General features: G+C 53.3%; 58 protein-coding genes, 1 tRNA gene and 1 pseudogene (1 of these 60 running past the window's edge). 44 read left to right on the plus strand and 16 right to left on the minus strand.

Going from position 1 to position 56381, the window contains the following annotated elements:
* Positions 1-76: transfer RNA gene (locus tag ACLJQJ_RS13745), tRNA-Gly, on the plus strand.
* Between the two features lie 269 nt (positions 77-345).
* Here ACLJQJ_RS13745 and queG read toward each other — a convergent pair.
* Positions 346-1485, minus strand: coding sequence for a tRNA epoxyqueuosine(34) reductase QueG (gene queG, locus ACLJQJ_RS13750; RefSeq protein WP_063809004.1), 1140 nt, complete (start codon positions 1483-1485; stop codon positions 346-348).
* Between queG and nnr the strand changes: the two genes are divergently transcribed.
* The 22 genes and pseudogenes from nnr to ACLJQJ_RS13860 all read left to right on the plus strand — a co-directional run bounded on the left by nnr (position 1484) and on the right by ACLJQJ_RS13860 (position 23549).
* Positions 1484-3031 (plus strand): bifunctional ADP-dependent NAD(P)H-hydrate dehydratase/NAD(P)H-hydrate epimerase, encoded by a 1548-nt coding sequence (gene nnr, locus ACLJQJ_RS13755; RefSeq protein WP_000968675.1) that lies wholly within the window; start codon positions 1484-1486, stop codon positions 3029-3031. The two genes, queG and nnr, sit on opposite strands and share 2 nt — an antisense overlap.
* Positions 3003-3464, plus strand: a complete 462-nt coding sequence (tsaE, locus tag ACLJQJ_RS13760; protein ID WP_061423923.1) for a tRNA (adenosine(37)-N6)-threonylcarbamoyltransferase complex ATPase subunit type 1 TsaE — start codon at positions 3003-3005, stop codon at positions 3462-3464. Before nnr ends, tsaE begins: the two co-directional genes overlap by 29 nt.
* Before the next feature lie 16 nt (positions 3465-3480).
* Positions 3481-4803 carry an N-acetylmuramoyl-L-alanine amidase AmiB gene (gene amiB, locus ACLJQJ_RS13765; protein ID WP_063809003.1) on the plus strand — a complete coding sequence of 441 codons (1323 nt, stop codon included), beginning with the start codon at positions 3481-3483 and terminating at the stop codon, positions 4801-4803.
* Between the two features lie 9 nt (positions 4804-4812).
* Positions 4813-6669 carry a DNA mismatch repair endonuclease MutL gene (gene mutL, locus ACLJQJ_RS13770; RefSeq protein WP_001122550.1) on the plus strand — a complete coding sequence of 619 codons (1857 nt, stop codon included), beginning with the start codon at positions 4813-4815 and terminating at the stop codon, positions 6667-6669.
* Complete coding sequence (miaA, locus tag ACLJQJ_RS13775) at positions 6662-7612, plus strand: tRNA (adenosine(37)-N6)-dimethylallyltransferase MiaA (RefSeq protein ID WP_001000737.1); 951 nt, start codon at positions 6662-6664, stop codon at positions 7610-7612. The genes mutL and miaA overlap by 8 nt, the downstream gene beginning before the upstream one ends.
* Before the next feature lie 82 nt (positions 7613-7694).
* The gene (gene hfq, locus ACLJQJ_RS13780) at positions 7695-8003 is read left to right on the plus strand and encodes an RNA chaperone Hfq (protein WP_001051875.1); all 309 of its coding nucleotides are present in this window, start codon (positions 7695-7697) and stop codon (positions 8001-8003) included.
* A 71-nt stretch (positions 8004-8074) separates the two neighbouring features.
* Positions 8075-9355, plus strand: coding sequence for a ribosome rescue GTPase HflX (gene hflX / locus ACLJQJ_RS13785; RefSeq protein WP_063809002.1), 1281 nt, complete (start codon positions 8075-8077; stop codon positions 9353-9355).
* A gap of 214 nt (positions 9356-9569) precedes the next feature.
* Positions 9570-10829 (plus strand): FtsH protease activity modulator HflK, encoded by a 1260-nt coding sequence (hflK, locus tag ACLJQJ_RS13790; protein ID WP_000312505.1) that lies wholly within the window; start codon positions 9570-9572, stop codon positions 10827-10829.
* A gap of 2 nt (positions 10830-10831) precedes the next feature.
* Complete coding sequence (gene hflC / locus ACLJQJ_RS13795; RefSeq protein ID WP_001232417.1) at positions 10832-11836, plus strand: protease modulator HflC; 1005 nt, start codon at positions 10832-10834, stop codon at positions 11834-11836.
* A gap of 78 nt (positions 11837-11914) precedes the next feature.
* On the plus strand, positions 11915-12112 hold the full coding sequence (locus ACLJQJ_RS13800; protein WP_001089290.1) for a DUF2065 domain-containing protein: 198 nt from the start codon (positions 11915-11917) through the stop codon (positions 12110-12112).
* A gap of 102 nt (positions 12113-12214) precedes the next feature.
* The gene (gene purA, locus ACLJQJ_RS13805) at positions 12215-13513 is read left to right on the plus strand and encodes an adenylosuccinate synthase (protein ID WP_000527976.1); all 1299 of its coding nucleotides are present in this window, start codon (positions 12215-12217) and stop codon (positions 13511-13513) included.
* A 219-nt stretch (positions 13514-13732) separates the two neighbouring features.
* Positions 13733-14158, plus strand: coding sequence for a nitric oxide-sensing transcriptional repressor NsrR (gene nsrR, locus ACLJQJ_RS13810; RefSeq protein WP_001177632.1), 426 nt, complete (start codon positions 13733-13735; stop codon positions 14156-14158).
* A 37-nt stretch (positions 14159-14195) separates the two neighbouring features.
* Positions 14196-16634 carry a ribonuclease R gene (gene rnr, locus ACLJQJ_RS13815; RefSeq protein WP_000076357.1) on the plus strand — a complete coding sequence of 813 codons (2439 nt, stop codon included), beginning with the start codon at positions 14196-14198 and terminating at the stop codon, positions 16632-16634.
* 90 nt (positions 16635-16724) lie between these two features.
* Positions 16725-17456, plus strand: coding sequence for a 23S rRNA (guanosine(2251)-2'-O)-methyltransferase RlmB (gene rlmB, locus ACLJQJ_RS13820; protein WP_001293274.1), 732 nt, complete (start codon positions 16725-16727; stop codon positions 17454-17456).
* A 131-nt stretch (positions 17457-17587) separates the two neighbouring features.
* Positions 17588-17992, plus strand: a complete 405-nt coding sequence (locus tag ACLJQJ_RS13825) for a YjfI family protein (protein WP_000312605.1) — start codon at positions 17588-17590, stop codon at positions 17990-17992.
* Positions 17993-18006: 14 nt separating this feature from the next.
* Positions 18007-18705, plus strand: a complete 699-nt coding sequence (locus ACLJQJ_RS13830; protein WP_063809001.1) for a PspA/IM30 family protein — start codon at positions 18007-18009, stop codon at positions 18703-18705.
* Positions 18705-18806: pseudogene (locus tag ACLJQJ_RS13835) on the plus strand (hypothetical protein); the annotation flags it as partial. The gene ACLJQJ_RS13830 and the pseudogene ACLJQJ_RS13835, both read left to right, overlap by 1 nt.
* Positions 18807-18928: 122 nt before the next feature.
* Positions 18929-19612 carry a YjfK family protein gene (locus ACLJQJ_RS13840; RefSeq protein WP_000090294.1) on the plus strand — a complete coding sequence of 228 codons (684 nt, stop codon included), beginning with the start codon at positions 18929-18931 and terminating at the stop codon, positions 19610-19612.
* Positions 19613-19629: 17 nt separating this feature from the next.
* Positions 19630-20028 carry a DUF350 domain-containing protein gene (locus ACLJQJ_RS13845; RefSeq protein ID WP_000547738.1) on the plus strand — a complete coding sequence of 133 codons (399 nt, stop codon included), beginning with the start codon at positions 19630-19632 and terminating at the stop codon, positions 20026-20028.
* A gap of 9 nt (positions 20029-20037) precedes the next feature.
* Positions 20038-20676 carry a DUF1190 domain-containing protein gene (locus tag ACLJQJ_RS13850; RefSeq protein ID WP_001085605.1) on the plus strand — a complete coding sequence of 213 codons (639 nt, stop codon included), beginning with the start codon at positions 20038-20040 and terminating at the stop codon, positions 20674-20676.
* A gap of 2 nt (positions 20677-20678) precedes the next feature.
* Entirely contained in the window at positions 20679-21842 is a 1164-nt protein-coding gene (locus ACLJQJ_RS13855; RefSeq protein WP_063809000.1) for a glutathionylspermidine synthase family protein, read from the plus strand.
* Between the two features lie 84 nt (positions 21843-21926).
* Positions 21927-23549 (plus strand): isovaleryl-CoA dehydrogenase, encoded by a 1623-nt coding sequence (locus tag ACLJQJ_RS13860; RefSeq protein ID WP_000118962.1) that lies wholly within the window; start codon positions 21927-21929, stop codon positions 23547-23549.
* A gap of 44 nt (positions 23550-23593) precedes the next feature.
* Here ACLJQJ_RS13860 and yjfN read toward each other — a convergent pair whose 3' ends face one another.
* Entirely contained in the window at positions 23594-23869 is a 276-nt protein-coding gene (gene yjfN / locus ACLJQJ_RS13865) for a DUF1471 family protease activator YjfN (protein ID WP_001518964.1), read from the minus strand.
* A 130-nt stretch (positions 23870-23999) separates the two neighbouring features.
* Positions 24000-24329, minus strand: a complete 330-nt coding sequence (gene bsmA, locus ACLJQJ_RS13870) for a biofilm peroxide resistance protein BsmA (protein WP_000586836.1) — start codon at positions 24327-24329, stop codon at positions 24000-24002.
* Positions 24330-24512: 183 nt separating this feature from the next.
* Between bsmA and yjfP the strand changes: the two genes are divergently transcribed.
* Positions 24513-25262, plus strand: coding sequence for an esterase (gene yjfP / locus ACLJQJ_RS13875; protein WP_000560304.1), 750 nt, complete (start codon positions 24513-24515; stop codon positions 25260-25262).
* On the opposite strand, the gene ulaR is transcribed toward yjfP, so the two are convergent.
* Positions 25259-26014: an HTH-type transcriptional regulator UlaR gene (ulaR, locus tag ACLJQJ_RS13880; protein WP_000133618.1), complete on the minus strand. Its 756-nt coding sequence runs from the start codon at positions 26012-26014 to the stop codon at positions 25259-25261. The two genes, yjfP and ulaR, sit on opposite strands and share 4 nt — an antisense overlap.
* A gap of 104 nt (positions 26015-26118) precedes the next feature.
* The gene (gene ulaG, locus ACLJQJ_RS13885) at positions 26119-27183 is read right to left on the minus strand and encodes an L-ascorbate 6-phosphate lactonase (RefSeq protein WP_000049161.1); all 1065 of its coding nucleotides are present in this window, start codon (positions 27181-27183) and stop codon (positions 26119-26121) included.
* 362 nt (positions 27184-27545) lie between these two features.
* On the opposite strand from ulaG, the gene ulaA reads away from it, so the two are divergent.
* The 7 genes from ulaA (at position 27546) to ACLJQJ_RS13920 (ending at position 32597) form a co-directional block, all read left to right on the plus strand.
* A complete protein-coding gene (ulaA, locus tag ACLJQJ_RS13890; protein ID WP_000404873.1) occupies positions 27546-28943 on the plus strand; it encodes a PTS ascorbate transporter subunit IIC in 1398 nt (465 codons plus the stop codon).
* 15 nt (positions 28944-28958) lie between these two features.
* Positions 28959-29264, plus strand: a complete 306-nt coding sequence (gene ulaB / locus ACLJQJ_RS13895; RefSeq protein ID WP_000218358.1) for a PTS ascorbate transporter subunit IIB — start codon at positions 28959-28961, stop codon at positions 29262-29264.
* A 9-nt stretch (positions 29265-29273) separates the two neighbouring features.
* A complete protein-coding gene (ulaC, locus tag ACLJQJ_RS13900; protein ID WP_000776531.1) occupies positions 29274-29738 on the plus strand; it encodes a PTS ascorbate transporter subunit IIA in 465 nt (154 codons plus the stop codon).
* A gap of 13 nt (positions 29739-29751) precedes the next feature.
* Entirely contained in the window at positions 29752-30402 is a 651-nt protein-coding gene (gene ulaD / locus ACLJQJ_RS13905) for a 3-keto-L-gulonate-6-phosphate decarboxylase UlaD (RefSeq protein WP_000056761.1), read from the plus strand.
* Positions 30403-30411: 9 nt separating this feature from the next.
* Entirely contained in the window at positions 30412-31266 is an 855-nt protein-coding gene (ulaE, locus tag ACLJQJ_RS13910; protein WP_000949530.1) for an L-ribulose-5-phosphate 3-epimerase UlaE, read from the plus strand.
* Complete coding sequence (locus ACLJQJ_RS13915; protein ID WP_001170771.1) at positions 31266-31952, plus strand: L-ribulose-5-phosphate 4-epimerase; 687 nt, start codon at positions 31266-31268, stop codon at positions 31950-31952. The genes ulaE and ACLJQJ_RS13915 overlap by 1 nt, the downstream gene beginning before the upstream one ends.
* Positions 31953-32039: 87 nt before the next feature.
* Positions 32040-32597 carry a YagU family protein gene (locus ACLJQJ_RS13920; RefSeq protein WP_063808999.1) on the plus strand — a complete coding sequence of 186 codons (558 nt, stop codon included), beginning with the start codon at positions 32040-32042 and terminating at the stop codon, positions 32595-32597.
* 53 nt (positions 32598-32650) lie between these two features.
* Here ACLJQJ_RS13920 and yjfY read toward each other — a convergent pair whose 3' ends face one another.
* On the minus strand, positions 32651-32926 hold the full coding sequence (yjfY, locus tag ACLJQJ_RS13925) for a DUF1471 family protein YjfY (RefSeq protein ID WP_000466074.1): 276 nt from the start codon (positions 32924-32926) through the stop codon (positions 32651-32653).
* 386 nt (positions 32927-33312) lie between these two features.
* On the opposite strand from yjfY, the gene rpsF reads away from it, so the two are divergent.
* From rpsF to ACLJQJ_RS13950, 5 genes are all read left to right on the plus strand, one after another.
* On the plus strand, positions 33313-33708 hold the full coding sequence (rpsF, locus tag ACLJQJ_RS13930) for a 30S ribosomal protein S6 (protein ID WP_001216673.1): 396 nt from the start codon (positions 33313-33315) through the stop codon (positions 33706-33708).
* 6 nt (positions 33709-33714) lie between these two features.
* Entirely contained in the window at positions 33715-34029 is a 315-nt protein-coding gene (priB, locus tag ACLJQJ_RS13935) for a primosomal replication protein N (RefSeq protein WP_001519453.1), read from the plus strand.
* A gap of 4 nt (positions 34030-34033) precedes the next feature.
* The gene (gene rpsR / locus ACLJQJ_RS13940) at positions 34034-34261 is read left to right on the plus strand and encodes a 30S ribosomal protein S18 (protein WP_000135199.1); all 228 of its coding nucleotides are present in this window, start codon (positions 34034-34036) and stop codon (positions 34259-34261) included.
* A gap of 41 nt (positions 34262-34302) precedes the next feature.
* Positions 34303-34752, plus strand: coding sequence for a 50S ribosomal protein L9 (gene rplI / locus ACLJQJ_RS13945; protein WP_001196065.1), 450 nt, complete (start codon positions 34303-34305; stop codon positions 34750-34752).
* A 147-nt stretch (positions 34753-34899) separates the two neighbouring features.
* Positions 34900-35826, plus strand: a complete 927-nt coding sequence (locus tag ACLJQJ_RS13950) for a DMT family transporter (protein WP_000381075.1) — start codon at positions 34900-34902, stop codon at positions 35824-35826.
* A gap of 49 nt (positions 35827-35875) precedes the next feature.
* Here the strand turns inward: ACLJQJ_RS13950 and ACLJQJ_RS13955 are convergent, their stop codons facing one another.
* Positions 35876-36511: an OapA family protein gene (locus tag ACLJQJ_RS13955; protein WP_001119448.1), complete on the minus strand. Its 636-nt coding sequence runs from the start codon at positions 36509-36511 to the stop codon at positions 35876-35878.
* A gap of 219 nt (positions 36512-36730) precedes the next feature.
* On the opposite strand from ACLJQJ_RS13955, the gene fklB reads away from it, so the two are divergent.
* Both fklB and cycA read left to right on the plus strand, forming a co-directional pair.
* Positions 36731-37351: an FKBP-type peptidyl-prolyl cis-trans isomerase gene (fklB, locus tag ACLJQJ_RS13960; RefSeq protein ID WP_000235161.1), complete on the plus strand. Its 621-nt coding sequence runs from the start codon at positions 36731-36733 to the stop codon at positions 37349-37351.
* A gap of 295 nt (positions 37352-37646) precedes the next feature.
* Positions 37647-39056: a D-serine/D-alanine/glycine transporter gene (gene cycA, locus ACLJQJ_RS13965; RefSeq protein ID WP_063808998.1), complete on the plus strand. Its 1410-nt coding sequence runs from the start codon at positions 37647-37649 to the stop codon at positions 39054-39056.
* Positions 39057-39167: 111 nt separating this feature from the next.
* On the opposite strand, the gene ytfE is transcribed toward cycA, so the two are convergent.
* The 3 genes from ytfE to ACLJQJ_RS13980 all read right to left on the minus strand — a co-directional run bounded on the left by ytfE (position 39168) and on the right by ACLJQJ_RS13980 (position 41827).
* On the minus strand, positions 39168-39830 hold the full coding sequence (gene ytfE / locus ACLJQJ_RS13970) for an iron-sulfur cluster repair protein YtfE (protein ID WP_000331471.1): 663 nt from the start codon (positions 39828-39830) through the stop codon (positions 39168-39170).
* 102 nt (positions 39831-39932) lie between these two features.
* Positions 39933-40898, minus strand: a complete 966-nt coding sequence (locus tag ACLJQJ_RS13975) for a DMT family transporter (protein WP_000623286.1) — start codon at positions 40896-40898, stop codon at positions 39933-39935.
* 80 nt (positions 40899-40978) lie between these two features.
* Entirely contained in the window at positions 40979-41827 is an 849-nt protein-coding gene (locus tag ACLJQJ_RS13980; protein WP_063808997.1) for an SDR family oxidoreductase, read from the minus strand.
* 87 nt (positions 41828-41914) lie between these two features.
* Between ACLJQJ_RS13980 and ACLJQJ_RS13985 the strand changes: the two genes are divergently transcribed.
* The gene (locus ACLJQJ_RS13985) at positions 41915-42301 is read left to right on the plus strand and encodes a winged helix-turn-helix transcriptional regulator (RefSeq protein ID WP_001201294.1); all 387 of its coding nucleotides are present in this window, start codon (positions 41915-41917) and stop codon (positions 42299-42301) included.
* Positions 42302-42358: 57 nt separating this feature from the next.
* Here the strand turns inward: ACLJQJ_RS13985 and ACLJQJ_RS13990 are convergent, their stop codons facing one another.
* The gene (locus ACLJQJ_RS13990; protein ID WP_063808996.1) at positions 42359-44302 is read right to left on the minus strand and encodes a bifunctional 2',3'-cyclic-nucleotide 2'-phosphodiesterase/3'-nucleotidase; all 1944 of its coding nucleotides are present in this window, start codon (positions 44300-44302) and stop codon (positions 42359-42361) included.
* A 267-nt stretch (positions 44303-44569) separates the two neighbouring features.
* Between ACLJQJ_RS13990 and cysQ the strand changes: the two genes are divergently transcribed.
* Positions 44570-45310 carry a 3'(2'),5'-bisphosphate nucleotidase CysQ gene (gene cysQ / locus ACLJQJ_RS13995; RefSeq protein ID WP_000893398.1) on the plus strand — a complete coding sequence of 247 codons (741 nt, stop codon included), beginning with the start codon at positions 44570-44572 and terminating at the stop codon, positions 45308-45310.
* Here cysQ and ACLJQJ_RS14000 read toward each other — a convergent pair.
* Positions 45300-45857, minus strand: a complete 558-nt coding sequence (locus ACLJQJ_RS14000) for a YtfJ family protein (protein WP_000175301.1) — start codon at positions 45855-45857, stop codon at positions 45300-45302. The genes cysQ and ACLJQJ_RS14000 overlap by 11 nt on opposite strands.
* A gap of 325 nt (positions 45858-46182) precedes the next feature.
* Between ACLJQJ_RS14000 and ACLJQJ_RS14005 the strand changes: the two genes are divergently transcribed.
* A complete protein-coding gene (locus ACLJQJ_RS14005; RefSeq protein WP_000689229.1) occupies positions 46183-46389 on the plus strand; it encodes a DUF1107 domain-containing protein in 207 nt (68 codons plus the stop codon).
* An 84-nt stretch (positions 46390-46473) separates the two neighbouring features.
* Here the strand turns inward: ACLJQJ_RS14005 and ACLJQJ_RS14010 are convergent, their stop codons facing one another.
* A complete protein-coding gene (locus ACLJQJ_RS14010) occupies positions 46474-47817 on the minus strand; it encodes a hemolysin family protein (protein WP_000934972.1) in 1344 nt (447 codons plus the stop codon).
* Positions 47818-47999: 182 nt separating this feature from the next.
* Entirely contained in the window at positions 48000-48638 is a 639-nt protein-coding gene (gene msrA, locus ACLJQJ_RS14015; RefSeq protein WP_000051466.1) for a peptide-methionine (S)-S-oxide reductase MsrA, read from the minus strand.
* Positions 48639-48850: 212 nt separating this feature from the next.
* Between msrA and tamA the strand changes: the two genes are divergently transcribed.
* The 3 genes from tamA to ACLJQJ_RS14030 are packed head-to-tail and all read left to right on the plus strand — an operon-like array spanning position 48851 to position 54707.
* Positions 48851-50584, plus strand: a complete 1734-nt coding sequence (tamA, locus tag ACLJQJ_RS14020) for an autotransporter assembly complex protein TamA (protein WP_001120235.1) — start codon at positions 48851-48853, stop codon at positions 50582-50584.
* A complete protein-coding gene (gene tamB / locus ACLJQJ_RS14025) occupies positions 50581-54360 on the plus strand; it encodes an autotransporter assembly complex protein TamB (protein ID WP_063808995.1) in 3780 nt (1259 codons plus the stop codon). Before tamA ends, tamB begins: the two co-directional genes overlap by 4 nt.
* Positions 54361-54362: 2 nt before the next feature.
* On the plus strand, positions 54363-54707 hold the full coding sequence (locus ACLJQJ_RS14030) for a gamma-glutamylcyclotransferase (protein WP_001219167.1): 345 nt from the start codon (positions 54363-54365) through the stop codon (positions 54705-54707).
* Positions 54708-54761: 54 nt separating this feature from the next.
* Here ACLJQJ_RS14030 and ACLJQJ_RS14035 read toward each other — a convergent pair whose 3' ends face one another.
* The gene (locus tag ACLJQJ_RS14035; RefSeq protein ID WP_000203131.1) at positions 54762-55970 is read right to left on the minus strand and encodes an MFS transporter; all 1209 of its coding nucleotides are present in this window, start codon (positions 55968-55970) and stop codon (positions 54762-54764) included.
* Positions 55967-56381 carry the 3' portion of a metallo-dependent hydrolase gene (locus ACLJQJ_RS14040; RefSeq protein WP_000977207.1) on the minus strand. Its footprint extends 749 nt past the window's final position, so 415 of the gene's 1164 nt are visible here — the last part of the coding sequence; its start codon lies beyond the right edge, outside the window — the gene reads right to left on this strand; the stop codon is at positions 55967-55969. Before ACLJQJ_RS14040 ends, ACLJQJ_RS14035 begins: the two co-directional genes overlap by 4 nt.

Genomic DNA, 56381 nt, shown 5'->3' on the forward strand with positions numbered 1-56381 from the left:
GCGGGAATAGCTCAGTTGGTAGAGCACGACCTTGCCAAGGTCGGGGTCGCGAGTTCGAGTCTCGTTTCCCGCTCCAATTCTTATCTGCAGTAAAATTATCCACAACGAATATCGCGTTGGGGCACGTTTTGTTCCGCTTTCGTCAGATCCTTGTAAACAGACTTATCCACAGGGCGGCCCATTACTCCTGGAATGCAAAAAATTATACCTGACGCGTAGAATTTCTATAATTTACTGAAAAATATAGAAAAAATAAGATTTCAAAACGTTAGCGTTATTGTCTGTTCCTTTTTTCCCTCTTGAATCGCAATGTGTTTTTATTTTTATACACAGCCTGTGAATAATTCAGGCATCGCGCACCAGCCCTTTTTCAATCACCCTGACCAGACGCTGTTTTTTCGGTAGCTGCACTTCAATGATGCAGGCGTTGCGCTTTTCAATTTGTTGCGCAATCGCCCATTCGATATGCTCATCGAGAAGTGGATGCTCACCCTTGCGGCTTTCCAGCGCCGTAATGACGGCATTACTCCACGGCGCATTCCCCAGCGCGACGGCAACATTGCGCAGCCAGCGTAAATGACCAATGCGCCGAATCGCAGAACCTTCAGTGACTTTCAGAAACTGCGCTTCGCTCCAGCTAAACAACTCAACCAAATCTGGGTTATGCAGCGCCTTGCGTGGGCTAAAATCTGCTTCGTCGGTCAACTGAGAGTAACGATTCCACGGACAGATAAGCTGGCAGTCATCGCAGCCGTAAATACGGTTGCCTATCAGTGGGCGAAATGCTTCAGGAATAGCGCCTTCCAGCTCAATGGTGAGATAAGAAATACAGCGCCGCGCGTCCACCGTATACGGTTCGACAATCGCCCCGGTCGGGCAAATGGTCATACAGGCGACGCATTTGCCGCAACCTTCTTCGACCGGCTGGTCGACCGGCAGCGGTAAATCAATCAGCAGTTCCCCCAGGAAAAAGAATGAGCCTGCCTCCCGATTAAGGATAAGTGAGTGCTTACCCGTCCAGCCAAGTCCGGCTTTTTCCGCTAATGGGCGTTCAAGAATAGGCGCAGAGTCGACAAACGGTCTAAAATTCAGCGAACCGCAGTACTGCTGGATCTGCTCGCCCAGTTTTTTAAGGCGGCTGCGTAACAGCTTGTGATAATCACGCCCCAGCGCATATCGGCTAACGTAGCCCAGCGTGGGATCCTTCAACGTACTGGCAAACGCGGCGTTGGCGGGCAAATAGTTCATGCGCACGCTGATGACACGTAGCGTACCGGGTAAGAGTTCATGAGGCCGGGCGCGCATCATACCGTGGCGCGCCATCCATGCCATCTCGCCGTGGTATTGTTTGTCCAGCCACGCCTGCAACGCAGGTTCGGATGCGCGCAGATCGGTATCAGTAATACCGACCTGCTGAAAGCCCAGCTCCACCCCCCACTGCTTAATATTTTGCGCTAACTGATTGAGATCGAGGGGCTTTGACATGATGGACCATAACATGAAGAAAAACCCTGTAAGTATACCACACTCCATTTGGCCCGCCGATGACATCAAACGGCTGGAACGCGATGCGGCGGATGCCTTTGGACTCACACTCTATGAATTGATGCTGCGCGCTGGCGACGCGGCATTTCGGGTAGCCCGTGACAGTTATCCTGACACCCGACACTGGCTGGTGTTGTGTGGTCATGGCAACAACGGCGGCGATGGTTACGTCGTGGCGCGACTAGCGCAAGCGGCGGGCATTAGCGTAACGTTGCTGGCGCAGGAGAGCGACAAACCGTTGCCTGAAGAAGCGGCGCAGGCGCGCGATGCCTGGCTGAATGCTGGCGGCATTATCCATGCTGCCGATATTATCTGGCCGGAAGCGACGGATCTAATTATCGACGCGCTGCTTGGCACCGGTATAGCCCAGGCACCGCGCGACCCGGTAGCCGGTCTGATTGAACAGGCGAACGCCCATCCTGCGCCGGTTGTCGCCGTCGATATCCCGTCAGGCCTGCTGGCGCAAACGGGCGCCACGCCTGGCGCGGTGATAAGCGCCGCGCATACGGTCACGTTTATCGCCCTGAAACCAGGCCTGCTGACCGGCAAAGCGCGTGACGTTACTGGCATACTGCATTATGACGCGTTGGGACTGGAAGGCTGGCTGGCAAGCCAGACGCCGCCGCTCCGGCGTTTTGACGCGACGCAGTTGGGGCAATGGTTAACGCCGCGTCGACCGACCTCGCATAAGGGCGATCATGGTCGTCTGGCGATTATCGGCGGCGACCAGGGAACAGCGGGCGCAATTCGGATGGCTGGCGAGGCGGCGCTGCGTACGGGGGCTGGGTTGGTCAGAGTACTGACTCGCGGTGAAAACATCGCGCCGTTGCTGACGGCCCGCCCGGAACTGATGGTACATGAACTCACGCCTCAGTCGCTGGAAGAGAGCCTGACCTGGGCTGACGTTGTGGTGATCGGCCCGGGGCTTGGGCAGCAGGAATGGGGCAAAAAAGCCTTACAGAAAGTAGAAAACGTCCGTAAACCTATGCTGTGGGATGCGGATGCGTTGAACCTACTGGCAATCAATCCTGATAAACGTCACAATCGCGTGATTACGCCGCATCCGGGAGAAGCTGCCCGCCTGTTAGGATGTTCTGTGGCAGAAATTGAAAGTGATCGCTTACTTTCAGCACAGCGTCTGGTAAAACGGTACGGAGGCGTGGTCGTGTTAAAAGGCGCAGGAACGATTATCGCCGCTGAACACCACCCTCTGGCTATCATTGACGCTGGTAATGCGGGGATGGCGAGCGGCGGGATGGGCGATGTCCTGTCCGGCATCATCGGCGCATTGCTCGGACAGAAGTTTACCCCGTATGATGCGGCATGTGTGGGATGTGTGGCTCACGGCGCGGCGGCGGACTTACTGGCAGCGCGTTATGGCGCTCGCGGCATGTTGGCGACCGATCTTTTTACTACGCTGCGGCGTATTGTTAACCCTGATGTGATTGACGTAAACCATGATGAATCGAGTAATTCCGCTACCTGACGAACAGGCGACGCTAGACCTGGGGCAACGGGTAGCCAACGCCTGCAATGGCGCGACCGTTATTTATCTGTATGGCGATTTAGGTGCCGGTAAAACGACGTTTAGCCGGGGATTTTTACAGGCGTTAGGCCATAACGGTAATGTAAAAAGCCCCACCTATACGCTGGTAGAGCCTTATACGCTTGATAACATGATGGTATATCACTTCGACTTATACCGTCTTGCGGACCCGGAGGAGCTGGAGTTTATGGGCATTCGCGATTATTTCGCCAACGACGCCATTTGTCTGGTGGAGTGGCCGCAACAAGGTAAAGGCGTTCTCCCCGATCCGGACGTCGAAATCCATATTGATTACCAGGCGCAGGGGCGTGAGGCTCGCGTAAGCGCGGTATCCTCATCGGGTCATTCGTTACTGGCGCGTTTAGCCGATTAGCTATAAAGGTGGCGGGATGATTTATCGCATCAAAAATGCCGTAATAGCAGCCTTAATCCTGCTGTGCGCGCACGCGGGCGCCGCCAGTCTCTCTGATATTCAGGTGTCCAACGGCGAGCAGCAGGCGCGCATTACGCTGAGTTTTATCGGCGAGCCGGAATATGCTTACTCACAGGACGGTAAACGTACCGTGGCGCTGGATATCAGGCAGACCGGCGTGATTCAGGGGCTGCCGCTTCAGTTTAGCGGTAACAATCTGGTGAAAACGATCCGTGCCGGAACGCCGAAAGATGCGCAATCTTTACGGTTGCTTGTCGATCTGACGGAAAATGGTAAAACCGAGGCGGTGAAGCGGCAAAACGGCGGCAACTATACGGTCATTTTCACCATTAATGCCGATGTTCCGCCGCCACCACCACCGCCTGTCGTCGCGAAACGGGTTGAAAGCGCGCCCCGCCCGACGGAGCCTGCCCGTAATCCGTTTAAATCTTCTGATGATCGCCTGACCGGCATAACCAGCAGCAATACCGTTACGCGGCCTGCGGCGCGCGCGTCGGCAGGCGCTGGCGATAAAGTGGTGATTGCTATTGATGCCGGACATGGAGGCCAGGACCCCGGCGCGATAGGCCCGGGCGGTACGCGCGAGAAAAATGTCACCATCGCCATCGCGCGTAAGTTACGCACATTGCTGAATAACGATCCGATGTTTAAAGGCGTGCTGACGCGTGACGGCGACTATTTTATTTCGGTGATGGGGCGGTCTGATGTGGCGCGTAAGCAAAACGCCAACTTCCTTGTCTCTATTCATGCGGATGCCGCGCCAAATCGCGACGCCACCGGCGCCTCCGTCTGGGTATTGTCCAATCGTCGCGCGAACAGCGAAATGGCAAACTGGCTTGAGCAGCATGAGAAGCAATCCGAACTGTTAGGCGGCGCTGGCGATGTGCTGGCGAACAGTCAGTCAGACCCTTACCTGAGCCAGGCGGTACTGGATTTGCAATTCGGTCATTCGCAGCGGGTAGGGTATGATGTGGCGACGAACGTGCTAAGCCAACTCGACGGCGTGGGGGCGCTGCATAAACGTCGCCCGGAACACGCGAGCCTGGGCGTGTTGCGTTCGCCGGATATCCCGTCCATTTTGGTGGAGACGGGCTTTATCAGTAATCACGGCGAAGAGCGATTGCTGGCGAGCGACCGCTATCAGCAGCAGATTGCTGACGCTATATACCGGGGGTTGCGTAAGTACTTTGCAGCGCATCCGATCCAGTCTGCGCCGCAGGGCGGCCCAGGCCAGACGGCCAGTACCAACCAGCCTGGCGCCATAACCGCCGCGAATTAAGGAGATTTCATGCCGATTCAGGTTCTGCCGCCGCAGCTTGCGAACCAAATCGCCGCTGGCGAAGTGGTGGAACGCCCTGCGTCGGTTGTTAAAGAGCTGGTAGAGAATAGTCTGGATGCAGGCGCCACCCGCGTTGATATCGACATCGAGCGTGGCGGCGCGAAGCTTATTCGTATTCGCGACAATGGCTGCGGCATTAAAAAAGAGGAGCTGGCGCTGGCGCTGGCCCGTCATGCCACCAGTAAAATCGCCTCGCTTGACGATCTGGAAGCGATTATCAGTCTGGGATTTCGCGGCGAAGCGCTGGCCAGTATCAGTTCGGTCTCGCGTTTGACGCTAACGTCGCGCACGGCGGAGCAGGCGGAAGCCTGGCAGGCGTATGCGGAAGGGCGCGACATGGACGTGACGGTAAAACCCGCCGCGCACCCGGTCGGCACCACCCTGGAAGTTCTGGATCTCTTTTATAATACGCCCGCCCGGCGCAAATTCATGCGTACCGAAAAAACGGAATTTAATCACATCGATGAGATCATCCGTCGTATTGCATTGGCCCGTTTTGACGTCACGCTTAACCTGTCGCACAACGGCAAATTGGTACGGCAGTATCGCGCTGTCGCAAAGGACGGGCAAAAAGAGCGCCGGTTAGGCGCCATCTGCGGGACGCCGTTTCTCGAACAGGCACTGGCGATCGAGTGGCAGCATGGCGATCTGACCCTGCGCGGCTGGGTCGCCGATCCGAATCACACCACCACGGCGTTAACGGAGATCCAGTACTGTTATGTGAATGGCCGCATGATGCGCGACCGCTTGATCAACCATGCCATTCGCCAGGCCTGTGAAGATAAACTGGGCGCGGACCAACAGCCTGCGTTTGTGCTGTATCTGGAGATTGACCCGCATCAGGTGGATGTCAATGTTCATCCCGCCAAGCACGAAGTGCGTTTTCATCAATCCCGGCTGGTGCACGACTTCATCTATCAAGGGGTGCTGAGCGTCCTGCAACAGCAGACGGAAACGACGCTGCCGTTGGAGGAGATTGCGCCAGCGCCGCGGCATGTCCCGGAAAACCGTATCGCCGCCGGGCGCAACCATTTTGCTGTACCCGCCGAGCCAACTGCGGCGCGCGAGCCCGCGACACCGCGTTATTCCGGCGGCGCATCGGGCGGCAACGGCGGGCGTCAGTCCGCGGGTGGTTGGCCGCACGCTCAGCCAGGTTATCAGAAGCAGCAGGGCGAGGTTTATCGCGCGCTTTTACAGACGCCGGCGACGAGCCCCGCGCCGGAGCCGGTTGCGCCTGCGCTTGACGGACATAGCCAGAGTTTTGGTCGCGTACTGACGATAGTCGGCGGTGACTGTGCGTTGCTGGAACACGCGGGGACTATCCAGCTCTTGTCGCTGCCGGTTGCGGAGCGTTGGCTGCGTCAGGCGCAGCTTACACCGGGTCAAAGTCCGGTTTGCGCGCAGCCGTTGCTGATTCCGCTGCGTTTAAAAGTGAGCGCCGATGAAAAAGCCGCGCTGCAAAAAGCCCAATCTTTGTTGGGAGAATTGGGTATTGAATTTCAGTCAGATGCGCAGCATGTGACCATTCGGGCAGTGCCTTTACCCTTACGACAACAAAATTTACAAATCTTGATTCCTGAACTGATAGGCTACCTGGCGCAACAGACCACATTTGCAACGGTCAATATTGCACAATGGATAGCGCGTAATGTGCAGAGCGAACATCCGCAGTGGTCGATGGCGCAGGCCATATCGCTGCTGGCGGATGTTGAGCGGCTATGTCCGCAGCTGGTAAAAGCGCCGCCGGGTGGCCTGTTACAACCTGTTGATTTACATTCGGCGATGAACGCCCTGAAGCATGAATGATGTAAGCAAGGCGAGCCTGCCTAAGGCGATATTTTTGATGGGGCCGACGGCCTCCGGCAAAACGGCGCTGGCGATAGAACTGCGTAAAGTTTTGCCAGTAGAGTTGATAAGCGTTGATTCCGCCCTCATTTATCGGGGAATGGATATTGGCACGGCTAAGCCGAATGCCGATGAGCTGAAAGCGGCGCCGCATCGACTGCTGGATATACGCGACCCGTCGCAGGCGTATTCGGCGGCGGATTTTCGCCGCGACGCGTTAGAGCAAATGGCGGAGATCACCGCTGCGGGGCGTATCCCGCTGTTAGTGGGCGGTACCATGCTGTATTTTAAGGCATTGCTGGAAGGGTTATCGCCGCTGCCTTCAGCAGATCCGGAAGTCAGATCCCGGATAGAGCAGCAAGCAGCGGAGCTTGGATGGGAGGCGTTGCATCAGCAACTTCAGGAGATAGATCCGGTTGCCGCCGCGCGAATTCATCCAAATGATCCGCAAAGACTTTCCCGGGCACTGGAAGTTTTTTTCATTTCGGGTAAAACTTTAACGGAGCTAACGCAAACGTCAGGAGACGCGCTACCGTACCAGGTGCATCAGTTCGCTATCGCCCCGGCGAGCCGTGAACTGCTCCATCAGCGCATTGAACTGCGTTTTCATCAGATGTTGGCTTCAGGTTTTGAAGCAGAAGTCCGGGCGCTTTTTGCCCGAGGAGATTTGCATACGGACTTGCCTTCCATCCGTTGTGTGGGATACCGCCAGATGTGGTCATACATTGAGGGCGAAATCTCATATGATGAAATGGTTTATAGAGGTGTTTGCGCCACGAGACAGTTGGCGAAGCGCCAGATGACCTGGTTGCGCGGTTGGGAAGGGGTGCGCTGGCTTGACAGTGAGAATCCCGATCGGGCGCGAAAAGAAGTATTACAGGTTGTTGGTGCTATCGCAGACTGAATGTGTACAATTGAGACGTATCGTGCGCAATTTTTCAGAATCGAAAGGTTCAAAGTACAAATAAGCATATAAGGAAAAGAGAATGGCTAAGGGGCAATCTTTACAAGATCCGTTCCTGAACGCATTGCGTCGGGAACGTGTTCCAGTTTCTATTTATTTGGTGAATGGTATTAAGCTGCAAGGTCAAATCGAGTCCTTTGATCAGTTCGTGATCCTGTTGAAGAACACGGTCAGCCAGATGGTTTATAAGCACGCGATTTCTACTGTTGTCCCGTCTCGCCCGGTTTCCCATCACAGCAACAATGCCGGTGGCGGCGCCAGCAATAACTACCATCACGGTAGCAACGCGCAGGGTTCTACTGCGCAACAGGACAGCGAAGAGACTGAATAAGTTCACGCGCTGTTTATCCATGTCGGGGGCGTCGGATAATCGCCCCCGCTGGTTATTAAGAGGGTTTACGCTTGTTTGACCGTTATGATGCCGGTGAGCAGGCGGTACTGGTACACATCTATTTTTCGCAAGACAAAGATATGGAAGACCTCCAGGAGTTTGAATCTCTGGTCTCTTCCGCCGGTGTCGAAGCAATGCAGGTGATTACCGGTAGCCGTAAAGCACCGCACCCGAAGTACTTTGTAGGTGAAGGTAAGGCAGTTGAAATTGCGGAAGCCGTGAAAGCGACTGGCGCAGCGGTCGTATTGTTTGATCATGCATTGAGTCCAGCCCAGGAGCGAAACCTGGAGCGTTTGTGCGAGTGCCGGGTTATCGATCGCACCGGTCTTATCTTAGATATTTTTGCCCAACGTGCGCGTACCCATGAAGGTAAGTTGCAGGTTGAGCTGGCGCAGCTACGCCATCTGGCTACGCGTCTGGTGCGTGGCTGGACCCACCTTGAACGTCAGAAAGGCGGGATTGGTTTGCGCGGTCCGGGTGAAACCCAGCTCGAAACCGACCGTCGTTTACTGCGTAATCGCATTGTGCAGATTCAGTCGCGCCTGGAGAAAGTTGAGAAGCAACGTGAGCAGGGGCGGCAGTCGCGCATCAAGGCCGACGTTCCGACGGTATCGCTGGTGGGCTATACCAACGCCGGAAAATCCACCCTTTTTAATCAGATCACTGAAGCGCGGGTCTATGCGGCAGATCAGCTATTTGCGACGCTGGACCCGACCTTACGTCGTATTGATGTAGCGGATGTCGGTGAAACCGTTCTGGCGGATACGGTAGGCTTTATCCGCCATTTACCGCATGATCTGGTGGCTGCCTTTAAAGCTACCCTGCAGGAGACGCGTCAGGCGACGCTGCTGCTGCATGTGGTCGATGCGGCGGATGTTCGTGTGCAGGAAAACATCGAGGCGGTAAACACCGTTCTCGAAGAGATTGACGCTCACGAAATCCCCACCTTAATGGTGATGAACAAAATCGATATGCTGGACGACTTTGAACCGCGTATCGACAGAGATGAAGAGAATAAACCCATCCGCGTTTGGCTTTCAGCGCAAAGCGGCGTGGGGATACCACAGCTTTTTCAGGCTTTGACGGAGAGTCTTTCCGGCGAGGTGGCGCAGCATACGCTGCGTTTGCCGCCGCAGGAAGGGCGTCTGAGAAGCCGGTTTTATCAGCTTCAGGCAATAGAAAAAGAGTGGATGGAGGAAGACGGTAGCGTCAGTCTGCAGGTACGAATGCCGATTGTCGACTGGCGTCGCCTCTGTAAACAAGAACCGGCGTTGATCGAATACGTGATCTAGACGCGAAGTCATTCAGGTCGTATTGAAGCGGTAGCTGAGAGAATTTCAGGAGCTCACAACGAAGTGACCTGGGGTAAAAAAGCCGCCACTCAGGACGCAGCCTGAAAGATGATGTCTGTAACGGCGGTTCGTCTGAAGCATGGAGTAATTTCGCCTTATCCTCTGAGGTCGAAAGACAACGGGGATCACCGCATAACAAATATGGAGCACAAACATGGCGTGGAATCAGCCCGGTAATAACGGACAGGACCGCGACCCGTGGGGAAGCAGCAAACCTGGCAGCAACTCTGGGGGAAATGGAAACAAAGGTGGCCGCGATCAGGGACCTCCCGATCTGGATGATATCTTCCGTAAGCTGAGTAAAAAACTCGGTGGTTTTGGGGGCGGTAAAGGCACCGGTTCCGGCGGCGGTAGCTCATCGCAAGGCCCGCGTCCGCAACTGGGAGGCCGTATTGTCGCCATCGCCGCGGCGGCAGTAGTCATTATCTGGGCGGCCAGCGGTTTTTATACCATTAAAGAAGCCGAGCGCGGCGTTGTGACGCGTTTTGGTAAATTCAGCCATCTGGTAGAGCCAGGTCTGAACTGGAAGCCGACATTTATTGACGACGTTACGCCGGTGAACGTCGAAGCGGTGCGCGAACTGGCGGCGTCAGGCGTGATGCTGACGTCTGATGAAAACGTCGTGCGCGTTGAAATGAACGTGCAATACCGCGTCACCGATCCGCAGAAATATCTGTTTAGCGTGACCAGCCCGGACGATAGCCTGCGTCAGGCCACCGACAGCGCGCTGCGTGGCGTCATTGGCAAATACACGATGGATCGCATCCTGACCGAAGGCCGTACCGTTATTCGTAGCGATACCCAACGCGAGCTGGAAGAGACTATCAAACCGTACAACATGGGGATTACCCTGCTGGACGTGAACTTCCAGGCCGCGCGTCCGCCGGAAGAGGTGAAAGCCGCCTTTGACGACGCGATTGCCGCACGTGAAAACGAGCAGCAGTACATTCGTGAAGCGGAAGCGTATACCAACGAAGTTCAGCCGCGCGCCAACGGTCAGGCGCAGCGTATTCTGGAAGAGGCACGCGCCTATAAAACCCAGACTATCCTGGAAGCGCAGGGTGAAGTCGCCCGGTTTGCGAAGATTTTGCCGGAATATAAAGCCGCGCCGCAGATTACACGCGAGCGTCTGTATATTGAAACGATGGAAAAAGTGCTGAGCCATACCCGTAAAGTACTGGTTAACGACAAGAGCGGTAATTTAATGGTGCTGCCGTTAGATCAGATGCTGAAAGGCGGGAATGCGCCGGCGGCAAAGAGCGACAATAGCGCCAGCAACCTGCTGCGCCTGCCGCCGTCCACAAAGTCTAACGCCAGCGGAGCAAGCAACACGTCGTCCTCAAATCAGGGCGATATTATGGACCAACGCCGCGCGAATGCGCAGCGTAACGACTACCAGCGTCAGGGGGAATAACGATGCGTAAGTCAGTTATTGCGATTATCATCATCGTGCTGGTAGTGCTCTACATGTCCGTCTTTGTGGTCAAAGAGGGCGAGCGCGGCATTACGCTGCGTTTTGGTAAAGTTCTGCGTGACGATGAGAACAAACCGCTGGTTTACGCGCCGGGTCTGCACTTTAAGATCCCGTTTATTGAATCAGTGAAAATGCTTGATGCGCGTATCCAGACGATGGATAACCAGGCCGATCGCTTTGTGACTAAAGAGAAGAAAGACCTGATTGTCGACTCCTACATCAAATGGCGTATCAGCGACTTTAGCCGTTACTATCTGGCGACCGGCGGCGGCGATATTTCGCAAGCCGAAGTGCTGTTAAAACGTAAATTCTCGGACCGTTTGCGTTCTGAGATTGGTCGCCTGGACGTAAAAGACATCGTGACCGATTCTCGTGGTCGTCTGACTCTGGAGGTGCGCGACGCGCTGAACTCCGGTTCAGCCGGTACCGATGATGAAGTAGCGACCCCGGCGGCGGATGACGCGATTGCCGAAGCGGCGGAACGCGTTACGGCGGAAACCAAAGGTAAAGTACCGGTCATCAACCCGAACAGTATGGCGGCGTTGGGTATCGAAGTGGTCGATGTGCGTATTAAGCAGATCAACCTGCCGACCGAGGTTTCTGAGGCGATTTACAACCGTATGCGCGCCGAGCGTGAAGCGGTCGCGCGTCGTCATCGCTCACAAGGTCAGGAAGAAGCGGAAAAACTGCGTGCGGCTGCTGACTATGAGGTGACGAAAACTCTGGCGGAAGCCGAGCGTCAGGGGCGTATCATGCGTGGTGAAGGTGATGCTGAAGCCGCGAAGCTGTTTGCCGACGCGTTCAGCCAGGACCCTGATTTCTACGCGTTCATTCGTAGTCTGCGCGCTTACGAGAAGAGCTTCGAAGGTAATCAGGACGTGATGGTACTGAGCCCGGACAGCGATTTCTTCCGCTACATGAAGACACCGAGTTCGACGACACGCTAAAATAGCGTCAGCGGTTTTAGACCAGCAAAACCACCGCATCCAAAGGATGCCGGTGGTTTTCTTTTATAAGGGCGATAAATGAATTCAACAATCTGGTTGGCGCTTGCTCTGGTATTAGTCCTCGAAGGGCTGGGACCGATGCTGTATCCCGGCGCATGGAAAAAAATGGTTTCGGCACTGGCGCAACTGCCGGAAAATGTTTTACGTCGTTTTGGCGGCGGACTTGTGGTCGCGGGAGTTGTGGTCTACTACATGTTGAGGAAAACGATTGGCTGAGCAAAAAGTGGTCGGATTTGCCGCAGATTGAGTGCAAAAAGTGCTGTATATCTGAAAAAGCGATGGTAGAATCCATTTTTAAGCAAACGGTGATTTTGAAAAATGGGTAACAACGTCGTCGTACTGGGCACCCAATGGGGTGACGAAGGTAAAGGAAAGATCGTCGATCTTCTGACTGAACGGGCTAAATATGTTGTACGCTACCAGGGCGGTCACAACGCAGGCCATACTCTCGTAATCAACGGTGAAAAAACCGTTCTCCATCTTATTCCATCAGGTATTCTTCGCGAGAATGTAACCAGCATCATCGGTAACGGTGTTGTGCTGTCTCCGAGCGCGCTGATGAAAGAGATGAAAGAACTGGAAGACCGTGGCATCCCCGTTCGTGAGCGTCTGCTGCTGTCTGAAGCCTGTCCGCTGATCCTTGATTATCACGTTGCGCTGGATAACGCGCGTGAGAAAGCGCGTGGCGCGAAAGCGATCGGCACCACCGGTCGTGGAATCGGGCCTGCTTATGAAGATAAAGTGGCACGTCGCGGTCTGCGTGTTGGTGACCTTTTCGACAAAGAAACCTTCGCTGAAAAACTGAAAGAAGTGATGGAATATCACAACTTCCAGTTGGTTAACTACTACAAAGTTGAAGCGGTTGATTACCAGAAAGTTCTGGATGATACGATGGCTGTTGCCGACATCCTGACTTCTATGGTTGTTGACGTTTCAGACCTGCTCGACCAGGCGCGTCAGCGTGGCGATTTCGTCATGTTTGAAGGTGCGCAGGGTACCCTGCTGGATATCGACCACGGTACTTATCCGTACGTAACTTCTTCTAACACCACAGCAGGTGGCGTGGCGACCGGTTCCGGCCTGGGCCCGCGTTATGTTGATTACGTTCTGGGTATCCTCAAAGCTTACTCCACTCGTGTAGGTGCAGGTCCGTTCCCAACCGAACTGTTTGATGAAACCGGCGAGTTCCTCTGCAAGCAGGGTAACGAATACGGCGCCACTACCGGCCGTCGTCGTCGTACCGGCTGGCTGGACACCGTTGCCGTTCGTCGTGCGGTACAGCTAAACTCCCTGTCTGGCTTCTGCCTGACCAAACTGGACGTGCTGGATGGCCTGAAAGAGGTGAAACTCTGCGTGGCTTACCGTATGCCGGATGGTCGCGAAGTGACTACCACTCCGCTGGCAGCTGACGACTGGAAAGGTGTAGAGCCGATTTACGAAACCATGCCGGGCTGGTCTGAATCCACCTTCGGCGTGAAAGATCGTAGCGGTCTGCCGCAGGCGGCACTGAACTACATCAAGCGTATTGAAGAACTGACCGGCGTGCCGATTGATATTATTTCTACCGGCCCCGATCGTACTGAGACGATGATTCTGCGCGATCCGTTCGACGCGTAATTGATGGATGATGCCCGGTAACGCTACGCTTACCGGGTCTATGATGAGTACGCATTTGTTGGCCGGATAAGATGCTTTGCATCATCCTTCGGCTCAAATGCGTCATTGTTCCCCGCTTTTTTCCTTCCTGAACCGAAATAAATTAGCAGCCTGACAGGTGGCTGGTTTATCATCAATACAGATAAGTTATATCCCGTTTTCCCTTTTCCTGAGGTTGATGTGCAGTTAACGAGTTTCACCGATTACGGCTTACGTGCGCTAATCTATATGGCGTCGTTACCAGATGGACGAATGACCAGCATTTCTGAGGTGACAGAAGTCTACGGCGTGTCCCGTAATCATATGGTCAAAATTATCAATCAGCTTAGCCGGGCGGGCTTTGTCACCGCCGTTCGGGGAAAAAATGGCGGTATCCGCCTGGGTAAACCGGCTAATACTATTTGTATTGGCGATGTGGTGCGTGAGCTGGAACCCTTATCACTGGTCAACTGTAGCAGCGAATTTTGCCACATCACCCCTGCCTGTCGTCTGAAACAGGCGCTTTCTAAGGCCGTGCAGAGTTTTCTCAAGGAGCTGGATAACTACACGCTTGCCGATTTGGTTGAAGAGAATCAACCGCTTTATAAATTATTACTGGTGGAGTGAAGTAAACTTCATTAGAGATGACAATGGAGGAACCTCAATGTCACAAGATCCTTTCCAGGAACGCGAAGCAGAAAAATACGCGAATCCTATCCCGAGCCGGGAATTTATCCTCGAACATTTAACGAAACGTGAAAAACCGGCCAGTCGCGAAGAACTGGCCGTAGAACTGAATATTGAAGGCGAAGAGCAGCTTGAAGCCTTGCGTCGCCGCCTACGCGCGATGGAGCGCGACGGACAACTGGTCTTTACCCGTCGCCAGTGCTATGCGCTGCCGGAACGCCTCGACCTGCTGAAAGGCACCGTGATCGGTCATCGTGACGGTTACGGTTTCTTACGTGTCGAAGGCCGCAAAGACGATCTGTATCTTTCCAGCGAGCAAATGAAAACCTGTATTCATGGCGATCAGGTGCTGGCGCAGCCGCTGGGCGCCGATCGTAAAGGTCGCCGCGAAGCGCGTATCGTCCGTGTACTGGTACCGAAAACCAGTCAGATAGTCGGGCGTTATTTCACCGATGCGGGCGTCGGCTTTGTGGTGCCGGACGACAGCCGCCTAAGCTTCGACATTCTTATCCCGCCAGAAGACGTCATGGGCGCGCGGATGGGGTTCGTGGTCGTGGTTGAACTGACCCAACGTCCAACTCGCCGTACTAAAGCGGTAGGGAAAATCGTCGAAGTGCTGGGCGACAATATGGGCACCGGTATGGCGGTTGATATGGCGCTGCGTACCCATGAAATACCTTACATCTGGCCGCAGGCGGTAGAGCAGCAGGTCGCCGGGCTGAAAGAAGAGGTGCCGGAAGAGGCGAAAGTCGGTCGTGTCGATCTGCGCGATTTGCCGCTGGTCACTATTGATGGCGAAGATGCCCGTGACTTTGACGACGCGGTTTACTGTGAGAAAAAACGCGGCGGCGGCTGGCGTTTGTGGGTCGCTATTGCTGACGTGAGCTATTATGTACGGCCGCCAACGCCGTTGGATCGCGAGGCGCGCAATCGCGGTACGTCGGTTTACTTCCCGTCACAGGTTGTCCCAATGTTGCCGGAGGTGCTCTCCAACGGCCTGTGTTCGCTAAACCCGCAGGTTGACAGGCTGTGTATGGTCTGTGAAATGACCATCTCGGCGAAAGGTCGGCTGACCGGCTACAAATTCTATGAAGCGGTGATGAGCTCCCATGCGCGTCTGACCTATACCAAAGTCTGGCATATGCTGCAGGGCGATCAGGATCTGCGTGAACAATATGCGCCGCTGGTGAAGCATATTGAAGAGCTGCACAACCTCTACAAAGTGCTGGATAAAGCGCGTGAAGAGCGCGGGGGGATCTCGTTTGAGAGCGAAGAGGCGAAGTTTATCTTTAACGCCGAACGTCGCATTGAGCGTATCGAACAGACCCAGCGTAATGACGCGCATAAGCTTATCGAAGAGTGCATGATCATGGCGAATATCTCGGCGGCGCGCTTTGTCGAAAAAGCTAAAGAGCCGGCGCTATTCCGTATTCATGATAAACCCACCACCGAAGCGATCACCTCATTCCGCTCCGTACTGGCGGAGCTGGGGTTGGAGCTGCCGGGCGGAAATAAACCGGAACCGCGCGATTATGCCGAACTGCTTGAATCGATTGCCGACCGGCCGGACGCCGAAATGCTGCAAACTATGCTGCTGCGTTCAATGAAGCAGGCGATTTACGATCCGGAAAACCGCGGGCACTTTGGCCTGGCGTTGCAGTCTTATGCGCACTTTACCTCGCCGATTCGCCGCTATCCGGATCTTTCTTTGCACCGCGCCATTAAGTACCTGCTGGCTAAAGAGCAAGGGAACAAGGGCAACACCACAGAAACGGGCGGTTATCACTACTCGATGGAAGAGATGTTGCAGCTCGGCCAGCACTGTTCGATGGCGGAACGCCGCGCTGATGAAGCGACGCGTGATGTCTCCGACTGGCTGAAATGTGACTTTATGCTGGATCAGGTAGGCAACGTCTTTAAGGGTGTGATTGCCAGCGTCACCGGTTTCGGCTTCTTTGTCCGTCTTGATGAACTGTTTATCGATGGGCTGGTACACGTTTCCTCACTGGATAACGATTACTATCGCTTCGATCAGGTAGGGCAACGTCTGATTGGCGAGTCCGGCGGACAGACATATCGCCTGGGCGACCGGGTAGAGGTACGCGTCGAAGCGGTGAATATGGACGAACGGAAAATTGACTTTAGCCTGATCTCCAGCGAGCGCGCACCGCGTAACGTCGGCAAAACGGCGCGTGAAAAAGCGAAAAAAGGTGAAAGTAAAAACGCCGGTAAACGTCGTCAGGTAGGTAAAAAAGTTAACTTCGAGCCTGATAGCGCCTTCCGCGGCGAGAAAAAAGCGAAGCCGAAAGCAGCGAAGAAAGACGCGAGAAAAGCAAAAAAGCCATCGGCTAAAACGCAGAAAATAGCCGCAGCGACCAAAGCGAAGCGTGCGGCGAAGAAAAAAGCGGCAGAGTGAGCAATACCCTCTTCAAACAGAAGAGGGTGAATTATCTGTAGGCCGGGCAAGCGTAGCGCCCCCGGCAAAACGTAAACAATGAGTACATTAATGAGCGAAATGATTTACGGCATCCACGCAGTGCAGGCCCTGCTGGAGCGCGCCCCTGAACGTTTTCAGGAAGTCTTTATTTTAAAAGGCCGTGAAGATAAACGTCTGTTGCCGCTGATTCACGCCCTTGAGTCCCAGGGCGTGGTTATCCAGCTGGCAAACCGCCAATATCTCGACGAGAAAAGCGACGGTGCCGTGCATCAGGGTATTATCGCTCGCGTGAAACCAGGCCGGCAGTATCAGGAAAACGATCTGCCGGATCTGATCGCATTACACGATCGCCCCTTTTTGTTGATCCTCGATGGCGTCACCGATCCGCATAATCTTGGCGCCTGTCTGCGCAGCGCCGATGCCGCAGGCGTACATGCGGTAATCGTGCCGAAAGACCGCTCCGCGCAACTTAACGCGACGGCGAAGAAAGTCGCCTGCGGCGCAGCAGAAAGCGTGCCGTTGATCCGCGTCACCAACCTGGCGCGCACGATGCGCATGTTGCAGGAAGAGAATATCTGGATTGTCGGAACGGCGGGCGAGGCTGACCATACGCTGTATCAGAGCAAAATGCCTGGCCGCATGGCGCTGGTCATGGGCGCAGAAGGTGAAGGTATGCGTCGTCTGACCCGTGAGCACTGCGATGAGCTGATCAGCATTCCTATGGCCGGTAGCGTGTCGTCGCTGAATGTCTCTGTTGCGACCGGGATTTGTCTGTTTGAAGCCGTTCGCCAGCGAACCTGACGCTAATAGTATTTTTTAAGAAAAAACCATCCATAATCGGATGGTTTTTTTTTATCTTTGGCTGGTAATATAAAAAGCAAAACCTACCCTGTAACTCCCTTTATTTATAAAAAAGAGATAGAGATAATAATATGGCATGGACTCCACGGACGCTGGCGGATGCGTTAAACAACATCGCCGAATTAGATATTGATATAGAAAATAATGAATCTTCATTAATAATAAAAATGAATGATTATGGCGATTTACCACTGGCGGTTTTATTTACCTCGCAACAAATAGTTATCGAGACTTATATCTGTCCGGTAAATACGATTAGAGATACCGCGGAATTTAATCTTTTCTTACTGAGAAATCAGAAGGTTTTACCGCTGTCTTCGGTCGGTATTACCCAGGTAAAACAGGAGGAATATTATGTCGCTTTTGGCGCGTTGTCGTTAAATTCGTCGCTTGCCGACGTGACGCTGGAAATCACCACGCTTGTAGAAAATGCGTTGGATATCGCTGAAATAACACAAGTCTATTCACAGGAATAATACAGGCGGCTTACATGGGAATTTTAAAAAGTTTGTTCACGTTAGGTAAATCATTCGTTGCTCAGGCAGAAGAAGCCATTGATGAAGCACAGGGTGTACGTATGCTGGAGCAGCATATTCGCGACGCAAAAGCCGAGCTGGATAAAGCGGGTAAATCCAGAGTGGATTTATTGGCGCGGGTGAAGCTAAGCCATGACAAGCTGAATGATTTACGTGAGCGTAAAGCCAGCCTTGAAACACGAGCGTTGGAGGCAATGAGTAAGAATGTCGACGCCGCTTTACTCAACGAAGTGGCGGAAGAAATAGCCCGTCTGGAAAATGCCATTCTTGCCGAAGAACAGGTGCTGACTAATCTGGAAGCCTCTCGCGATGCGGTGGAGAAGGCCGTAACGGCGACAGGCCAGCGGATTGCGCAGTTTGAGCAGCAACTTGAAGTGGTTAAGGCGACAGAAGCCATGCAGCGCGCGCAGCAGGCGGTGACGACCTCGACCGTCGGAGCCGCGTCGAATGTGTCTACGGCGGCGGAGTCGCTTAAACGTTTACAAACGCGTCAGGCTGAACGCCAGGCCCGGCTGGATGCCGCCGCGCAGCTGGAAAAAGTCGCCGATGGACGCGACCTGGATGAAAAACTGGCGCAGGCGGGTATTGGCGCAACCAATAAAAGCAATGCTCAGGATGTGTTGGCGCGTTTACAGCGTCAACAAGGCGAATAATGCTCTTTACGTGGATTGTCAAAACCTGCCAGCGTCATTTGTCCAGACTGACCTGGCCCGCTTTGCTGGGCCTGTTTATCGGGCAGTATCTGCTTTGTTATCGGTAGCGCGAAAGCGCGCTACCGTGCTGGGCTTCGTCGCTTTCATACGAGACGGCACATGAATGCGCGATCTCAAATGGCATTATGCCCAACGACAATCGCATTCTGGCTGAAGAGGTCGCATGGCAAGAGATAGAGGTTCCCCTATGATGCAATTTTTTCAGCGTTTGCTCGGTAAAACAAGCGCGCCAGCGCCGATTCGCGGACCATTAGGATTACATCTTAACGCCGGTTTCACGCTGGATACGCTGGCATTCCGGCTACTGGAGTCGTCGTTGCTGGTGGAGCTACCGGGTGAAAAATACACTGTCGCGGCAGCGAGTCGTATAGATTTAGGCGGCGGCAGTCAGATTTTTCGCTACTACACCTCTGGCGATGAGTTTTTGCAAATTAACACCACTGGCGGCACGGATGTTGACGACATTGATGACATCAAACTTTTTGTATATGAGGAAAGTTTCGGTATTAACGAGGAACGTCACTGGCGTTCAGCCATTGCGCCAGCGGCAATAGGGCCGATGACGCTCAACTGGCAAGAACGGCGCTGGCAGCGCTTTTTTAACCATGAAGAGCCGGGCAATATTGAACCTGTCTACATGCTGGAAAAGGTTGAAAATCAGCAGGCAGAGAAATGGGACGTTCACAATTTTACGATGGGTTTCCAGCGCCAGGTGACGGATGACGCCTGGGAGTATCTTCTATTGAACGGGGAAGAATCATTTAACGAGCGCGGTGAGCCTGAATGGGTGTTTTCACGCGCCCTCGGCGTGGATATCCCGCTCACTTCACTGACGGTTATTGGTTAAGCACATACAGGGAAATTATGCATATACTGGACGCATTACTGGCTTTCTGCGCCTATTTTTTTATTGGCGCGGCAATGGTCATTGTATTTCTTTTTATTTACTCAAAGATAACGCCGCATAATGAATGGCAGTTGATAAAAAATAACAATACTGCGGCATCGCTGGCCTTTAGCGGTACGTTGCTGGGCTATGTCATCCCCTTATCCAGCGCGGCGATAAACTCGGTCAGTATCCCGGACTATTTTGCCTGGGGCGGCATTGCGCTGGTTATTCAGCTGCTGATTTATGGTTGCGTAAGGTTATACATGCCTACGCTGAGCGAAAAAATTATTAATCACAACGTGGCGGCGGGGCTATTTATGGGAACCGCAGCGCTGGCTGGCGGTATTTTTAACGCTGCCTGTATGACATGGTAACGGAAGATCATGGCAAAAAAACGAAAATCCAGAAGCACATCCGGCGTAGGCCATTCGGCAATAAGACGGATAGCCGAACCGGTCAATCCCTTTGAGCGGCAACGAAATCGCTACACGCCAAAATACCTGACGCTGGCGATTATGGGTGGAGCGGCCTTTTTTCTCCTGAAAGGGTACGGTGACGGCAGCAATAGTGACAACGACGGCGATGGGACGTTTTACGCCACGGTGAACGACTGTATTGACGATGGCAATAGCGCCAGCGTTTGCGCTGACGGCTGGAATAATGCGAAAACAGAATTTTACGCTAATGTGCCTAAGCAATTGACGCAGGAGCGCTGTCAGTCGCAGTTTGGCGATTGCTACTTTGATATCACCGAGCGGAGCTGGGTTCCGGTATTAAGCGGCTTTTTACTCAGCCGCGCGATTCGCCAGAACCGTGACGAACAATATATCTATAGCAGCGGCGGTTCATCCTACGTCTCCCGTCCCGTTTGGCGCACCACATCCGGCGACTATGCGTGGCGCAGCGGCACAGGGAAAAGCGATACCGCGACCAGCCCTGGTTATATCACACGGAAAGCGTCCACCGTCTCCCGCGGCGGCTATGGTCGTTCTTCCAGCGCCCGCGGGCACTGGGGAGGCTAACCATGCTACGACATAACGTACCGATACGCCGGGATCTGGATAAGATCGCCTGCGATCACGGTTTTGACTTTCATGTTATCGATAACGAAATTTACTGGGATGAAAGCCGGGCCTACCGTTTTACATTACGGCAAATTGAAGAACAGATCGAAAAACCGACCGCAGAGCTTCATCAGATGTGTCTGGAGGTTGTCGAGCGGGCCGTCCGGGATGAGCAGATCATGCAGCAGCTGGCGATCCCGCCATTGTACTGGGATGTCATCGCCGAAAGTTGGCGCAGCCGCGATCCTTCGCTTTACGGGCGGATGGATTTCGTCTGGTGCGGCAAAGATCCGGTTAAATTGCTGGAATACAATGCGGATACGCCGACGTCGCTCTATGAGTCCTCCTACTTTCAATGGCTATGGCTGGAGGATGCCCGTCGTAGCGGCGCCATCCCGCGTGATGCCGATCAATACAACGCGATACAGGAGCGGCTGATCGCCCGCTTCAGCGAGCTGTACAGTCGGGAACCGCTCTACTTTTGCTGTTGTGAAGATACCGACGAAGATCGCACGACGGTGCTGTACCTTCAGGATTGCGCGCAGCAGGCGGGCCAGGAAACGCGATTTATCTATATTGAAGAACTGGGGCTTGGCGTAGGCGGCGTGCTGACCGATCTGGACGATAACGTGATTCGCCGCGCCTTTAAGCTCTACCCGCTGGAGTGGATGATGCGCGACGACAACGGCCCGCTGTTGCGAAAACGTCGTGAGCAATGGATTGAGCCATTGTGGAAAAGTATTCTGAGTAACAAAGGGCTGTTGCCGTTATTGTGGCGCTTTTTCCCTGGCCATCCGAATCTGCTGCCGGCCTGGTTTGAGGGCGAAAAATCGCTCGCAGCGCCAGGTGAAAGCAGCGTGCGGAAGCCGCTTTATTCACGTGAAGGCGGCAACGTCACGATTTTCGACGAGCGGCAAAATGTTATCGATCATGCCGACGGCGACTACGCTGACGAGCCGATGATTTACCAGGCGTTTCAGCCTTTGCCGCGCTTTGGCGATAGCTATACGCTGATTGGCAGTTGGATCATTGACGATGAAGCCTCCGGGATGGGGATTCGCGAGGACAATACGCTAATTACCAAAGACACTTCCCGTTTCGTCCCACATTATATTGCCGGTTAATCATACTTTTGTGATCTTGCTCCGGCGTCAATGGCGCAGTCATGACCATACTTGACTTCAGCGCCATTGAAGGAGGGAGACACCATGTCCTGGCAAACACATACCGTTTTTAATCAACCAGCTCCGCTCAATAACAGTAACTTATTCCTGTCTGATGGCGCGCTGTGTGAAGCGGTTTCCCGGGAAGGCGCGGGATGGGATAGCGATCTTCTCGCCAGCATTGGCCAACAACTGGGAACGGCGGAATCACTGGAACTGGGGCGTCTGGCGAACGCGCATCCTCCTGAGTTGCTACGTTACGATCCCCAGGGACAGCGTCTGGATGACGTTCGCTTTCATCCCGCCTGGCACCTGTTGATGCAGGGGCTTTGCGCTAATCGGGTACATAACCTGGCCTGGGAGGAAGAGGCAAGGGCGGGAAGTTTTGTCGCCCGGGCGGCGCGTTTTGTATTACATGCTCAGGTAGAAGCGGGAACACTCTGTCCTGTCACGATGACCTTTGCCGCGACGCCGTTGCTATTGCAGATGCTTCCCGCCACTTTCCATGACTGGCTGGCGCCGCTGCGCAGCGATCGCTACGATTCGCATTTGCTGCCGGGCGGGCAAAAACGGGGCCTGCTTATCGGCATGGGAATGACGGAAAAGCAGGGCGGATCTGACGTACTCAGTAATACGACCCACGCGGAGCGGCTGGCGGATGATTCATATCGGCTGGTGGGACATAAATGGTTTTTCTCTGTGCCGCAAAGTGATGCGCACCTCGTGCTGGCGCAGGCAAAAGGAGGACTATCCTGTTTCTTTGTGCCGCGTTTCCTGCCAGACGGGCAACGGAACTCTGTTCGTCTTGAGCGCCTGAAAGATAAACTCGGTAATCGATCTAATGCCAGCGCCGAAGTCGAGTTTCAGGATGCCGTCGGCTGGCGGCTGGGAGAAGAGGGCGAAGGGATTCGGCATATCTTAAAGATAGGCGGTATGACGCGTCTTGATTGCGCGCTCGGGAGTCATGGCTTAATGCGGCGCGCATTTTCAGTCGCAATTTACCATGCTCATCAGCGTCAGGCTTTTGGTAAGCCGCTGATCGAACAACCGTTGATGCGACAAACCTTAAGTCGTATGGCGCTATGCCTGGAGGGGCAGACGGCGCTTTTGTTTCGGCTGGCGCGCGCCTGGGAGCAACGTCGCGAGGCGAAAGAGGCATTATGGGCGCGATTATTCACGCCAGCGGCGAAATTCGCCATCTGTAAGCAGGGAATCCCTTTTGTGGCTGAGGCGATGGAGGTTCTCGGCGGGATGGGGTATTGCGAAGAGAGCGAACTCCCGCGCCTGTACCGTGAAATGCCGGTGAACAGTATCTGGGAAGGTTCCGGCAATATCATGTGTCTGGATGTACTTCGGGTGCTGACAAAACAACACGGCGTCTATGACGTATTGAGTGAAGCTTTTGCGGAAGTCAAAGGTCAGGATCGCCATTACGACCGCGCGGTACGTCAGCTACAGCAACGTTTACGCAAACCGGACGAAGCAATGGGCAGAGAGATTACGCAGCAGCTTTTCTTGCTGGGATGCGGAGCGGAAATGCTGCGTCATGCCTCGCCGCCGCTGGCGCAAGCGTGGTGTCAGATGATGCTGGATACACGCGGCGAAATGCCGCTGTCTGCCCAGGTACAAAATGATTTACTGTTAAGGGCGACCGGGGGACTGCGGTAACGTTTGGCCTGTGGTACATGCCATCCGGCGCGAGCCACGCGGCATCAGGCATAGAGTATCGCCTGTACGCGCCAGTTATCCGACTGTTGTTCTTCATACATTTGAATAATTCTGTACCAGGACGCACCCTGTTCATCGGCTTTCAGGGCGATAATCCGCTCCACATCCTGTGGGTTTCCTGCAACATTACTGACCGAGATCAGGCCGATTTCATTCAGACCCGTTACGCAGTCAGCACTGGCGAATTCGGCAGACTGTGCCGTCGTACTCACCAGTCCGGCAGAAAGCAGCAGTGAGGATAAGGCAAGTTCTTGTTTCATCGTCAGCTCCTTATTACATACCCCGCATTTAACAGGACGCTCCATCACGGTAAACCTGTTTGTTTATTGTGCACAGGTAAACGCATAGGGGCGCAAAGCAATGTAAAACTGACTAAAAATCAATCTACTGTTATTGACGATACAAAATGGCTTGTGAATACCACTGGCCGGTTACAACCGTTTCATCAACCATTAAGATAACGTAATAATCGGCTTTCGCAGCGACGGCTTTCGCTCTGATTTCATCTATTGCATCATCCGGGGAGCCCCGAACCAGCGCGCTTACGGTCCCCATCCGCTGTAGTCCTTGCGTTTGATCGCGACGGATTTCCTGCGGGTGATCGGCGACAGGCGGTGCAGGTTGCGGCGTACCCTGCAGCACGCTACACGCGCTTAATAACAGCGCTGCTATCAATGAAGCAAACCGACGCATAACTCTATCTCGTTTCCTGATAATCATAGTGTAATGCCTTATTGATTTCCCTTTAGGGGGAATGTTCCCGAAGTGTTACCTGTCACGCGATTTTCGAATGAAAACGTTGCGAAAGCGTAACCCAGTTCTCAAACATTATGAATTATTGCGCTATCCATAAACTTGCGTTAAGTATTTCTCCGTGGCATACCGGATAAAAAGGAGAGAATAATGATAGCGATTGAAACACGACAATTAGCCGGAGGCGTCGTACTACATGCCTTCCCGGAAGGGAAACGCGCCGTGCCGCTTCCCTGTGTGGTGTTCTATCATGGCTTCACCTCCTCCAGCCTGGTTTATAGTTATTTTGCCGTTGCCCTGGCACAGGCAGGATTCCGGGTAGTCATGCCGGATGCGCCGGAGCATGGCGCTCGCTTCGGCGGCGACTCACAGGGACGAATACACCGATTCTGGCAGATTCTGCACCAAAACATGCAGGAATTTACGACGTTACGTGCGGCGATTCAGGCGGAAAACTGGCTACTTGACGGGCGGTTGGCGGTGGGCGGCGCATCCATGGGCGGTATGACGGCGCTGGGCATTATGACGCGTCACCGAGAGGTAAAATGCGGGGCCAGTTTAATGGGGTCGGGCTATTTTACCGGGCTTGCCCGGACGCTTTTCCCGCCGTTATCCCCGCAGAACCCGGCGCAGCAGGCGGAATTCGACAATATCATCGCGCCGCTACGTGAATGGGAAGTCACACACCAGTTAGAGCGACTGGCCGACAGGCCGCTTCTGTTGTGGCATGGTCAGGAGGATGACGTGGTGCCTGCTATCGAAACCTTCCGGCTCCAGCAGGCGCTCGCCGGGGCGAAGCTGGATAAGCATGTGACCTGTTTATGGGCCGCAGGCGTGCGGCATCGCATTACGCCAGAAGCGTTGTCGGCGACGGTAGCGTTTTTCCGACAGCATCTTTAAACGCGGAGTATGCTTACACCCTGGGCTTCAAGCTGTTGCAAAACCTGCGGATTGGCATTTTTGCCGGTAATCAGCATAGCGATCTGATCGGCGCGGCTGAACAGCATTCCCGCGCGCTCGCCAATTTTACTGCTATCGACCAGCGCGACCAGTTTCCCGACGACGCTGAGCATTTTTTGTTCCGCCATGGCGGTTAGCATATCGGTTTTGTACAGGCCATCCGCGGTTAAGCCCTTTCCGCTGGTAAACATCCAGTGGCCCGCATAGAGACTGTTTTCGCTTCCCTGCGGGCTCAGGGTAATCGACTGGCTTTTGTTGTACTGACCCCCCATGATAATCACGCTGTCATGCTCTTGATCGATCAGATAATTCGCCAACGGCAGATAGTTGGTAATGATTTGTACCGGCTTCCCGCACATTTCGCGCCCCAGCAGGAAAGCGGTGGAGCCGCAGTTAATCACTACGCTTTCACCCGGGTTTACCAGCTGCGACGCCGCTTTCGCGATGCGTACTTTTTCATCGTGGTTTTGCGCCTGGTGCAGATTCATCGGCGTCCAGCGGGGCCGTTGTTGGGTAATGGCCTCTGCGCCGTTGCGCACTTTTTTAAGTTTCCCGCTTTCGTCGAGCTTGTTGATGTCGCGGCGCGCTGTCGCCGGGGAGATCCCCAGACGCTCAATCACGTTTTCGACGGTAACAAAGCCCAACTGTGCCAGCATATCCAGCAGTATTTGATGTCTTTGTGCTTCAGTCATGAGCTATTCCGATACAAATTGATTTGAAAAGATGATATTTGAAATAGCCTGGAAATACTAAAGTAAATGGAAAAAATGCCGGGTAATCCCGGCATGATATCGACTCACAGGAAGGATTTGAACGGTAGATCGGGTTCAATGGTAAAGCAATCGTCAAACCCACGCGGATAGTGGTATTCGAAATTGTCTTTATCCAGCGGCCAGGTAAACTTGCCGCCAACCTGCCAGATAAACGGTTTAAAACCATACTTCAGGCGATCTTTCTTCATTTCCCATAGCACGCGGATCTCTTGCGGATCGGCCTGGAAGTTCGACCAGATATCGTGATGGAACGGGATCACCACTTTGGTATTCAGCGATTCCGCCATGCGTAAAATATCCGCGCTGGTCATTTTGTCCGTAATACCGCGCGGGTTTTCACCGTAAGAACCGAGCGCGACATCAATTTGATGTTCGTTGCCGTGTTTCGCGTAGTAGTTGGAATAGTGAGAATCGCCGCTGTGATAGAGATTGCCGCCCGGCGTTTTAAACAGATAGTTAACCGCGCGTACATCCATGCCGTCCGGCAGTACGCCAGCAGCTTTCTGATCGGCGGGCAGGGTGATTAATGCAGTGCGGTCAAAGGCATCAAGCGCATGAATTTCAATATCTTTCACTTTCACGACATCGCCCGGTTTTACCACGATGCAGCGTTCTTTCGGCACGCCCCAGCCAACCCACAAATCCACGCAGGTCTGCGGGCCGATAAACGGAACATCATCGGCGCAATTCTGCATTACGGCAGCCGCGACATTGACATCAATGTGATCGTTATGGTCGTGGGTCGCCAGGACGGCGTCAATCTGACGGATAGCGAAAGGATCGAGAACAAACGGCGTGGTGCGCAGGTTAGGCTGTAATTTTTTGACGCCAGCCATACGCTGCATCTGGTGGCCGGTTTTCATCAACGGATTACCGTGGCTCTGTTTACCGGTACCGCACCAGAAATCGACGCATACGTTAGTGCCGCCTTCAGATTTTAGCCAGATACCGGTACAGCCCAGCCACCACATAGCGAACGTACCCGGCGCGACCTGCTCTTGCTCAATCTCTTCGTTCAGCCAGCTTCCCCACTCCGGAAACGTGCTCAGAATCCATGATTCACGCGTGATGCTTTGTACTTTACTCATCGCATTTACCTTCATGTTTGTTCAAAATAGTTCAAAATGTGATTTGTTTTGATTAATCCTGACACTATTTTCTCAAGAAGGCAATGGGCTATTTTTTGACTTTTGGGTAGAGGAGAACGCAGACAGAAGAAAATTTAATCTTTTCTGGCATCATGGGGATGTATTCATCTTTATGATTTTACTTATTTTAATGAAGAAATGAGTTATTTATAAGTAAACCATGTATTAAGTGTGCTAATTATTTGCGCGCTACGTCACATTTAATCAAATTCAATCTTGTTGTGATTACTTTTGAAAATTACAGTGGAGGGACATTATTCTGAGCGCCTGTGACTCAGCAACCTCGTCTACCGGAGATCGTTATGGAGATCCTCTACAACATCTTTACCATTTTCTTTAATCAGGTAATGACCAATGCCCCGCTATTACTGGGTATTGTGACCTGCCTGGGCTATATCCTGCTGCGTAAAAGCGTCAGCGTGATCATCAAAGGGACGATCAAAACCATCATTGGCTTCATGCTGCTACAGGCCGGGTCCGGCATTCTGACCAGCACCTTTAAACCGGTGGTGGCGAAAATGTCTGAGGTTTACGGCATCAACGGCGCGATTTCCGATACCTATGCTTCGATGATGGCAACGATCGAACGGATGGGTGATGCGTATAGCTGGGTAGGCTACGCGGTGTTGCTCGCGCTGGCGCTGAATATTTGTTACGTCTTGTTGCGACGCATTACCGGTATTCGCACCATCATGTTGACCGGGCACATCATGTTCCAGCAGGCGGGGCTGATTGCGGTCTCTTTCTATATCTTCGGCTATTCCATGTGGACCACCATTATCTGCACGGCGATACTGGTTTCCCTGTACTGGGGTATTACCTCCAACATGATGTACAAGCCGACTCAGGAAGTGACGGACGGCTGCGGTTTCTCCATCGGTCACCAGCAGCAGTTTGCTTCCTGGATTGCCTATAAAGTCGCGCCGTTCCTGGGCAAAAAAGAGGAAAGCGTTGAAGACCTCAAACTGCCGGGCTGGCTGAACATTTTCCATGACAACATCGTCTCCACGGCGATTGTAATGACCATCTTCTTTGGTGCCATTCTGCTCTCCTTTGGTATCGATACCGTACAGGCGATGGCGGGTAAAACCCACTGGACAATCTATATCCTGCAAACCGGTTTCTCCTTTGCGGTGGCGATCTTCATCATCACCCAGGGCGTGCGTATGTTTGTCGCCGAACTCTCTGAGGCCTTTAACGGTATCTCCCAGCGTCTGATTCCGGGCGCAGTACTGGCGATTGACTGTGCGGCTATTTATAGCTTCGCGCCTAACGCGGTGGTCTGGGGCTTTATGTGGGGCACCATCGGCCAGCTGATTGCGGTTGGCATCCTGGTTGCCTGCGGCTCCTCGATCCTGATTATTCCTGGCTTTATCCCGATGTTCTTCTCTAACGCCACTATCGGCGTGTTCGCTAACCACTTCGGCGGCTGGCGTGCGGCGCTGAAGATTTGTCTGGTGATGGGGATGATCGAAATCTTTGGTTGCGTCTGGGCGGTGAAACTCACGGGGATGAGCGCCTGGATGGGTATGGCGGACTGGTCGATTCTGGCACCGCCGATGATGCAGGGCTTCTTCTCCCTCGGTATCGCCTTTATGGCCGTCATCATTGTAATTGCACTGGCTTATATGTTCTTCGCTGGCCGCGCACTGCGCGCAGAAGAAGATGCAGAAAAACAACTGGCAGAACAGTCTGCTTAATAAGGAGTTTTGATTATGACCGTACGTATTCTGGCTGTATGTGGCAACGGGCAGGGCAGTTCCATGATCATGAAAATGAAAGTGGACCAGTTTTTAACCCAATCAAACATTGACCACACGGTAAACAGCTGCGCGGTTGGCGAGTACAAAAGCGAGTTGAGCGGCGCGGATATCATCATCGCTTCTACCCATATTGCAGGCGAAATCAGCGTGACGGGCAACAAATATGTGGTTGGCGTGCGTAACATGCTCTCTCCTGCTGACTTCGGCCCGAAACTGCTGGAAGTGATCAAAGAACATTTCCCGCAAGACGTGAAGTAAGGATGCAACATGAAATTACGTGATTCACTGGCGGAGAATAATTCTATCCGCCTGCAGGCTGAAGCGAATACCTGGCAGGAAGCCGTCAAGATCGGCGTCGATTTACTGGTGGCTGCCGACGTGGTGGAGCCGCGCTATTACCAGGCCATTCTCGATGGCGTTGAGCAGTTTGGCCCCTATTTTGTGATTGCCCCCGGCCTGGCGATGCCGCATGGCCGCCCGGAAGAAGGGGTCAAGAAAACCGGTTTTTCTCTGGTGACGCTGAAAAAGCCGCTGGAGTTTAATCACGAAGATAACGACCCGGTCGATATTCTGATCACCATGGCGGCGGTTGATGCCAACACTCACCAGGAAGTGGGCATCATGCAGATCGTCAACCTGTTTGAAGACGAAGCCAATTTCGACCGTTTACGCGCCTGCCGTACTGCGCAGGAAGTCCTGGATCTCATTGACCGCACCAACGCGGCAGCTTAAGAAGGAATTGAAAATGTCATTACCAATGTTGCAGGTCGCGCTGGACAACCAGACTATGGATAGCGCCTATGAAACCACTCGCCTGATTGCCGAAGAAGTCGACATTATCGAAGTGGGCACCATTCTGTGCGTGGGCGAAGGCGTGCGTGCGGTTCGCGATCTGAAAGCGCTTTACCCGCACAAAATCGTGCTGGCGGACGCCAAAATTGCCGATGCCGGTAAGATCCTCTCCCGTATGTGTTTCGAAGCCAATGCGGACTGGGTGACGGTCATTTGCTGTGCGGATATCAACACCGCAAAAGGCGCGCTGGATGTGGCAAAAGAGTTTAACGGCGACGTGCAGATCGAACTGACCGGTTACTGGACCTGGGAACAGGCGCAGCAGTGGCGCGATGCGGGCATTCAGCAAGTGGTTTATCACCGCAGCCGTGACGCGCAGGCCGCAGGCGTGGCGTGGGGCGAGGCGGATATTACCGCGATTAAGCGGCTCTCCGATATGGGCTTTAAAGTGACCGTGACCGGCGGACTGGCGCTGGAAGACCTGCCGCTGTTCAAAGGCATTCCGATCCATGTCTTTATCGCGGGGCGCAGCATTCGCGATGCCGAATCGCCGGTAGAAGCCGCACGGCAGTTCAAACGCTCCATTGCCCAACTGTGGGGCTAAGGAGCGGCTATGCTGTCGAAACAAATTCCGCTCGGCATCTATGAAAAAGCGCTCCCTGCCGGGGAGTGCTGGCTGGAGCGCCTGCGGCTGGCGAAAACGCTGGGTTTTGACTTCGTTGAAATGTCGGTGGACGAGACCGACGCCCGACTGGCGCGGCTCGACTGGAGTCGCGAGCAGCGCCTGGCGCTGGTGAGCGCGGTTGCTGAAACCGGCGTGCGCGTGCCGTCCATGTGTCTGAGCGCGCATCGTCGTTTTCCGCTCGGTAGCGAAGATGACGCGGTACGGGCGCAGGGGCTGGAGATTATGCGTAAAGCGATTCAGTTTGCGCAGGACGTCGGGATTCGCGTCATTCAACTGGCGGGGTACGACGTTTACTATCAGCAGGCCAACGACGAAACGCGTTGCCGCTTCCGCGATGGGTTAAAAGAGAGCGTTGATATGGCCAGCCGCGCCCAGGTGACGCTGGCGATGGAGATCATGGACTACCCATTGATGAATTCCATCAGTAAAGCGCTGGGCTATGCTCACTACCTCAATAACCCGTGGTTCCAGCTCTATCCGGATATCGGCAATCTGTCTGCCTGGGATAACGACGTACAGATGGAGCTACAGGCGGGAATCGGGCATATCGTCGCGGTACACGTCAAAGATACTAAACCCGGCGTGTTCAAAAATGTGCCGTTTGGCGAAGGCGTTGTCGATTTCGAACGCTGCTTCGAAACGCTCAAACAGAGTGGCTATTGCGGGCCCTATCTGATTGAGATGTGGAGCGAAACAGCAGAGAACCCGGCGGCAGAGGTAGCGAAAGCGCGTGACTGGGTGAAAGCGCGCATGGCCAGCGCCGGTCTGGTGGAGGCAGCCTAATGCAAAAGCTCAAGCAGCAGGTATTTGACGCTAACATGGATTTGCCCCGTTATGGACTGGTGACGTTTACCTGGGGCAACGTCAGCGCTATCGATCGCGAACGCGGATTGGTGGTGATTAAGCCAAGCGGTGTCGCCTATGAAACCATGAAGGTAGATGACATGGTGGTGGTGGATATGGATGGCAAAGTGGTGGAGGGACGTTATCGTCCTTCTTCCGATACCGCTACCCATCTGGCGCTGTATCAACGCTATCCGTCGCTTGGCGGCGTCGTTCATACCCACTCCACCCACGCCACGGCATGGGCGCAGGCGGGGATGGCTATTCCGGCGCTCGGTACCACGCACGCGGACTATTTCTTTGGCGATATTCCTTGTACCAGAGCGTTAAGCGAAGAAGAAGTGCAGGGCGAGTACGAGCTGAACACCGGTAAGGTGATCATCGAAACGCTGGGCGAGGTGGAACCGCTGCATACGCCAGGCATTGTCGTGTATCAACACGGGCCGTTCGCCTGGGGGAAAGATGCGCACGATGCGGTACATAACGCGGTCGTCATGGAGGAAGTGGCGCGAATGGCGTGGATTGCGCGCGGTATTAACCCGGCGCTGAATCCCATCGACGATTATCTGATGAATAAACACTTCATGCGTAAGCATGGCCCGAATGCGTATTACGGGCAGAAGTAAAACAACGCTCCGGGATCCTATCCCTCAGGGATGTAATTGGTCAGATTCCGGAGCTTCTTTCATAACACTCTATAGAATCATACTACTGTGTCTATCAACGGATTGTTTGTTAAAACTGACCCACAGCGGCGTCGGTATGGAGTAGCTGCGTTAATTGGTTTTGCAGCGGGTATTATTTCAGCATTTGTAAAATGGGGCGCGGAAGTTCCTTTACCGCCGCGAACGTTTTCCGGCGGGCGCGATGAGTTTAATCCACCGTATATTTTTTTGCGGGATTATTTAGGCATTGACCCAACACAAACGGTTTATACCTTTTCTGAGCATGTTATTAACCCTGTGATGGTAACTCACATTATCTTTTCGCTGGTATTCGCAATAGGTTACTGCGTCGTCGCGGAAATTTTCCCTAAAGTTAAATTATGGCAGGGGATACTGGCGGGGCTGATTGTTACGGTTGTCGTGCATGGCATATTCTGCCCGGCGCTGAACTTAACGCCTCCGCTTACACAACTTCCTTTTGACGAGTACGCTTCTGAAATTCTGGGACATGTATTTTGGTTTTGGGTGATTGAATTAATGCGCCGCGATCTGCGAAACCGCATAACGCATGAGCCGGATGCCGAAGTGTCATTAACAACCCGATAAGCGAAAAAAAATGCCCCCTGACCAGGGGGCAAAACTATGGCATTTTCCTGATACTAGCGATAAATCTCCGCGCTGGCATGCATGTTGCCGTTACTACCGGGCTCCCGTAACAAAATCGGGTGGTAGTACATTGCGCCTCGCGCATCAGTTTCTTCTTTCAGCGCCTGGCGGGCCTCGCTTTCAGTCGCGAAATTATGGTTTATGTAAATCACGCCTAAGCTCTGTATATCGTCCATATTTCTGGCCTGACGATTATCAATTTCAATGGCTGCCATTGTATTTACGCTGAGCAAAAATCCAGCCAGAAGGGGGAAAATACGGAAGAACATAGTGACCTCCTCGGCGGCGGTTGCTGACCTGGCCCTGCCTCCTTTTTTGTGAACCTCTGATGTTATTTTAATCGCTACCAGCAGGAGCGATAGCGACCATTTCTGATGCAGTTGTTCAAAAAATTACCGCATTTCCCGCTGATGCCTGATAAATCGTCAACTCGCTAGCTGTTATGGTGGTTAACAGGTCGGTATCTCATCCTTAATCTTTTACATTTCAGAACTGATCGGCAGGCACATAAATAATCGAACTATTGCCTTGAGTTTCGCCGGGCGTGTCAGTATTATAACGCGTCATTTTTCAGCCGACCTTTAACACGTTCCTTGCCTCCATGGGCCGCGGCTGACCCAGACAGGAGGCTGAATAATCCGTAAGGAGCAATTCGATGCGTCATTACGAAATCGTTTTTATGGTCCATCCTGACCAGAGCGAACAGGTTCCGGGCATGATCGAGCGTTACTCTGCTGCCATCACTGGCGCAGAAGGCAAGATCCACCGTCTGGAAGACTGGGGCCGCCGTCAGCTGGCTTACCCGATCAACAAACTGCACAAAGCGCACTACGTTCTGATGAACGTTGAAGCGCCGCAGGAAGTGATCGATGAGCTGGAAACTACCTTCCGCTTCAACGATGCCGTTATCCGCAGCATGGTTATGCGTACTAAGCACGCTGTTACCGAAGCTTCTCCGATGGTTAAAGCGAAAGACGAGCGCCGTGAGCGTCGCGATGATTTCGCTAACGAAACCGCAGATGATGCTGAAGCTGGGGATTCTGAAGAGTAATTTCTGATGACCAACCGTCTGGCGTTGTCCGGCACCGTGTGCAGGGCCCCCCTTCGAAAGGTCAGTCCATCAGGAATTCCGCATTGCCAGTTCGTGCTTGAGCATCGTTCTGTGCAAGAGGAAGCCGGCTTTCACCGGCAGGCGTGGTGCCAAATGCCCGTTATTGTTAGCGGACACGAAAACCAGGCCATTACTCACAGTATAACGGTCGGCAGCCGCATAACCGTTCAGGGGTTTATTTCTTGCCACAAGGCAAAGAACGGTCTGAGCAAAATGGTTCTGCATGCCGAGCAGATTGAATTGATAGATTCTGGAGACTAGCCATATGGCACGTTATTTCCGTCGTCGCAAGTTCTGCCGTTTCACCGCGGAAGGCGTTCAAGAGATCGACTATAAAGATATCGCTACGCTGAAAAACTACATCACCGAAAGCGGTAAGATTGTCCCAAGCCGTATCACCGGTACCCGTGCAAAATACCAGCGTCAGCTGGCTCGCGCTATCAAACGCGCTCGCTACCTGTCTCTGCTGCCGTACACTGATCGCCATCAGTAATCGGTCACGGTCCATTAATACGACTTTGAGAGGATAAGGTAATGCAAGTTATTCTGCTTGATAAAGTAGCAAACCTGGGTAGCCTGGGTGATCAGGTTAACGTTAAAGCGGGCTATGCTCGTAACTTCCTGGTACCACAGGGTAAAGCTGTTCCGGCTACCAAGAAAAACGTTGAATACTTCGAAGCACGTCGCGCTGAACTGGAAGCTAAACTGGCTGACGTTCTGGCTGCTGCAAATGCACGCGCAGAGAAAATCAACGCCCTGGAAACCGTTACTATCGCGTCTAAAGCAGGCGACGAAGGTAAACTGTTCGGTTCCATCGGTACTCGCGACATCGCTGACGCTGTGACTGCAGCTGGCGTTGACGTGGCTAAGAGCGAAGTTCGTCTGCCGAACGGCGTTCTGCGTACCACTGGCGAACACGAAGTGAACTTCCAGGTTCACAGCGAAGTATTCGCAAAAGTTATCATCAACGTGGTTGCTGAGTAATCAGTCATTCTCGTTTTTGCTAGCAACGAAACGTCGGCCCAGCGCCGACGTTTTGCTTTTTTAACCCCATCGCTTTTCGACTGGCTATCTCCCCCTCTTTTCGTGATAATCAAAAATAAAACATTATTTTAATTTCTTGGTGAAAGAATGGATACCCAACGCCAGGCCTCCCCGTTTGCCCGCAAAAACGTCGTTTATGTGTGTGCCGCATTTTGTTGCCTGCTATGGGGCAGCGCTTATCCAGCCATCAAAAGTGGTTATGACCTCTTTCAGATAGCCACCGACGATATCCCTTCTAAAATTGTTTTTGCTGGTTATCGTTTTTTGTTTGCGGGTGGGTTGCTGCTACTGTTCGCGCTGCTTCAGCGTAAACCGATTGGTCGGTTTCGTCCGCGCCAGTTTGCTCAGTTAACGTTACTGGGGCTGACCCAGACGTCGCTGCAATATCTCTTTTTCTATATCGGCCTTGCGTTTACCTCCGGCGTGAAAGGCTCAATCATGAACGCGACAGGCACATTCTTCAGCGTATTGCTGGCGCACTTTATTTATCAGAACGACCGATTGAGCTACAACAAAACGCTCGGCTGTATTCTGGGCTTTGCGGGCGTCATGGTGGTGAACGTCAGCAACGGCCTGGATTTCAGCTTTAATCTGCCGGGAGAAGGCTCCGTGGTGCTGGCGGCGTTTATTCTTTCTGCGGCCACGTTGTATGGCAAACGTCTCTCGCAGACGGTCGATCCGATGGTCATGACTGGCTATCAATTGGGGATTGGCGGTCTGGTACTGGTCATTGGCGGTTACGTTTTTGGCGGTACGCTGACGATACATGGCTTCTCGTCGGTGGCGATTTTAGTCTACCTGACACTGCTCTCGTCGGTCGCTTTTGCGCTATGGAGCATTTTACTCAAATATAATCGCGTGGGGATGATTGCGCCGTTTAACTTTCTGATCCCGGTTTCCGGCGCGGCTCTTTCGGCTATTTTTCTCGGCGAGAATATATTGGAGTGGAAATACATGATTGCGCTGGTGCTGGTGTGTTCGGGGATTTGGTGGGTGAATAAGGTGAAGCGGTAATGCTTCACCTGAACGAATAGGGTACAGGCGGGGTAAGGCGTAGCCGGCGTTACTGTGCGCGAATAAAACTGCCGTCAGGCTGACGCGTAAACAGCACCTGTTGACCGTTATCGCCATCTATCGTTAAACCTGTCACCACCCCGCTGGCATTCTGGCGAATTTTAATCATTTGACCATTTTTGAGATTACTCAGCGGCTTGCCAGCACCTTCTACCTGCGCCATTGCATAAACGTCTGTCGGGGGCAGCCCGTGGTCACGGAACAGTTGCGCCAGAGTTTTACCAGACTCTACCCGGTACGAGCGCCACTGTTGACCGATGCCGCTATCCTGCTGGAAAGGCTGCGTTTGCGGCTGGTTTTGTTCTTCCGGCTGGCCTTCCTGGATAGGTTCCGGCGCAACGGGCGCCACCTGATCCGGATCGTTTTGCGGCGCGACCAGCTGCGCCTGAAGCTGGGCCTCCGTCGGCGGCTGTGATTGCGATTGCAGATCCAATTGCGCTTCCCGCGTGACGACAGGCGAGTCGCTGGTCTCGCTGGCGGGCAGCAGGAAACCGATCACCAGCACGATAGCGGCAATGATAATGCCACGACGATGCATAGGCGGCAGCGGCTCCATGATGCGAAAATTATCCGGCGCGTGCCAGATTTTCGCCAGGGTTGGTTTTAATTCAAAGCGCCCGGGCATGGTTTACCTCCTGCTCCGCATCTCGTTCCTTAATCATAGAGTATAGATGGCTAACGCTATGATACTGGTAGTGCTATCCGCTTTCGTGACATCAATACGGATAATCTATTGTTTCTTTTTCCCTGCGATTTGTCATCCTCCCTGAGACAAAGTTTTACCAGAAGAAGCGTGGCTGTTATGCTGCCCGCTACTTTTTTGATATCCGATGAAGGAAAAATAATGGCCACCCCGACTTTTGACACTATTGAAGCGCAAGCGAGCTACGGCATTGGTTTGCAGGTAGGGCAGCAGCTCAGCGAATCCGGTCTTGAAGGGCTGTTGCCTGAAGCGCTGGTTGCAGGCATTGCTGATGCGCTGGAAGGTAAACACCCGGCGGTTCCTGTTGATGTGGTGCATCGTGCGCTGCGTGAAATTCATGAGCGTGCGGACGCGGTGCGTCGTGAGCGTTTCAAAGCGATGGCGGCCGAAGGCGTGAAATACCTGGAAGAAAACCGCGAAAAAGACGGTGTGAACAGTACTGAATCTGGTTTACAGTTCCGCGTTCTGACGCAGGGCGAAGGCGCGATTCCGGCGCGTACCGACCGCGTACGCGTGCATTACACCGGTAAGCTTATTGATGGCACCGTATTTGACAGCTCCGTCGCGCGCGGCGAACCGGCTGAATTCCCGGTAAATGGCGTGATCGCCGGCTGGATTGAAGCGCTGACTCTGATGCCGGTAGGTTCCAAATGGGAACTGACTATCCCACAGGAGCTGGCCTATGGCGAGCGTGGGGCCGGGGCATCTATTCCGCCATTCAGCACCCTGGTGTTTGAAGTGGAACTGCTGGAAATTCTCTAAGCGCCCCGGGTTTGCTGGATGATGGCGTAAACGCCTTATCCGGCAACCCTGACTTCAGCAGATGCCAATATTTTATTTTGCAAATGGCGTCGTTACGTGTATTTTTGTGAGCTAATTCGCATTATCAAAGTGATATAACACTCATTTTAAACATAAAATTAACATTGTATTTGAATCTTAGTATTCATCCCGCCGATTCTTACCTAATATCGATGAGTCCTGATAACAGGATCGTCGTATCATAGACCAAAGGCCGTAGAGCCCGCACAACACAGACAGGTACAGGAAGAAAAACATGGTAGATCAGGTAAAAGTCGCAGCCGACGAACAGGCTCCGGCTGAACAGTCGCTACGGCGCAATCTTACAAACCGTCATATACAGCTTATCGCTATTGGCGGCGCTATTGGTACCGGTCTGTTTATGGGATCGGGTAAAACGATCAGTCTCGCCGGACCGTCGATCATTTTTGTGTATATGATCATCGGTTTTATGCTTTTTTTCGTGATGCGCGCCATGGGGGAATTGCTGCTCTCGAATCTGGAATATAAATCGTTTAGCGATTTTGCTTCCGACCTGCTTGGCCCCTGGGCGGGATATTTCACCGGTTGGACGTACTGGTTTTGCTGGGTGGTGACCGGTATGGCTGACGTGGTGGCGATTACCGCCTACGCGCAGTTCTGGTTTCCCGGCCTTTCCGATTGGGTCGCCTCGCTGGCGGTAGTGATCCTGCTGCTAAGCCTCAACCTCGCCACCGTTAAAATGTTTGGTGAAATGGAATTTTGGTTTGCTATGGTCAAAATCGTCGCCATTGTGGCGTTGATTGTGGTCGGGCTGGTGATGATTGCGATGCACTTTAAATCGCCGACAGGCGTTGAAGCGTCTTTCGCGCATCTGTGGAATGACGGCGGCTGGTTCCCGAAAGGCATTAGCGGGTTCTTTGCCGGTTTCCAGATTGCGGTATTCGCCTTCGTGGGCATTGAGCTGGTCGGTACTACCGCCGCAGAAACTAAAGATCCGGCAAAATCGCTGCCGCGCGCGATTAACTCAATACCGATCCGTATCATCATGTTCTACGTCTTTGCGCTGATTGTCATTATGTCGGTGACGCCGTGGAGTTCCGTGGTGCCGGATAAGAGCCCGTTTGTTGAGCTGTTTGTACTGGTGGGTCTGCCTGCCGCTGCGAGCGTGATCAACTTTGTCGTGCTGACCTCGGCGGCGTCTTCCGCCAACAGCGGCGTCTTCTCGACCAGCCGTATGCTGTTTGGCCTGGCGCAAGAAGGCGTGGCGCCAAAAGCGTTCGCTAAGCTATCGAAACGCGCGGTACCGGCGAAAGGCCTGACCTTCTCCTGTATCTGCCTGCTGGGCGGCGTGGTTATGCTGATGGTCAACCCGAGCGTGATTGGCGCATTCACCATGATCACTACGGTTTCGGCTATCCTGTTTATGTTTGTCTGGACCATCATTCTGTGTTCATACCTGGTGTACCGCAAAAAGCGTCCCCACCTGCATGAAAAATCCATCTATAAGATGCCGCTCGGTAAGCTGATGTGCTGGGTCTGTATGGCGTTCTTTGCGTTCGTGCTGGTATTACTGACGCTGGAAGACGATACGCGCCAGGCGCTGATCGTGACGCCGCTGTGGTTTATCGCGTTGGGTCTGGGCTGGCTGTTGATAGGTAAGAAACGGATGGCGGGAATGCGTTAATTGTTTTGCCCGGTGGCGCTGGCGCTTACCGGGCTTACAGCGTAGCGTTGATTTGGAGGCCGGATAAGGCGCCGTTTACAGCCGCCATCCGGCAAAATGCCCGGCTGGCGATTATTCCCCGGCCAGCGCGCGTGGGAACAGCACGTTATTCTCCAGGCTGATGTGCTCCATCAGATCATCAATCATCTCATTAATGCCGTTATACATCGCTTTCCAGGTGGTGCAGGCTTCTGGCGGCGGCGTTACATTTTGGGTGACGTGTTTGATGACGTCTACCAGCTCTCCCGCCTCGTCATGCTCGCTTTCCATTACGCTTATCGGGCCCGTTGCCTGGCGACCCATACCCTGTTTGATCATTGGGAACAGGATCTGTTCTTCTTTCATCATATGGCTGGAAAGCTCTTCATGCAGCGCGGTGAGATATTTTGTCAGGCCGCGTGGGACGTTTGGCTTATCCGCGTGAACGCGTTCCACTTTGGTTGCCTGCAGGATAAGCTCCGGCAGTTGTTCGCGGTGTCGGTCATGATAGCGCACAACGATATGGTCAATAATGTCCGCCAGCGGAACGGCGCGCCAGTCTTTTTCGATGGGCTGTTCAGCCAATTGCGCCAGTTGCGCTTCAATGATGTCAATATCGACGTCGTGACGCGCGGCGGCGCGTGCCAGCGTCTGTTTTCCACCGCAGCAGTAATCCATATCGTACTGGCGAAACAGCGCCGATGCGCGGGGAATAGAGAGCGCCAGTTCGCCTAAAGGTTGATCGCGATAAGCCATAGCCGTTACCTCATTTGCAATAATATAAGTTGTATTTTAAATGCATCTTTAAGGCGAGGCTATAACTCTTTCGGGGTGCGTATAATTTAAGCGAGTATGAAATTAGCGTTCCGTGACCGGAACGACGGTCGCTTTTTCCGGTTTCGCTCTCACGGCAATGACCACGCCCGCCACCAGGAGCGCAATGCCGCTTAACGTCAGGAATGGCGGGATTTCCTGGCGCAGAATGAAGGTATAGAGCAGTCCCGCCAGCGTCTCAAAAACAATCAGCGGCCCTAAAATAACGGTTGGCAATTTTTGGCTGGCGATATTCCAGCACAGCGCGCCCACCCAGGAACACAGCACCGCGATGGCGATCATCAGACCGATAAACAGCGCGGGATGCGGGCCAAAGGGCAGGGTAAACAGCGGTTTCTGGATACTCAGCCACAGACAGACCGCCGCATAGCCGATTAACGAGACCGGCAGCGTAACCAGCGCCTGCGCCGTTGCCCACATCATGGGATGTTTGTCGGGATTTTCCCGCAGCCAGCGGGCGTTGCGCAGCGCATACCATGCCCAGCACGCTACGGAAATCAGCGCCAGCACAATGCCTGAACCATAGCGCCAGCCGCTAACATCGGACAATCCCTGACTAAGTTCAGCAATATTGACGCACAGCAGGCCAAAACCGATAAGCGCCAGCGCGGGCGCTAAACGCCGCCAGGATAATCTGCCGTCTCGTTGGCTATAGAGAATGTTAGCGAAAAGCGGAATGACGACCGGCAATGTCCCGATGATCATCGTCGACACCGGCGCGCCGGTTCGCTGAATGGCGCTGGCGAGGCAGGCGTAATAGATTACATTGCCCATCAGGGTCAGCGACAGGGCGGTGGACCAGTCTTTGCGCGTCAACTGGCGTAACCGCGTGCGACCTAACCAGGCAATCGGCAGGGCAATCAGCCCCAGCGCCAGATAGCGTCCCATTGACTGTAAGAGGGCCGGGTAATCCGGCACGATTAACGGGCCGACGAAAATCAATCCCCACATTAGCCCTGCCAGCAGGGCGTATAGCACGCCGCTAATCATCAGATTCTCCTCATAAACCGTTCCGTCATTATCAGAGAAGGTCTATGAGGATGCTACATAAATTAACTAAATTTTAACACTTACAGTACGGAGCGAAGGCTTTCTGTGAGCGTCGTCGTCGGGCGACCGATGAGTTTACGCAGCGTATGGCTGTCATCAAACAAGCCGCCTTTCGCCGCGCCAGCGTCAGAATTGGCCAACATATCCGCCAGTCCGTCAGGCAGGCCTGCGCCTTTCAGCGCGGCGGCAAAATCGACTTCGCTCAGGTTCTGGTAGACGATTTTTTTTCCGCTCTGATGAGTAAGTTCATCCGCCAACTGGCTTAATGTCCAGGCGTCATCACCCGCCAGCTCGTAGACATTCCCGGCGTGACCCTCTTCACAGATGACGCGCGCGGCGGCGGCGGCATAGTCAGCGCGCATTGCGGAGGCGATTTTCCCTTCTCCCGCCGCGCCAATAAAGACGCCATGTTTCAGCGCGGCAGGGACGCTCGCCAGGTAGTTTTCCGTATACCAGCCGTTACGTAATAGCGTGTGAGGAATACCTGACTCAGCCAGCATCTTTTCCGTTTCAATATGTTCATCGGCGAGCGCCAGCGGCGATTTATCCGCATGTAGCAGGCTGGTATAGGCGATGAATTTCACCTTCGCGGCAATGGCGGCCTGAATAACGTTGCGGTGCTGCGCGGTGCGTTGTCCCACTTCGCTGGATGAAATGAGCAGCAGTTTATCAACGCCCTGTAAGGCGGTGGTCAGCGCGGCTTCGTTAGCGTAATCCGCCTGGCGAACGGCAATCCCGCGCTGACTGAGCGGGGCGGCTTTTTTCGGGTTACGGACGATCGCGACGAGGTGACTGGCGGGCGTCGTTTTTAGCAGGTTTTCAATAACGTGTTGGCCCAGTTGGCCTGTTGCGCCAGTGATAGCAATCATGGTGAACTCCTCAGTGTTGGTCTTGTGTTTTATTACGCTACCACCTAAACTTACTTTTAGTAAGTACGTACAAAAAGGTAAGTATCAATGCGCGCTCATACTCTTTCCCGGCAGTTGCGTGAAGGCAATCTCTTTGCTGAACAGTGCCCGTCCCGTGAGGTGTTAAAACATGTCACCAGTCGCTGGGGCGTACTGATTCTGGTCGCGTTACGCGACGGTACACACCGTTTTAGCGACCTGCGCCGCAAGATGGGAGGCGTGAGTGAAAAGATGCTGGCGCAGTCGTTACAGGCGCTTGAACAGGACGGATTTCTCAACCGGGTGTCATATCCAGTTGTTCCGCCGCATGTGGAGTACAGCCTGACGCCGCTTGGCGAGCAGGTGAGTGATAAAGTCGCCGCGCTGGCGGACTGGATAGAACTGAATTTGCCGCAGGTATTGGCGCAGCGGGACCGTTTATCAGATGACGGCTAGCGCTTTATTCGGCCTGCCAGTCAGGCCGAATAAACGCAGCGCCATACGGGACACACGTTACTTGCTTAAATCCACCTGATAAATGGCAAAACCGATATCATCGACGGCAACCTTCTTCATCGGATACTGCCCTTTCGCTTTAATGAAGGCAGCGGCTTTATCGCCTGGCGATGTTTCAAAGCGGATATCCAGCGCCGTATCGCTGTGGATTGGCGCCAGAAGCCAGTTATTATCCGCCGCCGGATGGATTTCGCCCGCGCGTTTTGACTCTGCGCCAATCCATGCCGCCAGCACGGCGCGATTTTCATCCGGAGACGCAAAGGCGATATGGCTGTCGCCCGTGCCGGCAAACTTGCCGCCGTAAGCGCGATAGTTATTCGTGGCGACCAGGAACGTAGCGTTCGGGTCGACAGGCTTACCGTTAAAGGTCAGGTTTTTAATACGTTCCGCCTGCGGATTCACCATCTGGCATTCGCCATCATAGCGGGCGGGCTGTGACACATCGATTTGATAATTCACGCCGTCAATGACATCGAAATTATAGGTGCGAAAGCCATCCCAATTGATCAACGATTGCGGTTTGTTGCTGTGAATATCAATCTGATTAAACTGTCCGGCAGAACATTCCAGCCACTCTTTTACCTCCTTGCCGCTGGCTTTCACCACCACCAGCGTATTCGGATAGAGATAAAGATCCGCGGCGTTACGGAAGGTCAGCTGGCCTTTTTCCACCTCGACAAAGCTGGCAGGATCGTTCTTACGCCCGCCAACTTTAAACGGCGCGGCGGCGGACAGCACCGGCAGTTTCGCCAGATCCGGATCGCCCTGAATAAAGTGTTCCACATACGCTTTTTGCGCGTTATTCACCACCTGTACGGTAGGATCGTCCTGCACCAGAGCAAGATAACTGTACATGTTATCGGCGGATTTACCGATGGGCTTGCTGACAAACTCGCGGGTGGCATCGTGATCGGCTTTCAGAATACCGACCAGCTTACTGTCTTCCGCCGCCAGCGACTTTTTAGCGGCGGCGTCGTAAATAGGCCGCGCTTCCGCTTTCGCCTGCGTAACCTGCCATTTGCCGCTGTCGTTATTGAGCACCAGATCGACCACTCCCAGATGGTCGCCCCACATGCCAGGCATTACCGCAGGAATGCCGTTAAGCGTACCTTTGGCGATATCCGCGCCTTTAATGTCGGCAAAATCTTTACCGGGGAAGACGGCGTGGGCGTGGCCAAACATAATCGCGTCGACGCCGGGAACTTCGCTGAGGTAATAAACCGAGTTTTCCGCCATGCTGTGGTACGGATCGGCAGAAAGGCCTGAGTGAGCAATGACTACCACGATATCAGCGCCTTTCTTGCGCATTTCGGGCACATATTTCCGGGCGGTTTCCGTAATGTCATTGACGGTAACTTTGCCGCTCAGGTTCGCTTTATCCCAAATCATGATTTGCGGCGGAACAAAGCCGATATAGCCGATTTTCAGAGTTTGCGGGTTGCCGTCTTTATCAATAACGCTCGTCTCTTTAATCAGATAAGGCGTAAAGAGCGGTTTTTGGGTTTTAACGTCGATAATATTGGCGTTAACATAAGGGAATTTCGCGCCAGCCAGCGCGTTATGCAGATAGTTCAGACCATAATTAAACTCATGGTTGCCGAGGTTTCCAACCGCGTAATCCAGAGTGTTGAGCGCTTTATAGACCGGGTGAACATCACCGTCTTTGAGCCCTTTTGCCGCCATATAATCGCCCAGAGGGCTCCCCTGAATCAGGTCGCCGTTATCCACCAGCACGCTATTTTTGACTTCATTTCGGGCGGCATGAATCAAACTTGCGGTACGTACCAATCCGAATTTTTCGGTTGCGGTATCCTTGTAATAATCGAAATCCATCATGTTGCTATGTAAATCAGTAGTTTCCATGATACGGAGATCGACGGTGGCCGCATTCACGCTGGCGGCGATCAGCGTAGCCAGAAGCGTTGCACTAAACTTAATCATCAGAGGCACCTTTTAAGAACGCAATAGAAAAGCCGGATAGTGAAAAATAGCGATGATAAACAGTGAAACCCGATATCGTTCCGACCGTCGCCAGAAGAAGGCGAAACCGCCCCATCCGGCCGATTTTTTGCGAGTGTTCACAGAAGGGTGAATCATGCCATGAAAGGTATTATCAAAACCGCAGACGGTATCACAGTTGGCGGAACCCTTAACGATCGGGTATAAGTAAAACAACGAGTTAACGCCCCTGTCATAAAGAGGTGGAGAATGTTAGAACAAGTATGCCAGCTTGCACGGAACGCGGGCGATGCCATTATGCAGGTTTATGATGGAGCCAAACCGATGGAGTACGCCCGCAAGCAGGACGATTCTCCAGTCACTGCGGCGGATATCGCTGCACATACCGTGATTCTCGAAGGGTTACGCACGCTCACGCCGGATATTCCGGTGCTTTCAGAAGAAGATCCGCCTGCCTGGGAAGTGCGCCAGCACTGGCAGCGCTACTGGCTGGTCGATCCGCTCGACGGCACCAAAGAGTTCATCAAGCGCAATGGCGAATTCACGGTCAATATCGCGCTGATTGAGCAGGGCAAACCGGTGTTGGGCGTGGTCTATGCGCCGGTGCTGAAAGTGATGTACTACGCGGCGGAAGGTAAGGCCTGGAAAGAGGAGTGCGGGGTGCGTAAGCAGATTCAGGTGCGGGATGCCCGCCCGCCGCTGGTGGTGATTAGCCGTTCGCATACGGATGATGAACTCACCGAATATCTCCAACAGCTTGGCGAACATCAGACCACCTCTATTGGTTCCTCGCTGAAATTCTGCCTTGTGGCGGAAGGCCAGGCGCAGCTTTACCCCAGATTTGGGCCGACCAGCGTCTGGGATACTGCCGCAGGTCATGCCATTGCCGTTGCAGCCGGGGCGCACGTTCACGACTGGCAGGGAAAAACGCTGGACTATACCCCTCGTGAATCGTTCCTTAACCCCGGCTTCCGGGTGACTATTTACTGAGGAGCTTATGCAGCAGGTCGACCACCTGCTGTACCTCTTGCTGGGTTAACGCGCCATCTTTCACCCATTGAACCCGACCGTCTTTGTCAAGCACGATGACGGCGGACCCCTCTTCTTTTAATTGCCAGGCGTTACGCGCCACGCCATTGCTGTCGACAATAAATTGCGACCACGGGTAGAGCTTTTTATTACTTTCTATACTGCTACGAACGAACATACCGGAGCCTGGGATCGCATCATCGGTGTTCACAATTGTGGTCGTCTGGTATCTGTCATGCGGGAGCTTGGCGGATTTAATCGCTTCAATCAGCGTGGCGTTTTTTTCCTTCGCTGACGTTCGACCCGCAATATGCAGCAGGACGCGCACTTTTCCCGCCAGCTGCGCGCTATTCCAGTTTTTATAACTAAACTCATCTTTATTCAACGTCAGTTCGCCACGATCGGCAATGCCTACCGGCGGCACCCGTTGGTTATCTTCAAGGTTATGCGCACAAGCCATTATGGGGAGTAGCAGACACGACATCGCCAGAATTTTACGTAGGGTCATGGTCATTCCTTCTTTATTTTTTGCAGGTGATCCGACCACTTTGGGCCGATAGTTAATCATATGTGCGATTGATGCTTTTTCCCGCAAAGGGGATGCCAGTTTGCGGGCGGGCGCACACTTCCTGTGAAAAATGAAGGCATATACTGAGAAAAATGAGCTGATGTTTAGATAATTCTGAATAACTGTAATCAAAAGGTAAATATACTTATGCACACTGGAAACGACGTAGATATGGTCTATAGTCATATGGCATTAAAATTTGCGCCTTAAAACTGTTGGGCCGATTGTGGCACCGCAAGGGCGTAATACTCTGCAGGAGACAACAATGAAAATTTTCCAACGCTACAACCCGCTACAGGTGGCGAAGTACGTGAAGATCCTGTTCCGTGGACGGTTATATATCAAGGATGTTGGCGCTTTTGAGTTCGATAAGGGTAAGATTCTTATCCCAAAAGTGAGAGACAAGCAGCACTTGTCTGTGATGTCTGAAGTTAACCGTCAGGTTATGCGTCTGCAAACTGAGATGGCGTAACCAAAAGTGCTATGCAGTAGGTTAAAAAAGTAAAAAAAAACGGCTCCTGAATCAGGAGCCGTTGATGTTTCTGGCAAACGGATTTCAGGCCGCGCTGTCTTCTTTGTCTTTTGCATCGGGCAGTTTCGGTGCCGGTACGTTGCTTTTATTGTCGAGACGCGTCACCAGCAACTGATCGATACGGTAGTTGTCGATATCCACCACTTCAAATTTGTAGCCGGAAAACTTCACCGAATCAGTACGTTTTGGGATCTTGCGCAGCATAAACATCATAAAGCCGCCAATGGTTTCATAGTTGCCGGATTGCGGAAACTCATCGATATCCAGCACGCGCATGACGTCGTCAATCGGCGTGCCGCCGTCAACCAGCCAGGAATTTTCATCGCGCGCCACAATTTGCTCTTCCAGTCCCTGGCCGACCAGGTCACCCATTAGCGTGGTCATCACATCGTTCAGCGTAATGATACCGACGACCAGTGCGTATTCATTCATAATGACCGCGAAATCCTCGCCCGCCGTTTTGAAACTTTCCAGCGCCTCAGAAAGGGTCAGCGTATCCGGCACAATCAAGGTATTGCGAATTTGCACGCCGCTATTCAGCGCCATACTTTGGTTCGCCAGCACGCGATTCAGCAGATCTTTGGAGTCTACATAGCCGATGATGTGGTCGATATCTTCATTACACACCAAAAATTTTGAGTGCGGATGTTCGGCGACCTTTTTCTTCAGGCTTTGTTCGTCTTCGTGCAGATCAAACCAGATGATACTTTCGCGCGACGTCATAGAAGACGGTACGGTGCGGGATTCAAGTTCAAACACATTTTCAATTAGTTCGTGCTCTTGCTTGCGCAAGACGCCCGCCAGCGCGCCGGCTTCCACCACTGCGTAAATATCATCAGAAGTAATGTCGTCTTTCCGCACCATTGGAATTTTGAACAGGCGGAAGATGTTGTTTGCCATGCCGTTAAACAGCCACACCAGCGGGCGAAAAACGAACAGGCAGAAGCGCATCGGGTTGATGATACGCAAAGCCACAGCTTCTGGCGCAATCATACCGATGCGTTTCGGGGTTAAATCCGCGAACAGGATAAACAGCCCCGTCACCAGCGAGAAAGAGAGAATAAAGCTCAGCTGCTCGGAGAGTTCTGGCGACATATAGTGCGAGAAAAGGGCGGAAAAGGCGGGCGAAAATGCCGCATCGCCGACGATACCGCCAAGAATAGCGACGGCGTTCAGGCCAATTTGCACAACGGTGAAAAACATGCCGGGATTTTCCTGCATTTTCAATACGCGTTGTGCGTTGATACTGCCTTCATCAGCTAATAACTTAAGTTTAATCTTACGTGATGCGGCAAGCGAGATCTCGGAGATGGAGAAGAACGCACTTACAGCGATCAGGCAGAATATAATGAATATACTGTTTAACATATCTTATCCGGCGAAACGCCAGATCCTCGGAAGGGAAGTTTATAAATCCGTGTGGTAACGTTTAATGAAAACCGGCTCGTAGCAGTGAGCCGATAAGTTCAGGGCTAGTATAGCGTAAGCTACTGTAAAGTCGCCAGAGGGTTCATTTTCAACTCCGACAAGTTCCCCCTACGCCAGCGTCGTCACGCGTCAGGCGGCAGGCAAACGCCGATCCCGCCAATCCCGCAGTAACCGTATGGATTTTTGTGCAGATACTGTTGGTGTTCATCTTCGGCGTAGTAAAACGGCGTCGCATGGGCGATTTCCGTGGTAATAGGGCGATGGTCTCCGGCGGCGGCCATTGCCGCCTGAAAGCGCTCGCGACTGGCGTGAGCGGCGGCATTCTGTTCCGGCGTTAAGGGATAAATCGCAGAACGGTATTGCGTACCGTGATCGTTACCCTGTTGCATCCCCTGCGTCGGATCGTGATTTTCCCAGAAGGTCTGTAAAAGCTGCTCATAACGGATAACGGCAGGATCGTACACTATCCGTACTGCTTCGGCATGGCCGGTCTGCCCGGAGCAGACTTCCCGGTAGGTTGGATTAGGCGTGTAACCGCCTGCATATCCTGCCGCGGTGCTATATACGCCGGGCAATTGCCAGAATAAACGTTCTACGCCCCAGAAACAGCCCATAGCGAAGTAGGCGATCTCCATCCCGGCAGGGACATTGGTCATAGAGTGTTCATTTACCGCATGCAGAGTGGCGATCGGCATCGGGGTGTTGCGTCCTGGTAACGCATCTGCTTGAGTAACCAGATGTTTTTTATCAAATAAACTCATGAGCTATTCTCCCGAAAGCGTTAATTGGCGTTAAGGTTGTAACGAGACGCATCTTTGCACACAATAACAACATTAATGTATCTGGATTTAACCATAAGAAATATTTGGGCAGTCGTCTGCTTTTCAATCGCAATTGTTGATTTTATGTTAAGCCGCGGAGCGGTAGTGTGATTTTTTCCAGGGGTGGGAATAGGGGATATTCAGGAGAAAATGTGCCACATATCCGTCAGTTATGTTGGGTTAGCTTACTGTGCCTGAGCAGTTCTGCGGTAGCCGCAAATGTTCGTCTGAAAGTCGAAGGGCTATCCGGAGAGCTGGAAAAAAACGTTCGCGCACAGCTCTCTACGATTCAGAGCGATGAGGTGACGCCGGATCGGCGCTTTCGCGCCCGAGTTGATGATGCGATTCGCGAAGGGCTTAAAGCGTTAGGCTATTACGAACCCACTATCAAATTCGACTTGCTTCCACCGCCTGCGAAAGGACGGCAGGTATTAATCGCCAGGGTTACGCCCGGCCAGCCGGTGTTGATTGGCGGTACAGAAGTCATTTTACGCGGCGGCGCGCGTACGGACAAAGATTATCTGGCCTTACTGAAAACGCGTCCGGCAATCGGCACGGTGCTCAACCAGGGAGACTATGACAATTTTAAAAAGTCGTTAACCAGCGTGTCGCTACGTAAAGGCTATTTCGACAGCGAATTCGTTAAAAGTCAGTTGGGAATTGCTCTGGGCCGCCATCAGGCGTTTTGGGATATTGATTATGATAGCGGTGAGCGCTATCGCTTCGGACCTGTCACCTTCGAAGGTTCGCAGATTCGTGATGAATATTTACAAAATCTGTTGCCGTTTAAAGAGGGCGATGAGTACGAATCGAAAGATTTGGCGGAACTAAACCGCCGACTTTCCGCTACCGGATGGTTTAATTCTGTCGTGGTGGCGCCGGAATTTGAGAAATCGCGTAAAACAAAAATTCTGCCGTTAAAAGGCGTGGTATCGCCGCGAACCGAAAATACGATTGAAACCGGGGTGGGGTACTCCACCGACGTCGGGCCGCGCGTGAAAGCGTCGTGGAAAAAACCGTGGATGAACTCTTACGGTCATAGTCTGACCACCAGCACCAGTATATCTGCGCCGGAACAGGTGCTGGATTTTAGTTATAAAATGCCGCTGCTGAAAAACCCGCTGGAGCAATACTATCTGGTACAGGGCGGTTTTAAACGTACCGATTTGAATGATACGGAGCAGGACTCGACCACGCTTGCCGTGTCGCGTTACTGGGACCTTTCCAGCGGTTGGCAGCGGGCGATTAACCTGCGCTGGAGTTTCGACCACTTTACCCAGGGGAACGTCACCAATACCACCATGCTGTTCTACCCGGGCGTGATGATCAGCCGAACCCGCTCGCGAGGGGGACTGATGCCAACCTGGGGCGATTCGCAGCGCTATTCAGTAGACTATTCGAATACGGCCTGGGGCTCCGACGTGGATTTCTCCGTGCTGCAGGCGCAAAACGTCTGGATTCGGACTTTGTACGATCGCCACCGTTTTGTGATGCGCGCCAATTTGGGCTGGATAGAAACCGGTGATTTCGACAAAGTTCCGCCGGATTTACGTTTCTTCGCCGGGGGAGACCGCAGTATTCGCGGCTATAAATACAAATCTATTTCGCCTAAAGATAGCGACGGCAATCTTAAAGGCGCCTCAAAACTGGCAACCGGATCGCTGGAGTACCAGTATAACGTCACCGGCAAATGGTGGGGGGCAGTGTTTGTCGATAGCGGCGAGGCGGTGAGTGATATTCGCCGTAGCGATTTCAAAACCGGGACCGGGGTCGGCGTGCGCTGGGCGTCGCCGGTTGGGCCTATCAAACTCGATTTTGCCGTACCGGTCGGCGACAAAGACGAACACGGTTTACAGTTTTATATCGGTCTGGGGCCTGAATTATGAGTTTATGGAAGAAAATAAGCCTCGGCGTGTTGATTTTCATTGTGGTGTTACTGGCGAGCGTTGCGTTTCTGGTCGGGACGACGACGGGGCTGCATCTGGTATTCAGTGCGGCGAACCGCTGGGTGCCGGGGCTGGAGATTGGGCAGGTCACCGGCGGTTGGCGGGACTTATCGTTAAAAAATATCCGCTATGAGCAGCCGGGCGTTGCGGTGAATGCGGGCGAAATTCATCTGGCCGTCGGGCTTGATTGCCTGTGGCGCAGTAGCCTGTGCGTCAATGATCTGGCGCTAAAAGACATTAATGTCGCTATCGACAGCAAAAAAATGCCGCCTTCCGAACCGGCGCAAGAAGAGGAAGAAAGCGGACCGCTGAACCTCTCCACGCCCTGGCCCATCACGCTGTCGCGCGTGGCGTTGAATAACATCAATATCAAGATTGATGACACTACCGTTTCGGTGCTGGATTTTACCTCCGGGCTGGCATGGCAGGAGAAAAACCTGACCCTGAAACCGACGCGGCTTCAGGGATTGCTGATCGCGCTGCCGAAGGTCGCTGACGTGGCGCAGGAAGAGGTGGTTGAACCCAAAATCGAGAAACCTCAACCGGATGAAAAGCCGCTTGGCGAAACGCTAAAAGATCTGTTTGCAAAACCAGTAATGCCGGAGATGACCGATGTTCACCTGCCGCTCAATCTGAATATCGAGTCATTTCGCGGCGAGCAGCTACGCATCACCGGCGATACCGATCTGACGGTGCGCACGATGCTGCTTAAAGTCAGCAGTATCGACGGTAATATGAAGCTGGATACTCTGGATATCGACGCCAACCAGGGCACGGTGAAAGCCTCCGGTACGGCGCAGCTCGCCAATAACTGGCCGGTTGATATTACGCTCAACAGTACGCTGAATATCGATCCGCTAAAGGGTGAAAAGATAAAACTCAAGGTCGGCGGCGCGTTACGCGAACAACTGGAGGTCGGGGTGAACCTTTCCGGGCCGATGGATGTCGCGCTTCGCGCCCAGACGCGGCTGGCGGAGGCCGGTTTACCGCTCAATCTTGAAGTCGTCAGCCAACGCATTGCCTGGCCATTGACGGGTGATACCCAGTTTCAGGCTGACGATCTGAAGCTCAAACTGAGCGGTAAGATGACCGACTATACGTTGTCGATGCGAACCGCCGTGAAAGGACAAGATATTCCGCCGGCGACCATCACGCTGGATGCCAAAGGGAATGAGCGGCAGATTAATCTCGATAAACTTACCATCGCCGCTCTGGAGGGAAAAACCGAACTGAAAGCGCTGGTGGACTGGCAGCAGGCGATTAGCTGGCGTGGCGAACTGACGCTGAATGGCATCAATACCGCTAAAGAGATCCCGGACTGGCCCGCGAAGCTTAACGGCGTCATGAAAACCAAAGGCAGCCTCTACGGCGGCACCTGGCAGATGGATGTCCCGGAACTCAAGCTGACCGGCAATGTGAAGCAGAACAGCGTTAACGTCAACGGGACGCTAAAGGGCAACAGCTACATGCAGTGGACGATCCCGGGGCTGCACCTTGCGCTGGGCCCAAACAGCGCCGATATAAAAGGCGAGCTTGGCGTTAAGGAGCTGAATCTTGACGCCGCCATCGATGCGCCAGGGCTGGATAATGCGCTGCCAGGACTGGGCGGCATGGCAAAAGGAATCGTTAAAGTCCGCGGTACGGTAGAAGCGCCGCAGCTGTTGGCGGATATTACCGCCCGCGGCTTGCGCTGGCAGGAGCTGTCTGTCGCCCAGGCGCGCATTGAGGGCGATATTAAATCCACCGATCAAATAGCGGGCCATCTCAACGTTCGCGTAGAGCGGATTTCGCAGCCCGACGTTAACATCAATCTGGTGACGCTTGACGCCAAAGGCAGCGAGAAGCAGCATCAGCTACAGCTCCGTGTTCAGGGAGAACCGGTATCCGGTCAACTCTCCCTGACAGGCAGTTTTGATCGCGAGGCGGCGCGCTGGAAAGGGACGTTAAGCGACACCCGTTTCCAGACGCCAGTGGGGCCATGGTCGTTGACCCGCGCGATTGCGCTGGACTACCGTAATAAAGAACAGAAAATCAGTATCGGGCCACATTGTTGGCTGAACCCGAACGCCGAGCTGTGCATCCCGCAAACCATTGATGCGGGCGCCGCAGGACGGGCGGTGGTCAATCTCAACCGCTTTGATCTGGCGATGCTGAAGCCATTTATGCCTGATACCACTCAGGCCAGCGGGATCTTTAGCGGGAAAGCGGACGTGTCGTGGGACACCACCCAGGAGGGATTGCCGCAGGGGAAGGTCACGCTTTCCGGTCGTAATGTGAAGGTCACGCAGACCGTCAATGACGCGCCGTTACCGGTCGCGTTTGAGACGCTGAACCTCAGCGCCGATCTGCACAATAATCGCGCCGAGCTGGGATGGCTGATTCGCCTGACGAACAATGGTCAATTCGATGGCCAGGTGCAGGTAACCGATCCTCAGGGGCGGCGCAATCTCGGCGGTAACGTCAACATGCGCAATCTCAATCTGACGATGGTCAACCCTGTCTTTTCGCGCGGCGAAAAAGCGGCAGGAATGTTAAACGCCAGGCTACGTCTGGGCGGCGATGTGCAAAGCCCGCAGTTGTTTGGTCAGTTGCAGCTTAGCGCGCTGGATATTGACGGTAACTTTATGCCATTTGAGATGCAGCCGAGCCAGCTCACCATGAACTTTAGCGGTACGCGTTCGACGCTCGCCGGTATCGTGCGAACACAACAAGGGCAAATTAACCTGAACGGTAACGCCGACTGGAGCCAGATTGACAACTGGCGCGCGCGGGTGACGGCGAAAGGCAGCCGGGTGCGGATTACCGTTCCGCCGATGGTGCGCCTGGATGTCTCGCCGGATGTGGTCTTTGACGCGACGCCTTCGCTGTTCACGTTGGATGGGCGTGTGGACGTTCCGTGGGCGCGAATTGTGGTGCACGACCTGCCAGAGAGTGCGGTTGGCGTCTCCAGCGATGTGGTTATGCTCAATAATGACCTGCAACCAGAAACGCCGCAGACAGCGTCTATTCCCATCAACAGTAATCTGACGGTCCACGTCGGCAACAACGTGCGCATCGACGCCTTCGGGCTTAAAGCGCGTTTGACCGGCGATTTGAAAGTCGCGCAGGATAAGCAGGGACTGGGGCTGAATGGTCAAATCAATATTCCTGACGGCCGATTCCGCGCCTACGGCCAGGACCTGCTTGTCCGTAAAGGCGAGCTGCTGTTCTCCGGCCCGCCGGATCAGCCGCTGCTCAATATCGAAGCGATCCGTAACCCTGACGCCACCGAAGACGATGTCATTGCGGGCGTGCGTGTCACAGGCACTGCTGATGAACCCAAAGCGGAAATCTTCTCCGATCCGGCGATGCCGCAGGCTGAAGCGCTTTCTTATCTGCTGCGTGGGCAGGGGTTGGACAGCAATCAGAGTGATAGCGCAGCAATGACTTCCATGCTTATTGGCCTGGGGGTTGCGCAAAGTGGTCAGGTTGTGGGTAAAATCGGAGAGACATTCGGTGTAAGTAATCTGGCGCTGGACACGCAAGGGGTGGGCGATTCGTCCCAGGTTGTGGTCAGCGGCTATGTACTGCCGGGTCTACAGGTGAAGTATGGTGTAGGGATATTTGACTCTCTGGCGACGCTCACGTTACGTTATCGCCTGATGCCTAAGCTATATCTGGAAGCAGTGTCTGGCGTAGATCAGGCACTTGATTTGCTCTATCAGTTTGAGTTTTAGCAATGCGAATATTTGTCTATGGCAGTTTACGACAGAAACAAGGCAACAGTCACTGGATGACCAATGCCCAATTGCTTGGCGATTACCGTATCGATAACTACCAGTTGTATAGTCTGGGCCACTATCCAGGCGCAGTTCCGGGAAACGGAGCGGTATACGGAGAAGTTTATCGAATTGATAACGCCACGCTGGCCGAACTTGATGCTTTGCGCACCAGGGGCGGTGAATACGCACGCCAGTTAATCCAGACGCCTTACGGCAGCGCATGGATGTATGTATATCAACGTCCTGTTGATGGGTTAACTCTGATTGAAAGCGGTGACTGGTTAGACAGAAACCAGCCCTGAACTGAACACGCCACCCTCGGGTGGCGTTGTTTTTTTACATTCTGGCCGATGACGCTAGCGCCGGGCATGGTGAGCTCTTATTCTGCCGTAGATCAATAATGACGCGCCGCCCAGGATAACAATGCATCCGAGAACCATAAATCCCTGCATATAGCTGCCGGTTGTCCGGTAAAAATAGCCGACCATTAGGCCTGCCAACGTACCGCCGCCGCCGGCGCCGATGCCATTAATAATACCGGAGGCTGGGCCAATCGCATGGGGTTTAACGTTCGACTGGATAATCGACCAGATATTGGGGGTAAAGCTGGCGGCATAATAACCCATCGCCAGGGTAATGAGCGTGATTTTAAAGCCTGGCGCATCGACAAATGGCAGGAGAAATAACATCACACCGGGGATTAGTAGGCCCAGTGAAGCAATAAGTACACGCTTTTGTGTCTTATCACTGATCCATGAGATAGGGATTGCCAGTATAACCGCAGTCAGATAAGGCAGAGAACTGACCAATGCTTTACTGAATCCGGTATAGCCGAGAGAATTGACAACCATGGGGATCCATAACGTAATTCCCCAGAACAACATCCCTTGAGTGATGTAGGTAAAAATAAGGAGTAGGAAGGGGGTTCCGCCCAGCGATTCCAGGGTAAGTTTAGTTTTCTCTGTTGGCGCCGGCGCACGATAATAAGGCGCTTCTTCCTGTTTTTTCAGCATTGTTATATAAAGTGGAACCACAACAACAATGCCGATCACACCAGTGATAATAAAAACATTTCGCCAACCGAAGGCAGCATCCAGCGGAGACAAAATCATAAATCCCAGGCCTAATGCCAGGAACTGTCCATAATACTGGATAATACTGTTCGCCTGCGTCCGTTCTTTGTCTGAAAACCAGTCGCTGGCGAAGCGGGACTGCTGCGGCCAATAAATGCCTTCGGTAATGCCAAGCACCAGCCGACAAATCAAAATAACGTACACTGACGAGGTAAATCCGACAAAAACGGTCGCAATCGACCAGATTAGCACCATCAGAATGACTATTTTTTTCGGATCGTATCGCTGGGTAAATACGCCGCCAAAAATATTTGAAAAGGCATAGCCAATAAGAAATATGGTTAATACAATGCTGGCCGTTGCGCCATCAATATTCAGGTCGTGTGTAATCGTAGGTAACGTAACGGAAAGATTAGAACGGTCAAGATAAGCAACAAAAAGGCCGAACATTAATGTCGCGCCGATCCGTAGCCATTTTTGCATTGAGGTCATTTTTCAACTCCGTTTGGCCGCGCGCCAAAATCAATTTGACGAAATAATATCTCACCGGATTTTATGGTCATTTGTGGTACCAGCACATGCGTCCCCGTGAGCGTTTCACCATGAATATCGGCAAATTCAACATGCCTGTTTTTTAATTTAAAGATGGCGATATCGGCAAATGCCCCAGGGGCCAGCGTACCAATTTCTGCTGCCATGCCCAATAAAACTGCTGGGGTATGGGTACAGGCGTTAATGACATCGGTAAGCGCGACGCCGAGTGCTAAATATTTCGATAAAATCCATGGTAAGGCGTAAACAGGCCAGGCGAGTTTAGTGATGGTTGAGAGATCGCTACTGATGATATCCGGAAGAAAGCCATTGGCGATGGCTCGGCGTGCCGTGTTCATTGAAAAATGGCTG

The organism is Salmonella sp. SAL04202 (genome assembly GCF_046550775.1).
Lineage (GTDB): Bacteria > Pseudomonadota > Gammaproteobacteria > Enterobacterales > Enterobacteriaceae > Salmonella > Salmonella enterica.

Coding starts and splice junctions, on each gene's coding strand:
- yjfP (WP_000560304.1), top strand. CDS start 24,513: ATGATAGCGATTGAAACACGACAATTAGCCGGAGGCGTCGTACTACAT.
- rpsR (WP_000135199.1), top strand. CDS start 34,034: ATGGCACGTTATTTCCGTCGTCGCAAGTTCTGCCGTTTCACCGCGGAA.
- ulaB (WP_000218358.1), top strand. CDS start 28,959: ATGACCGTACGTATTCTGGCTGTATGTGGCAACGGGCAGGGCAGTTCC.
- fklB (WP_000235161.1), top strand. CDS start 36,731: ATGGCCACCCCGACTTTTGACACTATTGAAGCGCAAGCGAGCTACGGC.
- hflC (WP_001232417.1), top strand. CDS start 10,832: ATGCGTAAGTCAGTTATTGCGATTATCATCATCGTGCTGGTAGTGCTC.
- rpsF (WP_001216673.1), top strand. CDS start 33,313: ATGCGTCATTACGAAATCGTTTTTATGGTCCATCCTGACCAGAGCGAA.
- nnr (WP_000968675.1), top strand. CDS start 1,484: ATGATGGACCATAACATGAAGAAAAACCCTGTAAGTATACCACACTCC.
- tsaE (WP_061423923.1), top strand. CDS start 3,003: ATGATGAATCGAGTAATTCCGCTACCTGACGAACAGGCGACGCTAGAC.
- hflK (WP_000312505.1), top strand. CDS start 9,570: ATGGCGTGGAATCAGCCCGGTAATAACGGACAGGACCGCGACCCGTGG.
- bsmA (WP_000586836.1), bottom strand. CDS start 24,329: ATGATTATCAGGAAACGAGATAGAGTTATGCGTCGGTTTGCTTCATTG.
- ACLJQJ_RS14030 (WP_001219167.1), top strand. CDS start 54,363: ATGCGAATATTTGTCTATGGCAGTTTACGACAGAAACAAGGCAACAGT.
- hfq (WP_001051875.1), top strand. CDS start 7,695: ATGGCTAAGGGGCAATCTTTACAAGATCCGTTCCTGAACGCATTGCGT.
- priB (WP_001519453.1), top strand. CDS start 33,715: ATGACCAACCGTCTGGCGTTGTCCGGCACCGTGTGCAGGGCCCCCCTT.
- ACLJQJ_RS13855 (WP_063809000.1), top strand. CDS start 20,679: ATGCTACGACATAACGTACCGATACGCCGGGATCTGGATAAGATCGCC.
- purA (WP_000527976.1), top strand. CDS start 12,215: ATGGGTAACAACGTCGTCGTACTGGGCACCCAATGGGGTGACGAAGGT.
- msrA (WP_000051466.1), bottom strand. CDS start 48,638: ATGAGTTTATTTGATAAAAAACATCTGGTTACTCAAGCAGATGCGTTA.
- ytfE (WP_000331471.1), bottom strand. CDS start 39,830: ATGGCTTATCGCGATCAACCTTTAGGCGAACTGGCGCTCTCTATTCCC.
- ACLJQJ_RS14000 (WP_000175301.1), bottom strand. CDS start 45,857: ATGACCCTACGTAAAATTCTGGCGATGTCGTGTCTGCTACTCCCCATA.
- ACLJQJ_RS13980 (WP_063808997.1), bottom strand. CDS start 41,827: ATGATTGCTATCACTGGCGCAACAGGCCAACTGGGCCAACACGTTATT.
- queG (WP_063809004.1), bottom strand. CDS start 1,485: ATGTCAAAGCCCCTCGATCTCAATCAGTTAGCGCAAAATATTAAGCAG.
- rnr (WP_000076357.1), top strand. CDS start 14,196: ATGTCACAAGATCCTTTCCAGGAACGCGAAGCAGAAAAATACGCGAAT.
- tamB (WP_063808995.1), top strand. CDS start 50,581: ATGAGTTTATGGAAGAAAATAAGCCTCGGCGTGTTGATTTTCATTGTG.
- ACLJQJ_RS13975 (WP_000623286.1), bottom strand. CDS start 40,898: ATGATTAGCGGCGTGCTATACGCCCTGCTGGCAGGGCTAATGTGGGGA.
- ulaD (WP_000056761.1), top strand. CDS start 29,752: ATGTCATTACCAATGTTGCAGGTCGCGCTGGACAACCAGACTATGGAT.
- ACLJQJ_RS13800 (WP_001089290.1), top strand. CDS start 11,915: ATGAATTCAACAATCTGGTTGGCGCTTGCTCTGGTATTAGTCCTCGAA.
- ACLJQJ_RS14010 (WP_000934972.1), bottom strand. CDS start 47,817: ATGTTAAACAGTATATTCATTATATTCTGCCTGATCGCTGTAAGTGCG.
- ACLJQJ_RS13915 (WP_001170771.1), top strand. CDS start 31,266: ATGCAAAAGCTCAAGCAGCAGGTATTTGACGCTAACATGGATTTGCCC.
- ulaC (WP_000776531.1), top strand. CDS start 29,274: ATGAAATTACGTGATTCACTGGCGGAGAATAATTCTATCCGCCTGCAG.
- yjfN (WP_001518964.1), bottom strand. CDS start 23,869: ATGAAACAAGAACTTGCCTTATCCTCACTGCTGCTTTCTGCCGGACTG.
- ACLJQJ_RS13825 (WP_000312605.1), top strand. CDS start 17,588: ATGGCATGGACTCCACGGACGCTGGCGGATGCGTTAAACAACATCGCC.
- ACLJQJ_RS13830 (WP_063809001.1), top strand. CDS start 18,007: ATGGGAATTTTAAAAAGTTTGTTCACGTTAGGTAAATCATTCGTTGCT.
- rlmB (WP_001293274.1), top strand. CDS start 16,725: ATGAGCGAAATGATTTACGGCATCCACGCAGTGCAGGCCCTGCTGGAG.
- amiB (WP_063809003.1), top strand. CDS start 3,481: ATGATTTATCGCATCAAAAATGCCGTAATAGCAGCCTTAATCCTGCTG.
- ulaR (WP_000133618.1), bottom strand. CDS start 26,014: ATGACTGAAGCACAAAGACATCAAATACTGCTGGATATGCTGGCACAG.
- miaA (WP_001000737.1), top strand. CDS start 6,662: ATGAATGATGTAAGCAAGGCGAGCCTGCCTAAGGCGATATTTTTGATG.
- cysQ (WP_000893398.1), top strand. CDS start 44,570: ATGTTAGAACAAGTATGCCAGCTTGCACGGAACGCGGGCGATGCCATT.
- ACLJQJ_RS13990 (WP_063808996.1), bottom strand. CDS start 44,302: ATGATTAAGTTTAGTGCAACGCTTCTGGCTACGCTGATCGCCGCCAGC.
- ulaA (WP_000404873.1), top strand. CDS start 27,546: ATGGAGATCCTCTACAACATCTTTACCATTTTCTTTAATCAGGTAATG.
- rplI (WP_001196065.1), top strand. CDS start 34,303: ATGCAAGTTATTCTGCTTGATAAAGTAGCAAACCTGGGTAGCCTGGGT.
- ACLJQJ_RS13845 (WP_000547738.1), top strand. CDS start 19,630: ATGCATATACTGGACGCATTACTGGCTTTCTGCGCCTATTTTTTTATT.
- ACLJQJ_RS13950 (WP_000381075.1), top strand. CDS start 34,900: ATGGATACCCAACGCCAGGCCTCCCCGTTTGCCCGCAAAAACGTCGTT.
- ACLJQJ_RS13840 (WP_000090294.1), top strand. CDS start 18,929: ATGGCAAGAGATAGAGGTTCCCCTATGATGCAATTTTTTCAGCGTTTG.
- mutL (WP_001122550.1), top strand. CDS start 4,813: ATGCCGATTCAGGTTCTGCCGCCGCAGCTTGCGAACCAAATCGCCGCT.
- ACLJQJ_RS13955 (WP_001119448.1), bottom strand. CDS start 36,511: ATGCCCGGGCGCTTTGAATTAAAACCAACCCTGGCGAAAATCTGGCAC.
- ACLJQJ_RS14035 (WP_000203131.1), bottom strand. CDS start 55,970: ATGACCTCAATGCAAAAATGGCTACGGATCGGCGCGACATTAATGTTC.
- ACLJQJ_RS13985 (WP_001201294.1), top strand. CDS start 41,915: ATGCGCGCTCATACTCTTTCCCGGCAGTTGCGTGAAGGCAATCTCTTT.
- ulaE (WP_000949530.1), top strand. CDS start 30,412: ATGCTGTCGAAACAAATTCCGCTCGGCATCTATGAAAAAGCGCTCCCT.
- yjfY (WP_000466074.1), bottom strand. CDS start 32,926: ATGTTCTTCCGTATTTTCCCCCTTCTGGCTGGATTTTTGCTCAGCGTA.
- ACLJQJ_RS13860 (WP_000118962.1), top strand. CDS start 21,927: ATGTCCTGGCAAACACATACCGTTTTTAATCAACCAGCTCCGCTCAAT.
- cycA (WP_063808998.1), top strand. CDS start 37,647: ATGGTAGATCAGGTAAAAGTCGCAGCCGACGAACAGGCTCCGGCTGAA.
- ulaG (WP_000049161.1), bottom strand. CDS start 27,183: ATGAGTAAAGTACAAAGCATCACGCGTGAATCATGGATTCTGAGCACG.
- ACLJQJ_RS14005 (WP_000689229.1), top strand. CDS start 46,183: ATGAAAATTTTCCAACGCTACAACCCGCTACAGGTGGCGAAGTACGTG.
- ACLJQJ_RS13850 (WP_001085605.1), top strand. CDS start 20,038: ATGGCAAAAAAACGAAAATCCAGAAGCACATCCGGCGTAGGCCATTCG.